Origin of the sequence: Streptomyces dysideae (assembly GCF_001514305.1) — a bacterium.
In the GTDB taxonomy this organism is placed as follows: Bacteria; Actinomycetota; Actinomycetes; order Streptomycetales; family Streptomycetaceae; genus Streptomyces; species Streptomyces dysideae.
In genome coordinates this window covers 361,276-418,541 of the sequence record NZ_KQ949078.1, presented here as the reverse complement: position 1 = coordinate 418,541, position 57,266 = coordinate 361,276, and the positions used below count along the sequence as shown (strand labels likewise).

The 57,266-nt window shown below is 70.8% G+C and carries 47 protein-coding genes and 4 pseudogenes (2 of these 51 only partly in view); 21 read left to right on the top strand and 30 right to left on the bottom strand.

The annotated features are described in order from the left end of the window. The 7 genes from AQJ91_RS10320 to AQJ91_RS10290 all read right to left on the bottom strand — a co-directional run. On the bottom strand, positions 1-564 hold the 5' portion of the coding sequence (locus AQJ91_RS10320; RefSeq protein WP_067018684.1) for a maleylpyruvate isomerase family mycothiol-dependent enzyme. It extends 144 nt beyond the left edge of the window; only the first 564 of its 708 coding nucleotides appear in the window; its start codon is at positions 562-564; its stop codon lies off the left edge, out of view. Continuing rightward, positions 561-2,513 carry a (2,3-dihydroxybenzoyl)adenylate synthase gene (locus AQJ91_RS55375; RefSeq protein ID WP_079084811.1) on the bottom strand — a complete coding sequence of 651 codons (1,953 nt, stop codon included), beginning with the start codon at positions 2,511-2,513 and terminating at the stop codon, positions 561-563. The genes AQJ91_RS10320 and AQJ91_RS55375 overlap by 4 nt, the downstream gene beginning before the upstream one ends. Then, the gene (locus tag AQJ91_RS10310) at positions 2,513-4,684 is read right to left on the bottom strand and encodes an acetate--CoA ligase family protein (RefSeq protein ID WP_067018682.1); all 2,172 of its coding nucleotides are present in this window, start codon (positions 4,682-4,684) and stop codon (positions 2,513-2,515) included. Before AQJ91_RS10310 ends, AQJ91_RS55375 begins: the two co-directional genes overlap by 1 nt. Beyond that, entirely contained in the window at positions 4,681-6,297 is a 1,617-nt protein-coding gene (locus AQJ91_RS10305) for an FAD-dependent monooxygenase (RefSeq protein ID WP_067018680.1), read from the bottom strand. The genes AQJ91_RS10310 and AQJ91_RS10305 overlap by 4 nt, the downstream gene beginning before the upstream one ends. Before the next feature lie 2 nt (positions 6,298-6,299). Next, complete coding sequence (locus AQJ91_RS10300; RefSeq protein ID WP_067018678.1) at positions 6,300-7,121, bottom strand: fumarylacetoacetate hydrolase family protein; 822 nt, start codon at positions 7,119-7,121, stop codon at positions 6,300-6,302. After that, positions 7,118-8,188, bottom strand: coding sequence for a cupin domain-containing protein (locus AQJ91_RS10295; protein WP_067018676.1), 1,071 nt, complete (start codon positions 8,186-8,188; stop codon positions 7,118-7,120). Before AQJ91_RS10295 ends, AQJ91_RS10300 begins: the two co-directional genes overlap by 4 nt. A gap of 135 nt (positions 8,189-8,323) precedes the next feature. Then, positions 8,324-9,130 (bottom strand): PaaX family transcriptional regulator, encoded by an 807-nt coding sequence (locus AQJ91_RS10290; RefSeq protein ID WP_067018673.1) that lies wholly within the window; start codon positions 9,128-9,130, stop codon positions 8,324-8,326. A gap of 147 nt (positions 9,131-9,277) precedes the next feature. On the opposite strand from AQJ91_RS10290, the gene AQJ91_RS10285 reads away from it, so the two are divergent. Continuing rightward, on the top strand, positions 9,278-10,003 hold the full coding sequence (locus tag AQJ91_RS10285) for an alpha/beta fold hydrolase (RefSeq protein ID WP_067018671.1): 726 nt from the start codon (positions 9,278-9,280) through the stop codon (positions 10,001-10,003). A gap of 137 nt (positions 10,004-10,140) precedes the next feature. On the opposite strand, the gene AQJ91_RS10280 is transcribed toward AQJ91_RS10285, so the two are convergent. The 5 genes from AQJ91_RS10280 to AQJ91_RS54370 form a co-directional block, all read right to left on the bottom strand. Further along, complete coding sequence (locus tag AQJ91_RS10280) at positions 10,141-11,391, bottom strand: MFS transporter (protein WP_199847888.1); 1,251 nt, start codon at positions 11,389-11,391, stop codon at positions 10,141-10,143. A gap of 395 nt (positions 11,392-11,786) precedes the next feature. Next, positions 11,787-12,383 carry a hypothetical protein gene (locus AQJ91_RS10275; protein WP_067018796.1) on the bottom strand — a complete coding sequence of 199 codons (597 nt, stop codon included), beginning with the start codon at positions 12,381-12,383 and terminating at the stop codon, positions 11,787-11,789. Positions 12,384-12,391: 8 nt separating this feature from the next. Continuing rightward, positions 12,392-12,754 carry a hypothetical protein gene (locus AQJ91_RS10270; RefSeq protein WP_067018669.1) on the bottom strand — a complete coding sequence of 121 codons (363 nt, stop codon included), beginning with the start codon at positions 12,752-12,754 and terminating at the stop codon, positions 12,392-12,394. A gap of 158 nt (positions 12,755-12,912) precedes the next feature. After that, complete coding sequence (locus tag AQJ91_RS53455; RefSeq protein ID WP_159054524.1) at positions 12,913-13,542, bottom strand: hypothetical protein; 630 nt, start codon at positions 13,540-13,542, stop codon at positions 12,913-12,915. Positions 13,543-14,064: 522 nt separating this feature from the next. Further along, positions 14,065-14,586 (bottom strand): fructosamine kinase family protein, encoded by a 522-nt coding sequence (locus AQJ91_RS54370; protein ID WP_067018665.1) that lies wholly within the window; start codon positions 14,584-14,586, stop codon positions 14,065-14,067. A gap of 111 nt (positions 14,587-14,697) precedes the next feature. Between AQJ91_RS54370 and AQJ91_RS10255 the strand changes: the two genes are divergently transcribed. Further along, positions 14,698-16,581, top strand: coding sequence for a PA domain-containing protein (locus tag AQJ91_RS10255; protein WP_199847887.1), 1,884 nt, complete (start codon positions 14,698-14,700; stop codon positions 16,579-16,581). Between the two features lie 103 nt (positions 16,582-16,684). On the opposite strand, the gene AQJ91_RS10250 is transcribed toward AQJ91_RS10255, so the two are convergent. From AQJ91_RS10250 to AQJ91_RS10240, 3 genes are all read right to left on the bottom strand, one after another. Next, positions 16,685-17,788, bottom strand: coding sequence for a CU044_5270 family protein (locus tag AQJ91_RS10250; RefSeq protein WP_067018661.1), 1,104 nt, complete (start codon positions 17,786-17,788; stop codon positions 16,685-16,687). Next, complete coding sequence (locus AQJ91_RS10245) at positions 17,785-18,408, bottom strand: RNA polymerase sigma factor (protein WP_067018659.1); 624 nt, start codon at positions 18,406-18,408, stop codon at positions 17,785-17,787. Before AQJ91_RS10245 ends, AQJ91_RS10250 begins: the two co-directional genes overlap by 4 nt. 103 nt (positions 18,409-18,511) lie before the next feature. Beyond that, the gene (locus AQJ91_RS10240) at positions 18,512-19,435 is read right to left on the bottom strand and encodes an alpha/beta fold hydrolase (protein ID WP_407696839.1); all 924 of its coding nucleotides are present in this window, start codon (positions 19,433-19,435) and stop codon (positions 18,512-18,514) included. 152 nt (positions 19,436-19,587) lie between these two features. On the opposite strand from AQJ91_RS10240, the gene AQJ91_RS10235 reads away from it, so the two are divergent. Then, entirely contained in the window at positions 19,588-20,208 is a 621-nt protein-coding gene (locus tag AQJ91_RS10235) for a TetR/AcrR family transcriptional regulator (RefSeq protein ID WP_067018655.1), read from the top strand. A gap of 51 nt (positions 20,209-20,259) precedes the next feature. Here AQJ91_RS10235 and AQJ91_RS10230 read toward each other — a convergent pair whose 3' ends face one another. Continuing rightward, a complete protein-coding gene (locus tag AQJ91_RS10230) occupies positions 20,260-21,048 on the bottom strand; it encodes an Fpg/Nei family DNA glycosylase (RefSeq protein WP_067018653.1) in 789 nt (262 codons plus the stop codon). 152 nt (positions 21,049-21,200) lie between these two features. On the opposite strand from AQJ91_RS10230, the gene AQJ91_RS10225 reads away from it, so the two are divergent. Then, the gene (locus AQJ91_RS10225) at positions 21,201-21,776 is read left to right on the top strand and encodes an AMIN-like domain-containing (lipo)protein (RefSeq protein ID WP_067018651.1); all 576 of its coding nucleotides are present in this window, start codon (positions 21,201-21,203) and stop codon (positions 21,774-21,776) included. 33 nt (positions 21,777-21,809) lie between these two features. Here AQJ91_RS10225 and AQJ91_RS10220 read toward each other — a convergent pair. Continuing rightward, positions 21,810-22,169: pseudogene (locus tag AQJ91_RS10220) on the bottom strand (LuxR C-terminal-related transcriptional regulator); the annotation flags it as partial. 1,032 nt (positions 22,170-23,201) lie between these two features. On the opposite strand from AQJ91_RS10220, the gene AQJ91_RS10215 reads away from it, so the two are divergent. From AQJ91_RS10215 to AQJ91_RS10195, 5 genes are read left to right on the top strand one after another with little or no spacing between them, the layout of a single operon-like run. Further along, on the top strand, positions 23,202-24,770 hold the full coding sequence (locus AQJ91_RS10215; RefSeq protein ID WP_159054523.1) for a sensor histidine kinase: 1,569 nt from the start codon (positions 23,202-23,204) through the stop codon (positions 24,768-24,770). A gap of 38 nt (positions 24,771-24,808) precedes the next feature. After that, the gene (locus AQJ91_RS10210) at positions 24,809-25,246 is read left to right on the top strand and encodes a roadblock/LC7 domain-containing protein (RefSeq protein WP_067018647.1); all 438 of its coding nucleotides are present in this window, start codon (positions 24,809-24,811) and stop codon (positions 25,244-25,246) included. 2 nt (positions 25,247-25,248) lie between these two features. After that, positions 25,249-25,626 (top strand): DUF742 domain-containing protein, encoded by a 378-nt coding sequence (locus tag AQJ91_RS10205; protein ID WP_067018645.1) that lies wholly within the window; start codon positions 25,249-25,251, stop codon positions 25,624-25,626. Beyond that, the gene (locus tag AQJ91_RS10200) at positions 25,604-26,194 is read left to right on the top strand and encodes a GTP-binding protein (RefSeq protein WP_067018643.1); all 591 of its coding nucleotides are present in this window, start codon (positions 25,604-25,606) and stop codon (positions 26,192-26,194) included. Before AQJ91_RS10205 ends, AQJ91_RS10200 begins: the two co-directional genes overlap by 23 nt. 44 nt (positions 26,195-26,238) lie before the next feature. Beyond that, complete coding sequence (locus AQJ91_RS10195; RefSeq protein WP_067018641.1) at positions 26,239-26,841, top strand: GAF domain-containing protein; 603 nt, start codon at positions 26,239-26,241, stop codon at positions 26,839-26,841. Positions 26,842-26,916: 75 nt separating this feature from the next. Here AQJ91_RS10195 and AQJ91_RS10190 read toward each other — a convergent pair whose 3' ends face one another. From AQJ91_RS10190 to AQJ91_RS10175, 4 genes are all read right to left on the bottom strand, one after another. Further along, positions 26,917-28,152, bottom strand: a complete 1,236-nt coding sequence (locus AQJ91_RS10190) for an acyl-CoA dehydrogenase family protein (protein WP_067018639.1) — start codon at positions 28,150-28,152, stop codon at positions 26,917-26,919. 579 nt (positions 28,153-28,731) lie between these two features. Continuing rightward, on the bottom strand, positions 28,732-29,673 hold the full coding sequence (locus tag AQJ91_RS10185; RefSeq protein ID WP_199847886.1) for an IS3 family transposase: 942 nt from the start codon (positions 29,671-29,673) through the stop codon (positions 28,732-28,734). A gap of 128 nt (positions 29,674-29,801) precedes the next feature. After that, complete coding sequence (gene ltrA / locus AQJ91_RS10180) at positions 29,802-31,229, bottom strand: group II intron reverse transcriptase/maturase (RefSeq protein ID WP_067018637.1); 1,428 nt, start codon at positions 31,227-31,229, stop codon at positions 29,802-29,804. A 582-nt stretch (positions 31,230-31,811) separates the two neighbouring features. Then, entirely contained in the window at positions 31,812-32,072 is a 261-nt protein-coding gene (locus AQJ91_RS10175) for a transposase (RefSeq protein WP_079084807.1), read from the bottom strand. A 35-nt stretch (positions 32,073-32,107) separates the two neighbouring features. On the opposite strand from AQJ91_RS10175, the pseudogene AQJ91_RS54365 reads away from it, so the two are divergent. The 3 genes and pseudogenes from AQJ91_RS54365 to AQJ91_RS55370 all read left to right on the top strand — a co-directional run. Continuing rightward, positions 32,108-32,523 (top strand): annotated as a pseudogene (locus AQJ91_RS54365) (hypothetical protein). Then, on the top strand, positions 32,520-32,771 hold the full coding sequence (locus AQJ91_RS54360; protein WP_067018635.1) for a DUF7848 domain-containing protein: 252 nt from the start codon (positions 32,520-32,522) through the stop codon (positions 32,769-32,771). Before AQJ91_RS54365 ends, AQJ91_RS54360 begins: the two are co-directional and overlap by 4 nt. A 10-nt stretch (positions 32,772-32,781) precedes the next feature. Next, positions 32,782-32,925, top strand: a pseudogene (locus AQJ91_RS55370) (GNAT family N-acetyltransferase); the annotation flags it as partial. A 56-nt stretch (positions 32,926-32,981) separates the two neighbouring features. Here AQJ91_RS55370 and AQJ91_RS10160 read toward each other — a convergent pair. Both AQJ91_RS10160 and AQJ91_RS55365 read right to left on the bottom strand, forming a co-directional pair. Next, the gene (locus AQJ91_RS10160) at positions 32,982-34,232 is read right to left on the bottom strand and encodes a lactonase family protein (protein ID WP_079084822.1); all 1,251 of its coding nucleotides are present in this window, start codon (positions 34,230-34,232) and stop codon (positions 32,982-32,984) included. Between the two features lie 252 nt (positions 34,233-34,484). Further along, positions 34,485-35,010: pseudogene (locus tag AQJ91_RS55365) on the bottom strand (tetratricopeptide repeat protein); the annotation flags it as partial. A 154-nt stretch (positions 35,011-35,164) separates the two neighbouring features. Between AQJ91_RS55365 and AQJ91_RS10150 the strand changes: the two are divergent. The 3 genes from AQJ91_RS10150 (at position 35,165) to AQJ91_RS10140 (ending at position 38,202) form a co-directional block, all read left to right on the top strand. After that, positions 35,165-35,461 carry a hypothetical protein gene (locus AQJ91_RS10150; protein WP_067018633.1) on the top strand — a complete coding sequence of 99 codons (297 nt, stop codon included), beginning with the start codon at positions 35,165-35,167 and terminating at the stop codon, positions 35,459-35,461. Between the two features lie 926 nt (positions 35,462-36,387). Continuing rightward, complete coding sequence (locus tag AQJ91_RS10145; RefSeq protein WP_007383480.1) at positions 36,388-36,591, top strand: cold-shock protein; 204 nt, start codon at positions 36,388-36,390, stop codon at positions 36,589-36,591. A 129-nt stretch (positions 36,592-36,720) separates the two neighbouring features. Beyond that, positions 36,721-38,202 (top strand): DEAD/DEAH box helicase, encoded by a 1,482-nt coding sequence (locus tag AQJ91_RS10140; RefSeq protein ID WP_067018631.1) that lies wholly within the window; start codon positions 36,721-36,723, stop codon positions 38,200-38,202. Positions 38,203-38,269: 67 nt separating this feature from the next. Here AQJ91_RS10140 and AQJ91_RS10135 read toward each other — a convergent pair whose 3' ends face one another. The 4 genes from AQJ91_RS10135 to AQJ91_RS10120 all read right to left on the bottom strand — a co-directional run bounded on the left by AQJ91_RS10135 (position 38,270) and on the right by AQJ91_RS10120 (position 45,394). Further along, positions 38,270-39,139: a geranyl diphosphate 2-C-methyltransferase gene (locus tag AQJ91_RS10135; RefSeq protein WP_067018629.1), complete on the bottom strand. Its 870-nt coding sequence runs from the start codon at positions 39,137-39,139 to the stop codon at positions 38,270-38,272. Between the two features lie 41 nt (positions 39,140-39,180). Further along, positions 39,181-40,695 (bottom strand): family 2 encapsulin nanocompartment cargo protein terpene cyclase, encoded by a 1,515-nt coding sequence (locus AQJ91_RS10130; protein ID WP_107122392.1) that lies wholly within the window; start codon positions 40,693-40,695, stop codon positions 39,181-39,183. A gap of 5 nt (positions 40,696-40,700) precedes the next feature. Beyond that, on the bottom strand, positions 40,701-42,131 hold the full coding sequence (locus tag AQJ91_RS10125) for a family 2B encapsulin nanocompartment shell protein (protein WP_067018626.1): 1,431 nt from the start codon (positions 42,129-42,131) through the stop codon (positions 40,701-40,703). A 242-nt stretch (positions 42,132-42,373) separates the two neighbouring features. Further along, positions 42,374-45,394 carry a glycine--tRNA ligase gene (locus tag AQJ91_RS10120; RefSeq protein ID WP_067018624.1) on the bottom strand — a complete coding sequence of 1,007 codons (3,021 nt, stop codon included), beginning with the start codon at positions 45,392-45,394 and terminating at the stop codon, positions 42,374-42,376. Positions 45,395-45,818: 424 nt separating this feature from the next. Here AQJ91_RS10120 and AQJ91_RS10115 point away from each other — a divergent pair, with 424 nt between their 5' ends. Further along, positions 45,819-46,115 (top strand): DUF3303 family protein, encoded by a 297-nt coding sequence (locus tag AQJ91_RS10115; protein ID WP_067018622.1) that lies wholly within the window; start codon positions 45,819-45,821, stop codon positions 46,113-46,115. A gap of 108 nt (positions 46,116-46,223) precedes the next feature. Continuing rightward, on the top strand, positions 46,224-47,594 hold the full coding sequence (locus tag AQJ91_RS10110; protein WP_067018620.1) for an alpha/beta hydrolase: 1,371 nt from the start codon (positions 46,224-46,226) through the stop codon (positions 47,592-47,594). Positions 47,595-47,648: 54 nt separating this feature from the next. Here AQJ91_RS10110 and AQJ91_RS10105 read toward each other — a convergent pair whose 3' ends face one another. Beyond that, complete coding sequence (locus AQJ91_RS10105) at positions 47,649-49,172, bottom strand: glycosyl hydrolase family 28 protein (RefSeq protein ID WP_067018618.1); 1,524 nt, start codon at positions 49,170-49,172, stop codon at positions 47,649-47,651. Between the two features lie 225 nt (positions 49,173-49,397). Between AQJ91_RS10105 and AQJ91_RS10100 the strand changes: the two genes are divergently transcribed. Further along, positions 49,398-51,374, top strand: a complete 1,977-nt coding sequence (locus AQJ91_RS10100) for a glycoside hydrolase family 97 protein (RefSeq protein WP_067018616.1) — start codon at positions 49,398-49,400, stop codon at positions 51,372-51,374. 22 nt (positions 51,375-51,396) lie between these two features. Here AQJ91_RS10100 and AQJ91_RS10095 read toward each other — a convergent pair whose 3' ends face one another. Next, positions 51,397-51,909, bottom strand: a complete 513-nt coding sequence (locus tag AQJ91_RS10095; RefSeq protein WP_067018614.1) for a hypothetical protein — start codon at positions 51,907-51,909, stop codon at positions 51,397-51,399. Between the two features lie 345 nt (positions 51,910-52,254). On the opposite strand from AQJ91_RS10095, the gene AQJ91_RS10090 reads away from it, so the two are divergent. The 3 genes from AQJ91_RS10090 (at position 52,255) to AQJ91_RS10080 (ending at position 56,560) form a co-directional block, all read left to right on the top strand. After that, positions 52,255-55,497, top strand: a complete 3,243-nt coding sequence (locus AQJ91_RS10090) for a S8 family serine peptidase (RefSeq protein ID WP_067018612.1) — start codon at positions 52,255-52,257, stop codon at positions 55,495-55,497. 146 nt (positions 55,498-55,643) lie between these two features. Next, positions 55,644-55,988 (top strand): hypothetical protein, encoded by a 345-nt coding sequence (locus tag AQJ91_RS10085; RefSeq protein WP_199847894.1) that lies wholly within the window; start codon positions 55,644-55,646, stop codon positions 55,986-55,988. 131 nt (positions 55,989-56,119) lie between these two features. Further along, entirely contained in the window at positions 56,120-56,560 is a 441-nt protein-coding gene (locus AQJ91_RS10080) for a DUF5994 family protein (RefSeq protein ID WP_067018608.1), read from the top strand. 169 nt (positions 56,561-56,729) lie between these two features. On the opposite strand, the gene AQJ91_RS10075 is transcribed toward AQJ91_RS10080, so the two are convergent. Beyond that, a protein-coding gene (locus AQJ91_RS10075; protein WP_067018606.1) for a multicopper oxidase family protein crosses the window boundary here: on the bottom strand, positions 56,730-57,266 show its final stretch. 999 nt of this gene lie beyond the right edge of the window; only the last 537 of its 1,536 coding nucleotides appear in the window; its start codon lies beyond the right edge, outside the window — the gene reads right to left on this strand; it ends in the stop codon at positions 56,730-56,732.

Below are 57,266 nucleotides of genomic sequence, written 5' to 3'. Positions count from 1 at the left end.
CGGGGTGAGGCGGACCGCCGGGCATGCGGGGCGGGTGGACAGGGTGGCGGTGACGTCGTCGAGGAGGGTGTCGATCAGGGGGGCGGGGAGGTCCGTGAAGGTCGTTCCCGATGCCAGGTCGACGGCGTGCAGCCACACCTCGCGTACCCGCATCCAGGGGATCTCGGCGGCGGGGATGGTGCGCCCCAGGGCGCTGGTGACCTCGGCCTGCCAGGTGGTGGGGTCGAGGGCCGCCAGGGCGTCCTGCAGTTCTGCGGCCGTGGACTTCAGCTGCCCTCGCAGTACGTCGGGCGGGAGAGCCGCCGAGGACTCGATCTCGGCGGCGCGTTGCTCACGGTTCGCGTACATCGGGGTGCGGACGCCGGTGCGTGCCCAGGTGGCCAGGCGGACGAGGGCCTCGGCATTGCGGGCCACGTGGCCGATGACGTGCGCTCTGGTCCAGCCGGGGAGGGCGCTGGGGGCGCGCAGGTCGTCGTCGGTGAGGCCGTCGGCCACGCCCGACAGCAGGGCCGTGCCCTCGCGCATCCACGGCAGGGTGACGGTGAGGTCGTGGCGACTTGTCATGGGGTGTTTCCCGTATTTCCTCGGCCCGTGGCGGTCAGGCGGGCCGCGATGTCCGCGCGCAGCGCCTTCTTGTCGATCTTTCCCACCTTGGTGGCGGCCAGCTCCTCGACGCACACGAGGTGTTCGGGCAGCTTGAAGCGGGCCACCCCGGCCTCCTCCATGGCGGCGCGGATCGCGTCCAGGGTGGGGGCGTCGTGCTCCGGCCTGGCGACGACGTAGAGGCAGACGCGCTCGCCCAGCGCCGGGTCGGGCATGGCCACGGCCGCCGCCTGGCTGACGTCGGTGAGCTCGTAGACGAGGTTCTCGACCTCCTCCGCGGAGACCTTCTCCCCGCCCCGGTTGATCATGTCCTTGTCCCGGCCCTCGACGACGAGGTTGCCCTCCGGCGTACGGCGGCAGATGTCGCCGCTGCGGTACCAGCCGTCCTCGGTGAACGCCCGCTTGTTGTGCTCGGCGGCGCGGTAGTAGCCGCGCGGGGTGTAGGGGCCGCGGGTGAGCAGGGAGCCGGGCTCGCCTTCAGGGACGTCCTGGTCGAGTTCGTCGACCAGCCGTACCTCGTCGTCCGGGCACATGGGGCGGCCCTGGGTGGTGCAGACGACGTCCTCGGGGTCGTCGAGGCGGGTGTAGTTGAGCAGGCCCTCGGCCATGCCGAACACCTGCTGGAGCGTCGTACCGAGTACAGGGCGCACCCGGCGGGCCAGTTCGTCGGCGAGCCGGGATCCGCCGACCTGCAGGACGCGCAGGCTGCTCGCCTGCTGCGCCCCGTGCTCCTCGGCGTGTTCCAGCCAGCGTCCGGCGACCGCGGGCACGACGGCGGTGTGGGTCACGCCTTCCGCCGCGATCGTGGCGAAGGCACGGGCCGGTTCGGGGCTCGGCAGCATCACCACCCGGCCGCCGGCCAGCAGGGTGCCCAGGATGCCCGGGCAGGCCAGCGGGAAGTTGTGCCCGGCGGGCAGGCTCACCAGGTAGACGGTGTCGGCGTCGACGCCGCTGACCTCGGCGGCGGCGCGGGCGTTGTAGGCGTAGTCGTCGTGGGTGCGGGCGATCAGCTTGGGCAGGCCGGTGGTGCCGCCGGACAGCAGGAACACCGCGACGTCGCGGCTGCCGGGGGCGGCGGTGTCCAGGGCCTGGGCCGGAAGTGGCGTCGTCCGCCCGGAGGGCGGGCCGGGCGGCGGCGATGGGGGTGCCCCCGCGCGAGCTCGGGTTCGAGCGTGGGCGAGCGTGCTCTCGGCGTGCCGGGCGGAAGGCATCGTCCGCCCGAAGGGCCTGGACGTACTTGGGCTTTCGCCCGGTGCGGCGAGTGGGGGCACCTCCCACGCCCTTGAGGCAGTGGGGGAGCGTGCCGGGCGTCGCCCGGCAGGCGCCACTTCCGACCCGGGCCCTGGGCGGGCCCGGTCGGCCGCCGGGTCCTCGCCGGGGGCGCACAGGGCGCGCAGGTCCACGCTGCCGGGGCCGATCTCGTCCCCGGCGACCAGGACGTGCCAGGGGCCCGGGATCTCCTTGCCGAGTTCGTGGGCGAGCGCCTGGTGGTCGAAGTCGCGCAGCCGGTCGGGTACGGCGATGGCGGTCGCCTCGGAGTGCGCGGCCAGGTAGGCCAGTTCATGACGGCGGTGCGCGGGCAGGGCCATCACCGGCACGATCCCGGCGCGCAGGCAGGCCCAGGTCAGGACGGTGAACTCCCAGCCGTTGGACAGCTGGACCACGATCCGGTCGCCGGGGGCGAGCCCGAGGTCGAGCAGCCGCAGCGCCAACGCGTCCGCGCGGCCGGCGAGTTGGGCGTAGGTCAGGCGGAGCTCGCCGTCGACGAGCGCGGTCGCGTCCGGCATGCGGTCGGCCGTCTCGCGCAGCAGATCGCCCAGCGGGCGGCCCGCCCAGTATCCGGCGGCCGTGTAGCGGTCGGCGTCGGCCTTCGGCCAGGGAACCGTTCCCTCGCTGATGGGTGCGGCCATCAGTCACCACCTTCTCTCGCAGCGGCTTCAGTGGTTTCGGCGGCATGCTCGGCATCCGCGGCTTCAGCGGCGATACAGACAGCATCCAGCGCGACGAGGCCCTGGGCGGTCAGCCGCAGCGGGTTGATTTCGATCTCGGCGAGTCCGGCGTGGGCGGCGAGCAGGTCGCCGAGGGCCGCCACCGTCTCGCCGAGCGCGGTGCGGTCCAGTACCGGCCCGCCGCGCCAGCCGTCGAGGAGGGCGTGTCCGGCCAGCTCGGCGGGCATGGCGGCGGCTTCCTCCGCACCGAGCGGGGCGAGCCGGATGCTCACGTCCGCCAGGGCTTCGGCGGTGGTGCCGCCGAGGCCTACCAGGACGACCGGGCCGAACACCGGGTCGCGGCGGGCGCCGACCACGAGGTCCACGCCGGCCGGGGCCATCGACTCGACCAGGAAGCGCTGACTGTGCGGCTGCCGTCGCGTGGGCGAGGCTCCCGCCGCCTCGATCGCGTCGAGGGCGGCGTCCAGCTCGTCCGGGGTGCGCACCCCGAGCCGGACGCCACCGATCTCGGTCTTGTGCAGCACGGCCGCGTCCAGCAGCTTCACCGCCACCGGGCCGGGCAGTTCGGCCAGCGCCCGGTGCGCCTCCGCGCGGTCGGCGCAGGCCCGGCGGGGCATGGTCGGCACGCCGAGCGCGCCGAGGAGCGTCTTGGCCCGGTCCTCGTCCCAGGGTCCGGGGCCGGGCTCCACGGCCACCCGAGGTGCGCCCGTCCCGGCCGTCGTACGGCGCCGGGCGCGGGCGTCGGCGAGCAGGGCACCGGTCATGGCGGCGAGCCCGTGCGGGTCGGCGGCCACCGGCACGCCCCGCTCCAGCAGGGCGCGGCGCACGCGCCGTACGTCCTCGCCCGCGCCACCGACGCCGAGCACCAACGGCACGCTTCCCCTGACCGTGTCGACGGCCTCGACCAGGTCGAAGGTGCCGGGCTCGTGCAGCGCGTACCCGGCGATCAGGTCCACGGCCTCATCGGCGGCCACCGCGTCCAGTACGGCGGCGAAGCCGGGGCCGGGGCGGCCGGTGTCGACCGGGTTGGCCTGGTACGTCAGCGGCGGCAGCACCTCGGCCAGCGCGCGCCGGGTGTCCGCGCCCAGCTCGGGTACGGCGGCGCGGCGCCCGCGCAGGTCGTCCAGGAGCAGCAGTCCCGGCCCGGCCTGCGCGGTCACCACGCCCACTCCCGCATCGGCGGCCGCGGGCAGTCGTACGAGGGACAGGGCGCCCACCGCGTCGACCAGTTCGCGTTCGTCGTCCACCAGGACGGCGCCCGCCTGGGCGAGGGCGGCGCGGGTGGTGCGCCAGGAGGTGGCGAGGGCGCCGGTGTGGGAGGCGGCGAAGGCGCCGACGTCGTGGCGGCCGACGACGAGCGCGACGACGGGGCGGGTGGCGGCGAGACGTGCGACGGCGTCGGTCAGGCGGCGGCCGTCGGCCACGGACTCGATGTGCAGGGCCACGGCGGTGGTGTGCGGATCGTCGGCCAGGTGATTCAGTACGTCGGCGGTCGTGACGTCCACGCTGTTGCCGAGCCCGACCGCGAGGCTCACGCCGTGCCCGGCCTCGCCGAGCAGGAACGCCAGGGCGTGGTTCACGCCCCCGCTGGCCGCCACCACGGCGATCCGGCCGGTCGGCACGTCGGCCGCTCCCGGCACGAAGCTCGCGGTGAGACCCCGGCCGGGCGCGAGGAACCCCGAGGTGTTCGGGCCGAGCAGCCGGATGCCGGTGCGCTCGGCGACGTCGGCCAGCTCCCGCTGGTACCGCTCGCCCTCCGGTCCGGCCTCGGCGAACCCGCCCCCGTAGACCACGGCGGCCCGCGCCCCGGCCTTGGCGGCCTCGGCGACGGCGTCCGCGCAGGCCCTGGCCGGGAGGCAGACGAGGGCGAGGTCGACGGGGCCGTGCTCGGCGGCCTCCTCGACCGACGCGTGGACACCGGAGGCCGGCTCCGGGTCGCGCGCGTTGACCGGCGCCACGTGGCCGGGGAACGCGGCGACCGAGCGGGCCAGTGCGGCGCCCAGTTTCGCCGGGTCGCGGGAGGCGCCGATGACGGCGATGCCGCGGGGGGCGAAGAGGGCGTCGAGTCCGTCGCTCGGGGCGTCGAAGGCGGTGGCCGTGGTGGGGGCCCCACCTGATGCCGTGTCCGTCATCGGGTCACCTCCCACGCCGCGACCGTCTCGGCGGCGGCACCGACCAGGTCGGTCCGCCCGGACAGCACGGCGGTGACCGCGCGGTCCCGGTCCAGCGTGTCGTCGACCAGCAGCGCGGGCAGTGCGTGGCGCAGCCGGGCCCGCTCGGTGAGCAGGGCGCGCGTGTACGTCGTACCTCCGTGTACGGCGACCAGCAGCGGACCGGCGTCGGCGAACTCGGCGAGCCGCGCGTACGCGGCGGGGAGACCGGACTCGTCGTCGGGGGCCGTGATCCGGGCACCCCAGGGCTCCGGGGTGTCCGGCGCGGACTCCCGCAGCGGCAGCGGTTCTCCGGTGCCGCCCACCGCGGTGGTGCCGTCGGGTCCGACCAGCATGACCCGGCCGGGCAGCCGCCCCGCGCCGAGGTCGAGCGGGGTGTCCAGGGGCTCGGCACCGTGGCGTGCCTGCCACTGGGCGTGACTGTCCCCGACGAAGTCCGGTGCCCGCCGTGCCAGCCGTCCGTCCGTGATGCTGCGGGACAGGAAGTGGTAGGCGAACTGCCACGGCTCGAAGGCGTCGTGGTACTCGCCGAAGTGCTCCCACCAGCCCAGGCTGGGCCGGGCCGCGTTCTGGATCGCCTCGACCGACGGCCGGGCGGCGGCCTCGTACGCGGCGAGGGCGGCCGGGAGGTCGTCGGCGTGCTTGGTGAGGGCGGCGGAGAGCGCGATCGCGTCCTCCATGGCCATCTTGGTGCCGGAGCCGACGGAGAAGTGCGCGGTGTGCGCGGCGTCGCCGAGCAGCACCACCGGGCGGGGCTCGGTGACGTACCAGTGGCGGGTGCGGCGGGTGCGGAAGTTGCCCCAGCGGGAGTTGTTGACCAGGAGCCGGTGTCCGTCGATCTGGTCGGCGAACAGCTTCTCCAGGTACGCCTTGGTCACCAGGTCGCTCGGGCCGGGGGGCCGGGTCACGTCGAAGGCGTCGAGACCGGCGGCGCGCCAGGTCGCCTCGTCCGTCTCGACGATGAACGTGCTCACGTCCGCGCTGATCGGGTAGCCGTGGACGGCGAAGACGCCGTGCGGTCCGCGTTCGTGGACGAAGGTGAGCCCGTCGAACAGGTAGTCCGTGCCGAACCAGACGAACTTCGCCGTCGCCGTCTCGACGGCCGGCTCCAGGCGCCGCGCCAGGGTGTCGCGGATCCGCGACGACGTGCCGTCGGCGGCGACCACGAGGTCGTAGCCGTCCAGGTCGGCCAGGTCGGCCAGGTGGTCCGTGTGCACCTCGGTCTCGAAGCGGAGGTCCGCGCCCAGGTCGCGGGCCCGTTCCTGGAGCAGCGCCAGCAGGGTGCGGCGGACGATCGCGGCCATGCCGTTGCCGCCGCAGCGGATCCGCTCCCCTTTGAGCCGTACCTCGATGTCGTCCCAGTGCCGGCCGTGTGTGTCCAGCGCCTCACGGAGCACGGGGTCGGCGTCGTGGATGCCGGCGAGCGTACGGTCGGAGAACACCACGCCGAAGCCGAACGCGTCGTCGGCCCGGTTGCGTTCGAAGACGGTCACCTCGACGGACGGGTCGGCCTGCCGGATCAGCGCGGCGAAGAACAGCCCTCCCGGGCCGCCGCCGACGACAGCGATACGCATGGTCAGCCCCTCACCAGGGTGTTGCGGCAGTCGCCGATGCCCTCGACGCGGGTCACCAGTTCGCTGCCCTCGGTCAGATAGCGCGGGGGCTTGCGGGCGTGGCCGACGCCGCCGGGGGTGCCGGTGGCGATCAGGTCGCCGGGCGCGAGGGTGACGATGGCCGAGATGTACGCGACCAGGGCCGCCGGGTCGAAGACCAGGTCGCCGGTGTCGGCCTTCTGCATCAGCTCGCCGTCGACCGTGCAGGTCAACTCCCGTGACAGCGGCCGCTCTTCCTCCGTGACCACCAGCCAGGGCCCCACCGGTGTACTGGCCTCGAAGGTCTTGCCCTGCAGCCACTGCGGCGAGCGGTACTGGAAGTCGCGTGCGGTGACGTCGTTGACGACGGTGTACCCGGCGATCGCGGCGCGGGCCTCGTCGGGCGTGGCGTGCCGGACCTCGGCGCCGATGTACACGCCGAGTTCGGCCTCCCAGTCCACCGCACCGGATCCGGCGGGCAGGACGACCGGGTCGTGGGCCCCGACCTGGGCGCGGCCGAACTTCGCGAACAGTGTGGGGTGTTCGGGCAGTTCGCGGCCCATCTCCAGGATGTGGTTCCGGTAGTTGAGCCCTACGCACACGATCTTCTCGGGGGACGGGACGGGCGGCGCGTAGTCCAGCCCGGCCAGGTCGTGGCGGGGTCCGTTCGCGGCGGCCGCCTCGGTCCGCCAGTCGGGGCGGCGCAGCAGCGCGCCCAGGTCGGGGTGGCCGAGTTCGACGGCGGCGTCCTCGTCCACGCGGACGGCGCGGGTGCCCTCGGGTGTACGGATGGTCGCGAGCCTCATGCGGACGGCTCCTCTCGGTGCGTGCGGGCGAGGCCGAGGGCCTCGTAGACGGGGTCGTCGGAGAAGCGGAAGGCGTCCAGGCCGCTGTCGGCGGTGGAGAGGGTCAGCGGGGCCCAGGAGGGGACGGCGAACAGGTCGCCCTTGGTGACGTCGTAGCGCTGGTCGCCGATCTCGACCGTGCCGGTGCCGTCGAAGACCTGCCAGACGGCGGAGCCGACCACACGGGTGGTCGCGGTGCGGGTCCCGGGGCGCAGCCGGTGCATCTCGGTGCGGATGGTGGACAGGGCGTCGCGCGCGGTGGCCGGGTCGGTGAACCGTACGACCGCGTGGCCGGGCTCGACCACGCCCGGGTAGCCCTCGTCCTCCAGCTCCAGCTGGGCGGTGAGCGCCGCGTCGGTGTGCTCCCAGCGGTACGCCATGAGCGGGGAGGACGGGGTGGCGGGGGCGCCGAGCGGGCGCAGGCCCGGGTGGCCCCACAGCCGCTCGTTGCGGGAGGCGGCGGGGGTGGCGCGGGTGGCCAGCCGGTCCGGGCCGAACTCGAAGAAACCGGCGTCGAGTTGGCGCACGAGCGGGATGTCCAGGCCGTCGATCCAGGCCATGGGCCGCTCGGTGGTGTTGTGGTGCTCGTGGAAGTGCATGCCGGGCGTGAGCAGCAGGTCGCCGCGGCGCATCGCCACCGGGTCGCCCTCCACGTTGGTCCACACGCCCTCGCCCTCCACCACGAAGCGGAACGCGGTCTGGGTGTGCCGGTGCGCGGGCGCCTCCTCGCCGGGGCCGAGGTACTGGATCGCGGCCCACAGAGTGGGGGTGGCGTACGCGGTGCCGGGCAGTCCCGGGTTGGCCAGCGCGATGGCGCGGCGCTCGCCGCCCCGGCCGACGGGGACGAGGTCGCCGCTGCGCTCGGCGAGCGGATGGAGCACCGACCAGCGCCACAGGGCGGGTACGGCGTCCGGTTGCGGCGCCTGCGTCATCAGGCCCTCGCGCTGGGTCCACAGCGGTGTCAGGTGCGCGGCCTCGAAGTCGGCGTAGAGCCTCTCCAGCGCGGCACGTTCGTCGGTGATCGTCACGGCGGACTCACTCCTTCGGGATTACCTGAGCCAAACGTACGACACTGACGTGACGGTCGTCTAGATTTTGAAACTCATCTTTTCGGCACTGCGCCGCCTGATCAGCTGCGCCGCCTGATCAGCTGCGCCACCCGGTCAGCCCCCGGCACCACCGATCACCTCGTCGACGTACCCCTCCGCCTCCGCCCGCAGCAGGCCATGGGCCTCGAGGAACACCTCGTGGGCGAGTCGGCCCACCCAGCCCTCGGGCAGCAGTTCGGGCGGCAGGTCGGGGTCCCTGAAGGGCAGCAGGCGGTAGTCGTGGATCAGGTGCATGCGCTCGACCAGCGCGTCCCGGCCGCGCAGCCGCCCCGCGCGGTAGCCGGCGAGACGGGGCCGGTAGCGGTCGATCAGCTCGGTGTACTCCTTGTTGAGGGTCGTCAGGTCCCAGGAGCGGGCCGCCATGCCCCGGTCGACCTCCGCCCCCTCGGAGCGGGCGTGCAGCGCGTCCATCCGCACCGAGGGCTGGTCGGCGAGGCTCTCCCTGACCTCGGCGATCCGGTCGTGCGGGCTGATCCACACGGACGCCGACAACAGGCCGAAGCCCAGCCAGGACAGCTTCTTGCGCAGTTGCTCGCGCAGTGCCCGGTCGGCCTCGGGCACCGAGTAGATGACCATGTGCCACTGCCCGTCCCACGGACCGGGCGCACGCCCGAAGATCCGCTCCCGGCCCTCGTCGAGCAGCCGCCAGGAGGCGTCGGTGAGGGCGTAGACGGTCTCCCTGCCCTCACGGCGGCTGTCCAGCCAGCCCTCCTTGCGCATCCGGGCGGCAACCACCCGCACCGTACTCTCGGGGATGTCGAAGCAGTCCATCAGCGCGACCAGACCGCGCAGCCGGACGTCGCCGCCCCGGTAGCGCAGATAGTCACCGAACAGGTCGAAGACCAGTGACCGCGGTTTCACAAGCACCTCCTGGACCCCTGCCGGGCCCCACCTCGATATGTGTCAACCACTTGACGATCGTCTCACAGGCGACCGATATTTCACTCATACGACGGCCGTCCCCGTGACGGCACCCTTCGCGTCGCACCCAGCGTCAAAGGAGACGCCATGGCACAGACCTTCGTCCTCATCTCCGGCGCCTGTCACAGCGGCTGGACCTGGCGCCTGGTGGCCGAGCGGCTGCGCGCCGCCGGTCACCGCGTCCTGGCCCCGGACCTGCCCGGCCTCGCCGACGGAGACGACCCGCAGAAGTACGGCCTGGCGGATGTCGGCGACTTCGTGGTCGACCTCGTCGAGCGGCACGACCTGCGGGACGTCACGCTGGTCGGGCACAGCTGGGGCGGCTACCCGCTCACCGCGGCGGCACCGCGGCTGGCACCACGCCTGCGCAGGCTGATCTACTGGAGCGCGTTCGTCCCGGCGGAGGGACGGTCCCTGATGGACGAGGTCCCGCCGCACTACGCGGAGATGTTCCGGCAGCTCGCCGCCGCGTCCGGGAACGACAGCATCGTCTTCCCCTACGAGGTGTTCACGGGGGCCTTCATGCAGGACGGCGACGAGAGCGCCCAGCGCCTGGTCCACGGCCTGCTGGTGCCGCAGCCCCTGCGCTACTTCACCGAGACCGTCACCCCCGTCGACCCGGCCGCGCTCGGCGTCCCCGCCTCCTACGTGGTCGGCACCGAGGACCTGGCCCTGCCGCCGGGCGAGTACGGCTGGACCCCCCGCTTCCCGCAGCGCCTCGGCCCCGACACCCCGGTCATCGAGTACACCGGCAGCCACGAGGCCCAGTTCACCCGCCCCGACGACCTGACGGCCGCGCTGCTCAAGGCGTGAACCCTGCCCAAACCCTGCCCAAACCCTGCCGAAAGGCGAACCGCCCCGGCTGCGTCCGACGCAGCCGGGGCGGTCTGTGTGTTCACCGGCCGTCTGTTCACCGGCTCGGTGGGTGGGGGCGGCGTGCCCTCGGCCGCTCAGACTCGTACGGCCACCGCGGCCGGCGCGGGAGCAGCGGCACGGGTGCCCTTCGGGAGCAGGAACACCACGAGCGCCCCGGCCGCCGCCGGTATGGCGAAGGCGTAGAAGTTCCACTCCACGGCCAGGTCGGACGCGAGCAGAATGCCGCCGAAGGTCGGACCGACCACCGCGCCGAGCCGCCCGATGCCCAGCGTCCAGCCCAGCGCGGTCGCGCGGACCTCGGGCGGGAAGTGCATGGCGACGTACGCGTTGACCATGATCTGGGTGCCGATGGTGCCGAACCCGGCGACCGCCACCAGCGCGTACATCACCGGCGCCGCCATGGGCGAGCTCAGCAGGTAGATGGAGACGGCGGCGGACACGAACGTGACGACGGTGACCGGCTTCATGCCCAGCCTGTCGCCGATCGGCGCCACCAGGACGGAACCGACGGCCGCGCCCGCGTTCATCGTCACCAGGAACAGCAGCGAACTGGACAGCGGATATCCCGCCGACTTCATGATCTGCGGCAGCCAGGTGTTGAGCCCGTACACGAGCAACAGCCCGAAGAAGCTGGTGACCGCGAACAGCACGGCGGGCACGAGGTGGCGCCTGGTGAACAGGGCCGCGACAGCGCTCTTCCCCGCCGGCCCCGCCGATCCCTCCGGCCTCTCCGGCACCCGTGCGCCCACCTGGGCGGCCACCCGCGCGGCTTCCTCCGTACGGCCCTTGGCGACGAGGTAGCTCACGGACTCCGGCAGGAATCGCCAGAGCAGGGGGACGACGGTCACGAGCGGCAGCGCGCCGAGCCAGAACATGATCCGGAAGCCGAACGCAGGGACCAGCGCCAGGGCCAGTACGGCGGACAGGATCCCGCCCACCGAATAGCCGGAGAACATCAGAGCGTTGTTGAGGCTCCGCCGGTGCGCGGCCGAGTACTCGGCGGTCAGGGCGATCGCGGTGGGCATCACGCCACCGAGGCCGAGCCCGCCGAGCAGGCGGAACAGGCCGAAGATCTCGGCGCTCGGCGCCATCGCGCAGGCCGCCATGGTCAGCGAGAACCAGCTCACGCTGACCAGCAGCACCTTCCGCCTGCCGACCAGGTCGGTCACCGCGCCCGCGACCAGCGCGCCGACCAGCATCCCGACGAGGGCGTAGCTGCCGATCAGCCCGGCCTCGGTCGGCGTCAGGCCCCAGGGCTCGTAACGCAGCAGGGTCGGCACCACGGCCCCGTAGACGATGAGGTCGTAACCGTCGAACAAGATCACCGCGAAACACAGTCCCAGGACCGTGAGTTCGCTGCGGCTTCTGGAACTTCTGGCACTTCCGGAACGGACGTCTGCTGGCTTCATCGCCATCACCACCCTGTGCGGTTTCTCTGGGGTACGCCACCGGCGCTCGGGCAGTATGTGTCAAATGAAAGACGGACGTCAATAATCTGTAACGCCTGAATGAGTGCCACATGCCTACACCCCAGGTAAACAGCATCTTCGTGTGACACATGAACGCCGTCCGCGCTACAAGTGCCTGGCACGTGCAGCGCCGGGGGTGCTCCAGCAAGCGGCGGCCCGGAGGTCTGGTCGCTCGTGGCCGACCGGGGGTGACGCGCACCAGGTGCCCTGGGCGCTCACCTCTTGGTGACGAGTCCGGTCCTTCTCTTTCGTCAGGTGGCAAGTGCGAGTACGGCGGTCACGTAACCGCAGAGCCCGAGCACCGTGGCCAGCCAGACAACGACGGTGTGGACGGCGAGCCGGCCAGGGGCGGAGACCATGCCGAGATGAGCCAGCGCCGCGCTGCTCGCCCGTGGCCGGGGGCCGTGCCTGGGCAGGCGTTCGAGGGCTCGGCGCAGCGCCCTGTGGGAGGCCGGAGTGGTGAGGCCGAGAGACATGCCGTAGGCGTCGCGCACCAGCAGGACGCGTTCCGAGACACCGCCGGTGGAGAAGTGGGTCAGCAGCCGCACCCGCTCGATCCGGGACAGATCCACGGTGCGCTCACCGGTCAGCGTCCGCGCGGTCATACGGTTTCCGGAGCGGCGCTGGGGCGGCAGCTCCGTGTTCAGTTCCGTGACCAGCAGGAGTCCGGCCGGTCCGGCGGTCAGCGCCAACACGATCGCCACCCCGGCGGGAAACAGGCCGACAGCCGCCGCGGCGAGCGCGACGTAGGGCGACGCGACGAGCGCTCCGGCGAAGGCGGTCCAACGGCGTGCCCGTCGCCGGGCCGCCGCGGGAGACCTGAACTGGTGCGCGTACTTCGCTCTCACCCGGCTCTTCAGCACCGTGACGCCTCGCCTTCCGGAGGTGGGGAGCCGAATGGCCGGGGCTGGGTCCGTCGGCCGAACCAGTCGGTCAGGGCCGCGCCGCCCTGCAGTCCCAGGCTCAGGAACACCAGCTGAGGCCCGGTCGCGAAGAGCAGGAGGTCGGCTGCCTCGCTGGGCATGCCCGCCAGTTCGGCCACCGCCCGCACCAGGCCGCCCACGTACAGCACGAGCACGGCGACCCCCTGCACTCGGATCCGCGCCGGGGACCACTGCCTGCGGGCCCTCTTCGGTGCCCAGCCACGGAGCATGGCGATGCCGAGAGGCAGCAGTACCGCTGTGAACAGGCCGATCCAGCACCACAGGAAAACTGCCACGTCCCGCTCCCTTTCCGCGCTTCCCCGGCGCGAAGTCTGCCCCCGCGCACGGTCCGCCGTCACTGCCGGAATCCGGAAGTCTCCGCGCGGCCGGACTGCACAGGTACCGCAGCCCGCCACCGGGCCCGGCGTGACGGGCCCCGTTTTCGCGAGCTCGGCTACCCGACTGAGCAGTTCCCCCAGGCCGCGGCCAGGGTCTCGGGAATCTGCGGGACATCGCCGCAGCCATGCGGCCCACGGGGGGAGCCGTCACTGGCGAGGTAGCTCCAGCTGCCTGCGGACGTGCTCCGGAAGTACTTGGTGGCGCTGCCCTCGTCCTGCATGCCCACGAGTTGCTCGTGCGTGGCACCGGGGGTCGACTCGAAACGGGTGGCCGCGTAGCGGACGCCGCCGCACTGGCCGTAGAAGAACTGCCGCGGCACCGGCTGGATGTGGGCGAAGCGGGGGAAGCTGCGCTGGTATGCCGCCGTCACCGCGGCCTTCACCGCGTTGGTGGCGGTCAGGTTGTGGCAGCTGGAGGGGTCTGCGGAGGTGGGGTTTCCGACGCGAGTGGGGGGTGTCGTGGCCCCGGTCGGGGCGGCAGGGATGCGCGGCGGCGTGGGTGTGGGCGTGGGCGTGGTGTCGGCAGGGACGGGCGGAGGAGGGTCTGCCGGCGCAGAGGCAGTCACGGAAGGCGACGAGGAGGGGGCGCCCGAGCCGGCGTGCGAACCTGCCGGATCCTCGCACCCTGTCAGCACCACGATCCCCACCACCATCGCCATCACCGACACACCTCTGAGATCAAGCATGGCGAGTCCTCTTCCCGTCTGCTGAAGCCTCTGTCACGACCTGCGGCAGAGAGCGCGACCGCCGGCATCCGGCCGCCGCCCCGTTCCTGGACACACGGGGCAGCTCCGGGGTTGCAGGAGGGAGGGGCATACGACGGTCTCGATTCCGCATACGCGCACCGGTCGACCGACCGTGGAGCAGGCCCGTTCAGATCACGCGGAACAGGTCGGCGGCGGCGTCGAACTCCTCCTCCAGCAGCGTCACCACCGGCGTCCGCACCACGCGCCCTGTGCGCACATCGTCAACTCTCTGCCGGTGAGGCCGTGTTGGGCGCGAGATGCCCTTCCCTCTCCCCGAAGGTACGACGAAGTGACGTACAGGGTTCCGCGGGCGCGGGGGCGGCGGCACGTGCCCCCGACCGGCCCCGGTCGAAGGGCCGCACGGCCCTTCTGGGCCCAGCGGCGCCATGGTGTCCTGAAGGGGACGGGGAGGGCCCGTACAGAGAGACGCGGAGGAGCAGCCGGGAGCTGCGCACCGCGTAATCAGGATCCGCGAGAAGCGGGTGGGCCCTCCCCGTCGACGGTCTGGTTCCGGGGCAGGAAAAGGTACGGGACGACGTCCCGGACCGTGCGGCAGGGGCATGCGGTCCCGCCAGCCGTCGGACAGGGGGAGATCTCCTCGTATGCGCGGAAGAAGCGGTCCGGCAAGGGGGCGCAGCAGTACGTCATGCTGAAGTCGGACTCGGCCCACGTCCAGCCCACCGCCGGGTCGATGAACACGGGTTCGCCGGCCGGGTCCGCGACGACGCTGCCGCACCAGAGGTCGCCGTGGTCGAGCACGCTCGGGGCCGCCGGTACGAGCTGCGGAAGGCGCTCGCAGATCCGCTCCAGGCCTGCCAGGTCGGCCGGTTCGAGGGCGCTGCAGACCATGGGCTCGCGGAGGCAGCGGCGGATCCCGCGCTCGGCGAAGATCTCGTGTCCGTCGGCGCTGGGGCCGTTCTCCTGGGGAAGCAGGCCCAGCCGTCCGTCGGCGCCCCAGCCGAAGCAGCCGGTGAATACGATCACGTTAACGCGGCTCCGCAACCCTTTCCACACAGGCGGGACACAGAGTACGTTCCCCTCGCTGCCCCCCGCGCCCTCTTCACTCTCAGACCAAGGAGAGCCATGGGAAGAGCCATGGGCAGAGCGAGAACCCGCGTACGCGCCGCGAGTTGTCTCGCCGCGGTGGGCCTCGTCGCCGGTACCTTCGCCGGTGTCGCCCACGCACATGACGGTGTCTCCGCCGACGACGGCGGTATCGACAACGCCAAGGCCACACACGATCACCACAGCCACCAGCACGGTGGTGACGAGGGCCATCTCCCCGCCGGAAGCGAGAACGTCCGCCTCGTCAGCAAGCTCGGCCTGAAGAACGTCGAGCCCGAGAAGATCGCCGACGTCGGCGTGTTCAAGGGGTACGCCTACCTCGCCGCCTGGGGCGGCGCGACCTGCAAGTACAACGGCGTGCACGTCGTCGACATCCGCAAGCCGGCCGCGCCCAAGGAGGTCGCCTTCATCCAGGCGAAGGAGGGCAGCGCACCGGGCGAGGGCATCCAGACCCTGCACATCGACACCCCGTACTTCGACGGGGACGTGCTCGTCAGCAACAACGAGAAGTGCAAGGAGCCCGCCGGCTTCGGCGGCATGAACCTCTACGACGTCAGCGACCCGGCCCACCCGACCCCGTTGGCGGAGGGCGTCGGCGACTTCACGGTCGCAGGTCAGGGCAAGAAGGACGCCAACGAGATCCACAGCGTCTACGCCTGGGACGCGGGCGACAAGGCGTACGCGGTCATCGTCGACAACGACGAGGGCCCGGACGTCGACATCGTCGACATCACCAACCCGAAGAAGGCGAAGGTCATCGCGGAGTACGACCTCGACGAGGCGTTCCCGCAGATCGTCCAGGACGCGCCGGCCAACCTCAGTGAGATCTTCCTGCACGACATGGTCGTCAAGGAGATCGGCGGCCGGCAGATCATGCTCGCCTCCTACTGGGACGGCGGCTACGTCACCCTCGACGTGACCGACCCGAGGAAGGCCACCTACCTCGGCGACACCGACTTCGCCGCACTCGACCCCGAGGCGCTGGAGAGCGGATTCGAGGTCGCGCCCGAAGGCAACGCCCACCAGGCCGAGTTCACCCTCGACAACCAGTACGTCGTCGGCGCCGACGAGGACTTCGGTCCGTACGCGCTGACCGCCCGCAACCTCACCGACGACACGGAGCTCACGGCGAGTCAGGGCAGCAACACCACGCGCCTGGAGGAGGGGCAGACCATCACGGGCGATTCCGTCTTCGTGGGCCAGGCCTGCATCGGCGACCCGGCGGTCCCCGCCGGTGACCCGAACGCCGTGGACATCGCCGTCGTCGAGCGTGGCGTGTGCACCTTCACCGAGAAGGTCACGAACGTCATCGCCGCGGGCGGCTACGACGCCGTACTCGTCTTCAACCGCACCGGCACGGACGCCTGCGACCAGACGCTCGGCATGAGCGTCGAGGGCGACATCCCGACCTTCGGCGTCGCACCGCGCGGCCAGGGCTTCGCCCTCTTCGGCCAGCCCTACGACGACGCGGCCTGCGTCGCCGGGACCGGCCCGGCACAGCTCCCTGTCGCGCTCGGCACCAAGGGCGACCGGCTGACCTTCTCGTCGTACTTCGACGGCTGGGGCTACGCGCACCTCTACCGCAACGAGAGCGGCAAGCTCACCGAGCTGGACACCTACGCCGTTCCCGAGGCGCACGACCCGGCCCTCGCGTCGGGCTCCGGCGACCTCTCCATCCACGAGGTGGCCGTCTCCGAGAAGCGGGCCGACCTGCTCTACTTCTCGTACTACGCGGCCGGACTGCGCGTCGCGAAGATCGTCGACAACGAGATCGTCGAGGTGGGCCACTACATCGACGAGAGCGGCAACAACTTCTGGGGCGCCCAGGTCTTCGAGTCCGGCGGCAAGGAGTACGTCGCCGCCTCCGACCGTGACCACGGGCTCTACATCTTCGAGTACACCGGAGGCCAGTGAGCGCGTCGTGCTGCGTATGGCATGGCAGTGACAATTGAGGAGCGGAATATCACTCCCGTCACAGGGGCCCGCACCGACAGCACACGGTGCGGGCCCCTGCCCGTCAACCGGCCTGTGACGGGGTCTGCTTGATGCCGTCGACGATGGCGCGGGTCATGATGGCAGAGGTGTACGTGACCGTGCCGGGCTTGATCAGGGCGTCCACTCCGCTGTTCTTGTTCACCTGGACCGAGCGTTCGCCCAGGAAGACATGGGTCTTCCTGTCGAAGATCCACTCCTCGCGCTGACCGCTGGTCTCGTCCAGCCGGGCCACCGCCACGCCGCGCCGGCCCACCGCGTCCACCGCGTCGTCGACCACGACGACACCCGGGATCTTCGCGGCGGCCTTGAACAGGGCCGAGTACAGCTCGGCCGGGGGGTAGCTCTCGCCGAGCAGGTCGCCGATGGTGGTGAACGCCTGCTGGTCGGGGGAGTTGCCGGCCCCCTTGGTCTCCTTGTAGATCTTGGCCAGGAGGGCGTCGGGGTCGGTGGTCAGCTTGGCCAGGTAGGCGTACGACGGAGCGTTCAGGTATGCCTCGGGCGTGTTGCCCTGCTCGTCGGGGAGGCTCAGGGTCTCGCCCTCGCTGCTGTCGTTGACCGCGGCGTCGATCAGCCAGCCCTTGGTGCCGTCCGGCGACTCCCACACCTGGCGGCGGTGCAGTGCGTGGCTGGCCAGGGTGCTCTTGTCGTCGACCGTCTTGATGAAGGTGTCGGCCGACCTGGACTCGATGTAGATGTACTGGCCGGGCTTGACGGCCGGATGGTCCGACTCGGCGGCGGCCAGCGCGATCCGGTCGAGCAGCTGCGGTACGCCCTTGGTGGTCGCGACGCCGACGGTGGTGGTCAGGGCCGGTCCGGTGGCGACGCCGCCGTCGCCGTTGCCGCCGCCGGACGTGACCACCCCGGCGACGACCACCCCGGCGAGGGCGGCGGCCAGCGCGGGCAGGGTGATCGCGGGGCGCGGCAGCCGGAGGCGCCGGACGGCCTTTGCCGGTACCGCCGGTCGCTCCTGTGCCTGCTGTGCCTGCTGTGCCTCGTGAATCTGGGCCATCATGCGCTCCTTGTGGAACTGGTGACGGCCCGGCGGCAGGTCGCGCGTCGTCCGGTCGAAGAGCTGTGCGCCTTCTTCCCACTCGGCAGCGTTCTGCCGGGACGTGTCCGCGTTCATCGGTTTCCTTCCTGTGCGGGCCGGATCGCGTGTGCGTGATCGCCTCTTGTCTGTCGGCCGGGGCGGGCGACTTCCCGTTTCCCGAGACTTTCTTCGACCCCGGAAACCTTGCGGAGCTTCTTGCGGGCGCGGGAGAGCCGGGACGCGACCGTGCCGACCGGAATGCCGAGCGCCTCCGCCGCGGCCTCGTAGTCCAGGCCCTCCCCCAGGCAGAGCGCGATGACCTCGCGTTCCGGTCGGCGCAGCGCCGCGAGCGCGGTGAGTGCCGTGGCGAGGCGCTGTCGGTCGTCGAGCCGGTCGGCCACCGCGTCGGCATGGTCGGGCACCGACAGTTCGGCCGCCGCGGCCGCCTCCGCCGCCGCCCGGTACCGCCGGTTGCTCCGGAACTGGTTGCGCGCCGTGTTGGTGGCGATGCCCAGCAGCCACGGCCGCAGGGAACCGCCCTCCGGATCGACCTTGTCGCGCAGCCGCCAGGCCTCCATGAAGGTCGCGGCCATCACGTCCTCGGCCGTCGACCAGTCGGCGGCCAGCCGGAAGGCATGGTTGTAGACCGCGCGCGCGTATGTGTCGTACAGCTCGGCGAACGCGCTCGAGTCCCCGGCCCGTATCCGGGTACGCATATGAGTGCTCACCTCAATGAGCTGTCCGGCACTCCACACCGACTTCCCGTGACCTGCGCCACACGCATGCCGGCGGCGCTACCGGCGCCGACAGAGTTGACGGTCACGGTCGCCCGCGGTCGACGGCGGCCATGAAGGTCAGCATCCGTCGGTTGGTCTCCTCCGCGTGGTCGATCTGCGGTCCGTGGCCCGTGCCGGAGATGATCTCGGCCCGGGCGCCGCGGACCAGGCGCGGCACACGTTCCGCCTGTCGCTGCGGGCGCACGAGGAGGCTTCGCTTGCCGAGCACCAGATAGAGGGGGGTTTGGACGGTGGAGAGTTCCGCCTCGGTCAGGGGGAGCGGGGCCGGGCGGCGTATGCGGTAGGCGCGGACGGCCGTTCTGATCATGGTGCGCAGTTCCGGCACGACGAGCACCGGCTGTTCCAGCCAGGCCGCCAGTCGTGGACGGAGGGGCTTGGGGGCGAAGGTCGCGAACAGGCCGGCGAAGATCCAGACGAAGAAGCGGAGCCCCACCCTCTCCAGGCCGCCGGGGTCGAGCAGCGTGACGGAGGCGAGGCGGCCCGGGCCGCGGTGCGCCTGGTTCAGGGCGAGCCAGCCGCCGTAGGAGGTACCGACGAGGTGTACGCGGTCGAGGCCGAGGCCGGCGAGTGTCTCGTCCAGCCACTGTGCGGCGCGCTCCGGTGGGTGGATCGGTTCGCGCTGCACACTGCGGCCGGGATCGCCCGGGGTGTCGATCGCGTAGACCGGGCGGTCGGCGCTGAGGGCGGGGGTGTTCGGGTACCACATGGCGGAGCAGGAGCCCGCCCCATGCACCAGGACGACAGGGGTGCGGGATCGGGCGGCCTCGTCCACGGGGCCGTAGCGGTAGACGTGCGTGGTGCCGAACGACGTCTCCACGTCCTGTTCCGCGAGCGCCGGCGCTCCCAGCGCGTACACCGCGTCGCAGGCCGCGAAGTAGCGGTCGCGCCAGGCATCGCTCACATAACGGCCGACATCGGCTCGGGCACGGACAGCGGTCTCGGACACGGCCACCTCCGGAGGCTCGGTTTCGTGATACGAACGTACCATTGATTTGGTACGGCTGTATCATCAAAGTCATCCGATGATGCGGCCTGCCCCTGGGGCGTACCAGCCGTACCAGCCATGCCAGCGGAAACTCGACGAGCGGAGAACCGGCGATGCCCAAGCGCGTGGACCACGCAGAGCGGCGCAGCCAGATCGCCGAGGCGCTCGTCCGGGTCGCCGGGCGGCGTGGGCTGCATGCCGTGGGGATGCGGGATGTGGCGGCGGAGGCGGGCGTGTCCCTGCGGTTGGTGCAGTACTACTTCGAGACCAAGGAGAAGCTGCTGCTCTTCGGCCTCGAGCACCTGGCGGAGAGGTTCGGGGAACGGGCCACTTCCCGGGTGCGGGCCGCCGGGGACAGCCCCGGTCCGCGCGCGATGGTCGAGGCGCTGCTGATGGCGGCGCTGCCGACCGACGAGGAGAGCCGCACCTTCCACTTCGTCTACACCTCGTACGCCGTGCTGGCCGTGACCGACCAGGCACTCGCCGCCCAGCCCTTCATCAAGAACCCCGACGCCGCCGAGGACGCCGTGACCGAACTCCTCCGGCAGGCGCGGGAGGCGGATCTGCTGCGGCCCGGCGTGGACCCGCGACTGGAGGCCGCCGGCCTGCTCGCCCTCTCCGCCGGGCTCGGCACCGGCATCCTCGTCGGCCAGCGCGGCCCGGAGTCCGCCGCCGCGGTCCTGGGCCACCACCTCGACCGGATCTTCCACACCCCTGGGCAGGGGCGAGAGTGAGGGTGAGGATCGCGCCGGTGTAGCAGCCGGCGGCGGCCGACAGCGGTGCGGTCAGGCCCCGTCGGGCTGGCACCGTGGGCACCACACCGTGCCGCGGCCGGCCATACGGGACCGGCGCAGGGAGGTGCCGCAGCGCGGACAGGCCGGGTCGGGGTCGTCGCGGTGGCCGGTGAGCCAGGAGTCGCGCGGCGGGACGCAGCCCGCGGTGACCGCGGAGCGCAGGGTGCGACGCATCTGGGTGTACAGGCGACGGCGGTCGGACTCGGTGAGATCGCTCGCCCGGTTGGCGGGACGCAGCCGGGCGCGCCACAGGATCTCGTCGGCCAGCAGGTTGCCGAGCCCGGCCAGGACGGACTGGTCGGTGAGGACCGTCTTCACGCTGCCCCGGCGGGCCGCGAGCGCGGACTCGAACTCCGCACGGTCCACCGCCATCGCGTCGGGCCCCTGGCCGTCCAGCAGCCGCGCGACCTCCAACTCCTCCTCGGCCAGCCAGAGGCCCTGGAGCTTGCGCTGGTCGCGGTAGCGGAGCTGACGGTCACGGGCCACGGTGAACAGGACGCGGTCGTGGGCCTCTACCGCGTCGTCGGGACGGGCGCACACCAGTTGCCCGGTCATGCCGAAGTGCAGAACGAGGGTGGGACCGCCGGTACGGGCCAGCAGCCACTTCCCGTGGCGCTCCGGCTCGGTGAAACGCCGGCCTTCCAGCGCTTCGCGCAGCCGCCGGGCGCTCACCCCGTGCAGGACGCCCGCGTCGCGCACCTCGACGCGCTGGACGACCCTCCCCTTCACGCAGGACTCGAGCACCTTCCGGAACCCCTCGACGTCCGGCAGCTCAGGCATGGGGCACGTCCTCTCTCACGTCTCTCACGTCTCACGTCTCACGTCTCACGTCTCACGACTTACGTCTTCCGTTCGTCCCGCCAGCGTGCAACCTTTCCTCATACCCGGTCGTCTTATTCAAATATCGGCCTTACACGACCAAGGGGGACAACATGCGACGAATAGGAGCGGCAGTGGCGGCACTCGCCCTCGCGGGTACCGCGCTGGGGGCGAGTGCGAGCACCGTGGGCGCCGCCCCGGCGGCCGCCACACGCGCCACCGTCTGCCCGACGGGCTGGGGCAGCGGCGTCAAGGGCGGTGTGACCGCCGGGGGCGTGCCGCTGGCGGACATCAGGACCGGCCGGCACGACTGCTTCGACCGCATGGTGTTCGACGTCCCCGGCGGGGGTGCCGTCGGCTACTACGTCAGCTACGTCGACCGGCTCCACCAGGCCGGCTCCGGCAACTACATCCCGGTCGGCGGCGGTGCCGTACTCGAAGTCCGGGTCGCCGCGCCGAGTTACGACCCGGAGAGCGGCGCACAGGTGTACCCGGGGCGGGTGGCCCGTCCCCTGCCCGGTGTGGACATCAGCGGATACCGCACCTTCCGGGACACCCGGTTCGCCGGCAGTTTCGAGGGCGAGACGCAGATCGGTCTCGGGGTCCGTGCCCGGCTGCCGTTCCGGGTGCTCCAGCTGTCCGACCGCCTGGTGGTCGACGTGGCCCACAGCTGGACGAGCAGCCGCTGATCCGCTCTGCGGAGCTTCGGGGCGCCGGGACTGTCAGAGGTGGGTGCCGGGTGGGTTCGGGCGGGCGAGGCCGAGGTCGTACGCAGGGATCGTCCTCTGGACGCTGTCGCGCAGCCCGAGTTTGCGCAGCAGTGCGTTCGCGTGGGATTTCACGGTGCCTACGGTGATGCCGAGTTGCTCGCCGGTCTCCGCGTTGGTGAGGCCGGACGCGACCAGGGTGAGGACGTTTCGTTGGCCGCCGGTCAGGCTGTCCGGCTCGGGGGAGCTCCCGGCCGGGATCGCGGTGCCCGGCCGGGACGCGTAGTGGCCGATGAGGCGACGGGTCACGGACGGGGCGAGCACGCTCTCGCCGGCGGCCACCACCCGGATGCCGTGCAGCAGTTCGGAGGCGTGCGAGCCGCTGCCCGCGCCGGCGGCCGGAGCGGTGCCGGACACCGGTACGTATGTGCCCCGCGCGGAGGCGATTCGGAGGCGTGCGAGCCGCTGCCCGCGCCGGCGGCCGGAGCGGTGCCGGACACCGGTACGTATGTGCCCCGCGCGGAGGCGAAGGGCACCGCCTGCGACGCGCTCGCCACCACCCGCGTCCCGGCGGAGGGACGCGACGGGACGGTACGTATGACCATCGCCAACGGCGGGGTCGTCGGACGCTGTACCCTGCGCGCGGCCGGAGAGGCCGAGGAAGACCCGGGGTCGGCGGCTCGTCGAACTCACCAGCCGGCGTGGGGACTGGGGCACGAACGTGGGCGAGTTGGGCTCGGGACCCGATTCGCTGGCGATGGGCGGCGGTGTCTGGAAACCTGCACTGACCGAGGACCGGTCATGGGCCGTCGCCCCGGTGCGAGGGCGAGAACACCGGCTTCGCCGCGCACTGGAGCTACGACCACCGGGCCCGGGAGGAGGGCGAGGATGCGCCCGGGCCTCCGACGGCGACCGAGCGGGAGGAGCAGCGTGTGCTGCTGCGTGAGTACGTGGCCGCGTTCGCGAAGGACCAGGTCAGGCGCGGGAACTGCACGGGATTGCGGCCGCCGGAGAGCCCGTGAGGGGGTGGCGTCGGGGGGCGGTTTCTTGGTGATGCTCTACACCAAGAGCGCCGAAAAATCGTTTCGGCGTGCCGGGGATCCATCCAGCGATCCTGCGATTACGCCAGATTGAGGAGGGTGGCGTAGGCTGACTGCCCTATTAACTGTCTGATTCCATGCCGGAGTTGACGGTTGGTCCGCGCTGCGCGCCGTGCGTCCCAGCTCCTTGATCGAGAGGACTCCGATGCCCGAAACCCCCTCCTATGCAGTGCGTTCGGAGCCTGGTCGGGTGGCCGAGACGGTCTCGGCACGTAACAGACACGCCAGACCCCCCGCTCAGGACGGGCCGTCATATTCAGCCATTCGTTCCCATGTGGTTCGCCTGGCCGTTCTTCCGGCCGGCCTCATGGGGCTCCTCGGCATCGCTCTGGTCCTCTTCGTCCTGCGCACTCAGGAGGGCACGGCCGACGCGACCACCTGGGCCGTACTCACCGGCGGCGCCGTCCTCGGCTTCGCCGTGCTGACCGGTGCCGTGCTCTTCGGCCGGGCCGAGGACCGGGACGTGTCCCGGCAGTACGCGTCGCTGCGGCGCACCGTCGCCGCGGGCCAGGCCGATCTGCAGGACGCGCTGCGCCGGCTGGAGCAGGGCGAGCCGGTGGAGCAGGTTCCGTTCACCCACGGTCCGCCCCCGGCGGACACCCCCGGCCGTCTCGCGTACGAGATGAGCGTCGGCATCTGGCAGGCGCGGAACGTCGTGGCCGAGGCGGCACAGCTCTCCCGGGCCGTCGCACCGGACAGCGAGGAGAAGGTCGAGGTCTTCGTCAACCTCGCCCGGCGCCTGCAGTCGCTCGTGCACCGCGCGATCAACATGCTCGACCAGCTCGAGAACGAGGTCGAGGACCCGGAGCTGCTCAAGGGCCTCTTCCACGTCGACCACCTGGCCACCCGCATCCGCCGCCACGCGGAGAACGTCGCCGTGCTCGGCGGCTCGGTGTCCCGCCGGCAGTGGACCCGCCCGGTGACCCTGACCGAGGTGCTGCGGTCCTCGATCGCCGAGGTCGAGCACTACTCGAGGGTCAAGCTGGTGCCGCCGATCGAGGGGACGCTGCGCGGCCACGCCGTCGCCGACGTCATCCACCTGCTCGCCGAGCTGGTCGAGAACGCCACGATGTTCTCCGAGCCTCACACCCAGGTGCTGCTGCGCGCCCAGCACGTGACCGCCGGGCTGGCCGTCGAGGTGGAGGACCGCGGTCTCGGCATGTCGCCGCAGGAGCAGGCGCGGACCAACGCGCTGCTCGCCGAGCCGGACCACATCGACCTCAGCAAGCTGCTCGCCGACGGCCGTATCGGCCTGTACGTGGTGTCCGCGCTGGCCCGCCGGCACGGCATCGCGGTCCGGCTGCAGAGCAACATCTACGGCGGTGTCCAGGCCGTCCTGGTCATCCCGCGCGGCCTGATGGGCGACGAGCACGCCGACGCCCCCGCCCAGGCGGCCGCCGAGATGTCCCCGCCGCCCCAGGCGCCCCCGGTCCAGGCCCTCCCGCAGTACCAGGCCGTACAGGCGGCCCCCGCCCACCACCCCGTGGCCCCGTCGTCGGCGCCGTCGCCGACGCTGCGGCAGCCGCTGCCGCCGGCCCGGTCCGCCGCCGCGGCCGCGTCGATGCCGATGCCCGCGCCGCAGCAGCGGACCCGGGAGGCGGCGCCGTACGACCAGCGGACCCGGGAGGCCGCGCCCCCGGCACCGTACGACCACCGGCCCACGCCCGGCAGGGCCGCCGGGGACGAGCGGCCACTGCTGCCACAGCGCCGCGCGCAGGAGAACCTGGTGCCCGAGCTCCGGAACGGACCCGTCCCCCGCCGGGGCGATGAGCAAGAGGTGGAGCATGATCCGGGACTGATGGCCAGCTTCCGGCGCGGAGTCAGCCTCGCCGACAACGAAGAACCCGACGTGCCCCCCACCGACAGCCCTCGCTGACCCGCGGGCTCCGTACTTGTAGCAAGGAGATAGACGCCATCGTGAGCGACATGCATGCTGGCCAGCCGAAGAATCTGGACTGGCTCCTGGCCGGACTCGTCCAGCGGGTCCCGTACACCCGCAGCGCCCTGCTGCTGTCTTCCGACGGACTGGCGAAGGCCTTCGACGGCCTCGAGACCTCGACCGAGGCGGAACACCTGGCCGCCCTGGCCTCCGGTCTGCACTCGCTCGCCCGCAGCGCGGGCGTGCAGTTCGCCCAGGGGGCCGACGTGCGGCAGGTGGTGGTGGAGCTGGACACCGCCCTGCTGTTCGTGTGCGCGGCGGGCTCCGGCGCCTGTCTGGCCGTGCTGGCCGACCGGGAGGCCGACGCGGCCGTCCTCGGCTACGAGATGGCGATGCTGGTCAAGAGCGTCCGGCCGTACCTGGCCACGCCGATCCGGCAGCAGGCCGGGGCGTCGATGGATCCGGGGCGCTGAGGATGGCGCACTCGGAGGGCGGGGCGTGGCTCGACGACGAGGCCGGGCGCTTAGTCCGGCCGTACACCGTCAGTAACGGCCGCACCCAACCCTCGGCGCACTTCGACCTGCTCACCCTCGTGATGGCCACCGGCGTCCGGCCGCAGACCTACCTCGGCCCCGACTACGACCAGGTGCTCGCCCTGTGCGACGCGCCCGTCTCGGTGGCCGAGGTGGCCGCTCATCTGCGGCTGCCGGCCGTCATCACCAAAGTTCTGCTGTCCGACCTCGTGACGCACCAGGCACTCGCCCTGCGCTCGCCACGCCCCGTCGAGGCGGCCTCCCCGACCGACCGAAACCTCCTGGAGGCGGTGCTGCATGGTCTTCGCAAGCGGCTCTGACCCCTTCCCCACCGCCCTGAAGATCCTCATCGCCGGGGGCTTCGGGGTCGGCAAGACCACATTCGTCGGAGCCGTCAGCGAGATCGAGCCGCTGAGCACCGAGGAACTGCTGACCCAGGTCAGCGCCCGCACCGACAGCCTGGTGGGCATCGAGGACAAGTCGACCACCACCGTGGCGATGGACTTCGGCCGGATGACCCTGGACGACAACCATGTCCTCTACCTGTTCGGTACGCCCGGGCAGGAGCGGTTCTGGTTCATGTGGGACGAACTGTCCAACGGGGCACTGGGCGCCGTGGTCCTCGCGGACACCCGAAGACTGGACCACTGCTTCGCCGCCGTCGACTTCTTCGAGCGGCGCGGCATCGGCTTCATCGTGGCCGTCAACGAGTTCGACGGCGCCTACCACTACGAGGCCGACGAGGTGCGCGCCGCTCTCGACCTCAAGCCCGACGTACCCGTCGTGATGTGTGACGCGCGGCAGTGCAACTCCGGAACCCGCGTCCTGATCGCACTCCTCCAGCACCTGCTCGCCTCGACTCCCGGCGCAACCGCCCGCGGAGCCTGACCCGTTGCGCCGGGCCACTCCCGGCGCGACCGAATGGAGCCTGCATGTCAGCCCCGGTTCCCTACACCCAGTCCTCCCAGCCCCCGTACGACCCGACCGGCCATCTGCTGCTGACCCCCGAGGACCGGGACGCGCCGGCCCGGATCGCCCGGCTGCGTGAACTCGGTATCGGGGACGCCCCCATCCCCGAGTTCGACGAGTTCGCGCGCAATCTGGCGCATGTCACCGGCGCGCCGTTCTCGATGGTCAACTTCATCGACGAGAACCGTCAGTACTTCGCCGGTCTCTACGCCGCCGGCCGGCCGGGGGTGCAGCTGGAGCCGGCGCAGCAGAACCAGGTGGGCCGGACGATGACGCGTGATCAGGGCTACTGCCCGCATGTCGTCGTGCGCAAGAAGGCGCTGGTGCTCGAGGACGTCTGCGACTATCCGCGGTTCGCCGGGAACCCCGTCGTCGACGAGATCGGCATCCGCTCGTACATGGGCGCGCCGCTGATCGACTGGAAGACGGGCATGGCCCTGGGCACGATCTGCGTCGTGGACACGGACACCCACCCGTGGGGCCGGGACGGCCTGGCGACCATCAAGACGCTGGCGCAGCAACTGGTCGAGCGGATCCACGACATGGAGGACCGGGGCGGGATCTGACACCCGCAGGAGAATCGGTGATCGATGGGGGAGCCGCGGGCACGACGCTGTGTCCGTGGCTCCCGGTGGTTCAGTTCAGCCCGCGGACCCGGCCGGCTCCAACTGTTCCTCCCGGCGCTGGGGTTCCACGGTCCGTACGAGGGTGGACAGCCGCTCGGACCACTGGCCCTTGGAGTTGCCGAGCGCGATCTCGCCCAGGCGCAGCAGCTGGACGTCGGAGGTGCCGGCGGGTGCGTAGATGTGATGGGCGTCGCGCAGATAGCGCTCGACCGGGCGGTCGGTGAACAGGCCGCTGGCGGCGTGCAGTTCCATGGCGTCGCGGGCCGAGTCGACGGCGGACTCGTGGTTGAGGAACTTGGCGTTCATCAGTTCCGCGTCGCACGGCAGCCCCTGGTCGAGCAGGTGTACGGCGTGATAGGCGGCCAACCGGGCCGTCATCAGCCGTGACTTGATCCTGCCCAGCTTGAGCTTGACGCTGTTGAGCGCGCCCAGCGGCGCACCGTACCGCTCGCGCTCGATGCACAGGGCGGTCGTCTCCTCGAAGACGGCCTGGTGGATACCGAGTGAGACGGCCGTCAGGTTGGGCCTGCCGTACAGGATGCTCGACGAGTAGGCGACGGCCAGGCCCTGGCCCTCCGCGCCGAGCAGGTTCGCCGCCGGTACCCGGCAGTTGTCGAAGATCAGCTTGCCGAAGCTGAAGCCGTGCAGACCCATGGCGGGCTGGTGCTCGCCGAGTGAGAAGCCGGGGCGGTCGGCCTCGACGAGGAAGGCCGACAGTCCCTTGGATCCCTCGCCGGTCCGCACGACCACGCCGTGCAGGTCGCCGACGTGGCTGTTGCCGACGTAGACCTTGTGGCCGTTGAGGATGTAGTCGTCGCCGTCGCGGACGGCGGTGGTGCTCATGCCCAGGACATGGCCGCCCGACTCCAGTTCGGTGACCGCGATCGTCGGCAGGCAGTCGCCCGCGGCGATGCGCGGCAGCCAGGTGCTCTTCTGGAGCGCGCTGCCGAAGTGAATGATCTTGGCGACGCCGAGCTGGGAGGCCTGCACCATGGCTCCCATGGCGCCGCTGACGCGGGCCAGTTCCTCGATGATGATGGTTTTGGCCAGATGTCCGGCGCCCAGTCCGCCGTACTCCTTGCCGATGGTCACGCCGATCCAGCCCTGCCGGGCGATGAGCCCGGACAGTTCGTGCGCAACGGACCGTGAGGTCTCCATCTCGGCTATCCGGGGGCGTACCTCCCGTTCGGCGAACTCACGCACGCGGCCCCGCAGGTCCTCGTGCCACCCACTGGTGAAATAGCGTTCCACAACCCCTCCTGCACCGCTGCCTCCGATCCGTCCGGAAACGGAGGTCGTTCGTCGGGCAGTGGTCCTTGCCCCAGGCTGACCGCCCACAAGAGTGTCTACTTATCGATCCATCTCAGCCAAGATCACCTTCCGATGTTGACCGAAATACGGCATCTTGCACTCCGCTTCAAGCGTGCGATATGGAGCGGAAGTCGCCCTCGACCGGTCACACTACGGAGAGAAACCGCTCAAGCCTGAACATGGTTCAACCCATACGGACATTGGCCTGCACATCAGGCAATTGCCCGCCGGGCAGGCCACGGCACCCCTCGACAATCAGTCACATTGTGTCTGGCCGATACAAGAACCAGCACCAGCACCCCGGTGACGCGCCACCGTCGCAGACCAGCCACGGCGGTTGGCGAACAAAGCAGCCGCATCAACAACAATTGCAACATCGTGCACTTGCGTCACTCTGGTGAGCCGGTCGGGGGCCGGACTCAGCCGACCGCCCGGGACCTGTCGACGCCGTACGTCTCCGCGTACGCCTACGCCGACAACGTGCCCAGTGTCAATCCCCTGGTTGCGTAGAGACGTTGGTTATGCGGTCCGGCCTTCCTGATCGGTCCGCGCTCGCGTTTCCTGGATGATCCGTTCGAACTCGACGGGTGGTTTCCCGCCGGCCGCGCTGTGACGGCGTTTCGTGTTGTAGAAGTCCGCGATCCATGTGGCGGTCTTCAGCCTCGCCTCGGCGCGGGTGGCGAAGGTGCGCCGGTGGATGTACTCGACCTTGAAGACCGAGTGGAACGACTCCGCGGCGGCATTGTCCAGCGCGGACCCGACGCGCCCCATCGACTGAACCACGCCCCAGCGGCCGCACAGCTGCTGGAACGCCTCAGAGGTGTATTCGCTGCCGCGGTCCGTGTGGAAGATGACGCCGTCGACCTGGCCGCCTCTCGTCGCAATCGCCATCTGCAGGGCGGCGCTGACCAGCGCGGCGTCGTGCCGCGCGCCCATCGCGTAGCCCAGGGCCCGGCGGGAGAACGCGTCGTGGACGGATGCGAGGTAGAGCTTGCCCTCGCCGGTGTCGATCTCCGTCATGTCGCCCCACCACAAGACGTTGGGCGCGATGGCGTCGAACTTGCGTCGCACCAGGTCAGGAGCAGTCTTCCGCTTGCCGGGACGGGTCAGTGAACGGCGTCGACGCGGAGGCTTGCGGCCCTGCAGCCCGAGTTCGGCCATGATCTCGGCGACGGTGTTCTGCGACACCTGCCAGCCCTCCTCCCACAAATCCAGCGTGATCCTCGGCGAGCCGTACGTCCGGCCCGAGCGGTCGAAGAAGCAGCGGATCCTCTCGGCCAGCTCTGCGCGTCTGACCTCGCGTTTCGTCGGCTCGGACGGTCTGCGGCGCCACTTGTAGAACCACGCCTCCGACACGCCGAGTGCCCGGCAGGAGGTGCGGTACGGAATGCTGTGCCCGGTCTTCTGGTCGCTGATCACCCCGACGAGCACCGCCGGGTCCGCCACAGCTACTTCACCCACAAGAGTAGGGTCGGCCCGAGGCGCGGTGCTGGCCTTGCGACCAGCCCGTTTCCCCGGGCCGCCCTCCGCACCCGCCGTGCCCGTTCCCGAGCAACGGGCGCTCCACAAGCCCCGGTTGGGCGGCTTCTTCAGCCGGTGCTGGGCCACGGAGAGGGGATCTTCATCCCTCGGTAGAGGTAGCGGATGGTCTTCACCCTCGCGGGGTCGAACAGCCGCACCTCGTCCGTGACGGGCCACCAGCGGCCACCGCAGTAGCGGCGGCGCAGGTCCTTCCAGGTGCTCCGGCGGAACTTCCTTCGCAGCCACTTGATGACCCGCTGCCAGACGAAATGGCGCAGGTATCGGAAGGTGGCATGCGAGACGCCGAAACGGAAGTAGGCGGTCCAGCCCCGCAGCACCCGGTTGAGGCGGTGCAGCAGGACTTCCAGCGGCAGATTGGTGTCCTGTCGGCACACGTTGCGCACCTTGTCCTTGACCGACGCGAGCGCCTTCTTGGACGGATAGGTGTAGACATAGCGCCGATTGGTGCCCTTCTTCCGGTGGCGCTGGAGACGCCAGCCGAGGAAGTCCAGGCCCTCCTCGATGTGCGTGATCTTCGTCTTCTCCGGTGACAGGCGCAGGCCCATCGGGGAGAGCACCTCGGCCACCCAGTCCCGGATGCGACTCGCATCCTCGCGGGTCCCGGCGACGAGCACGAGAAAATCGTCCGCGTACCGGCAGATCCGGTAGTTGGGCTTGCCCGTTGCCCGCCGGTGGGCCCTGCGACTGCGGGTGGCTCCTGGTCCTCCCGCTCCCGCCGCGATCGCCTCGTCCAGTACGGACAGAGCGATGTTGGAGATCACGGGTGACAAGATCCCGCCTTGCGGTGCACCGGTCCTCGATTCCTTCAGCTCGGAGTCCTCGGTGAGGATCCCGGCCTTGAGGAACGCCTTCACCAAGTCCATGACGCGTTTGTCTCCGACCCGGGCCCGCATCCGTTGGAGAACGGGAGCATGCCCGATGTTGTCGAAGCACGCCTCGATGTCGCCCTCAACCACCCACTCATAGGAGCGGGAGGCCAGATGGTGACTCTCGGCGATCGCGTCATGGGCCCGGCGCTTGGGGCGGAACCCGTAGGAACACGGGAGGAAGTCCGCCTCGAAGATCGGCTCCAGGATCAGCTTCAAGGACGCCTGGACCACCCGGTCGCGGATCGTGTTGATCCCCAGGTAGCGGACCTTGACGCCCGCCTTGGGGATCCCACGCTGCCGCACCGGCAAGGGCCGGAAGGTGCGGGCCTTCAACTCGGCCCGCAACTCCGCAAGGAAGCCCTCCAGTCCGCGCACGTCCTCGATGTAGTGGGCGGTCACGCCGTCCACTCCGGCCGTGCGCGCACCCTTGTTGCTCCGCACCCGCATCCACCCTGCAAGCAGGAAGGCCAGGTCGCAGACCAGATTGTGCAGGTCATCAAACCGGCGGAGAGGATCCTCCGCCGCCCAGCGGTGCAGCTTGGCCTGGATCTTCAGTACCCGGCGTTCGGCCACATACGCGACCTCCTCCAGCTCGTCGGTATTCACCAACGACCTCCTGGCATTCCAGCTTCCGCACTGCCGACTTGCTGGACCCCTTCGCCATGTACGCGCTTTTCGCGCGCTCGGACTACTACGGGTCCTCCGCCCCACCACGAGACCGCCAGCCGGCGACGGGCCTGCCCCCGCTCCCGGCCTGGAAGGCCGGTGCGGGGGCGGTCTCGGATGGTTCCCACGTTCCCTGTGTGCCGATCGGCCAGGATGGGTGCCCTGCTTTGCCCCGGCAGCCTCGCCGTGCCTACGCCGCAGTCCTTCGGCACGGCCACCGGACCCGAAGACTTCTCGGATTCCGGAGTCGGCGGCCCGCATGTAGGGCAGCCGCGTACTGCATCCCGGCCCAGATCCACCAGGTTGGAGCCGGTACAACGCTTACGGAGCTTTAACCGCAGGTTCCTCACGTACACCTTCTGGCCTCGCTTGCCGGACCCGCACCGTCTGGCAGTACCGGCGCGTCCCGTCGTTGTCGGGGCTGCTTCCCGCCCTCCCCGGCGTCCCCCGGGTCAGACTGCCCCCAGCTTCTACCGAACCGCTGCGACGGCCCGGCGGAGGTGGTCTTGCACCACCACTCGGTCACACAGAACTTCGTGGCGCACCCATGCAGCGTTTGAGCACATCACGCTCCATGGCCAGCTCCTTGTTGTCCTTCTTCAGCTGCGCGTTCTCCCGCCGCAGCCGCGCGAGCTCCTCGCTCTCACCCGTCGCCGTGGCCCCGCCGGCCCTGCGGGCCCGCGACACCCAGCTCGCCAGCGTGGTCTCGTTGATCCCGAGATCCTGTGCCACCTGCGCGATCGGCTTGCCGGTCTCGGCGACGATCCGCACAGCCCCCCTCACGAAACTCCGCGTCGAACTTCCGCCTCTTGCCCGCCATGACCCTCAACTTCCCCTGCAGTCAGGGTCTCTACGCTACGAGGGGAAGGTCATTGGTCTACGACCCCGCAACGGACAAGGTCGGCGAGTACCAGGCGGCAGCCGGACCGTACGCCATGCTCCGCCCCGTCGGCGGCGGTCGCGATTGGCAGGCCGACCCGGCGCGGATCCGCCCGGCCACCGTGGCGGAACGGCTGAGCGCCGGAGTCAAGGCGGCCAATGACCGCGCCGGGCGGTCGCTGTGAGCGTGCCGTCCTTCGACGTGAGCCGTCCGCCCGTGCCCGTCCCCGGCTGCACGACGTGCGCGGCACTCGCCGGTCAACGCGAGGCCGCGCGTGCTCGGTTCGACCGCAGCGAGGAAACCGATGCCAACGTGCTGATGCGTCAGCACCAGCGGCGGGAGCACCGCGGATGAGCCGGCGGTTGTTCCGGTACGTACCGTTCACCATCGTGCAGGACGCGACGGCAGAGCCGGAGTACGAGGCGCGCTGTGTCTCAGGGGACGAATCCGAGTGCGGCGCCGAATCCGGTGTACGGCACGACCCGGCAGCGGTCGAGGAGTGGCAGCGCAAGCACACTCAGGAGACCCGACACACGTGCTACCGACGGGATTTCGCGGACTACGCGGTCATGGAACCCCCGGACGGCCTGGGCGTGCGATAGGTTGCCCGCCATGACCGGACTCGGACCGGTCGCCTGGCCACCTGCCCCGACAAGGACCGACCGGCTCGTGCTCCGCGAGTCCGAGGCCCGGGACCGTGCGGCGTTCATCGAGCTGTTCGCCTCGCCAGAGGTGGGCACCTACATCGGTGGCCCAGCGTCCACCGTGCCGGCCGGGACGGCTCTCGCCGCAGTGCACAGTGCTGATGCTCGTCAGACCGCAGCGATGCCCTCCATCCCGGACTCCTCGAAGACGGGCAGGTCCTCGGCCGTCGTGACCTTGGTGAGGGCGCCGTCGGCCTCGACGCGGAAGCCGTCGACGGTGCCGGAGACGGCGTTCTGGACGTAGACGAACTTCTCGTCCTCGGTCACCGCGAGGTCGATGACGCCCTGCGAGTTGGCGGAGGGCGGGGTGGCGATGCCCACCTCGTTGGTGAGGGCGAGCTTGCCGTGCTTGTCCATGCGGTAGCCGGTGACGGTGGAGTTGCCGGTGTTGCCGCCGTAGAAGAAGTCGCCCGCGCGCACCAGCCAGCACAGGACCTCCTGACCGCTGGCCAGGGGCTGCTGAAGGACCTTCAGCTTGCCGTCGCGCTTCACCTGGTACGTGGTGACCGTGGACTTCTCGGCTTCGGCGACCAGCATCCGCTTGCCCGTCCCGTCGAAGCTGATCGCGAACGGAACGCCGCCCGCCGACTCGTTGACGACGGGCTCGGCGACGGCCGGCAGACCGTTGCGCTTCATCGGGAAGACCTCGACGGTGTTGTTGCCCTTGGTGGTGACGACCAGGTTGCGTCCGTCCGGGGTGAACTCGACCTCGCCCGGCGAGGTGTCGAAGCGCGGTATGTCCTCGTTGTCGAGCCCCAGGGAACGGTGGGACCCACGCAACGGCTTCAGCCCCTTGCTGGTGATCTTGAACCCCTGGACGCTGCCCGCGCCGCCCGCGTTCATGACGTACGCGACCCTGCCGTGCACGGCGATGCCGGCCGGGAACTCCCCACCGGAGTCCACGACCTTCCGATCCTTCAGCTCCTGCCCCTCGACGCGGAACGAGGTCACCGTCCCGCTACCGGCGTTGACCGCCAGCAGCATCCCCGAGCCGTCGTCGTAGACGAGGGAGTCCTGGGAGGCGAGCGAGTCGGTGGGCGCGTCGACCTGGTCACCGCCCTCGCCGCCGGTGGCGTAGGTGCCGCTGGGACTGAGCTTGCCGTCGTCGCCCCGCGCGAACACATGGATGGTGTTGCCGTCCAGCTCGTTGCCCTGCACGAAGACGGCGTGATCGGCGCCGGCGGGACTCTCGGCGTACTGCCCGGCCGAGGCCACGGTCACGGCCACGGTGACCGCGGCGGCGGAGGCGAGGGCCCCGCCGCCGATGACGATACGCCGGGTCCTGGACTTCGCGCGGTGCCCTGCACGCGGGTCGGCGGGCTGGCTCGTACGGCGGTGACCACGGTGGCTGCTGTGCATGATGTTCACGTCCCGTTCCTCGGTGGCTGTGCGGTGCCGTCCACGGCTGCGGACGGCACCAGAGTGGCCAGAGGGGAGGGTGTTCCGACGCGGAACGGGGGGCGCGTCAGACTCTCGTAAGAGAGTCCGCGCGTGGCGAGCCGGGTTCCCCTCATTCGCAGGGCGCGCGAGACCGAGCAACTCTCCGGGGGTACGCGATGCGTCGGCGATCCGCGCGACCTTCTCGAAGGTCGTCCCGCTGCCGAAGCCGCGTCAACTCACCAACGGAAACGGCGCGATGGCGCGTGCCCGGTCGAACAGGTCGTGGGCGGCCGTGTTCTTCAGGTGCGGTCGCAGGAGGCCGAACATGGCCTTCACGCGGTCGTCGGCGCGGCCGGACTGGACCTTGGGGTAGTCGTCGAGGGCCTGGTGCCAGGTGGCGCATGCTGCTTCGAGGTGGCCGAGTTCCAGTTGGCGTTCGGCCAGCAGGCCGCGTCGGTGGACCCGTGTGCGCTGGTAGGAGCTGGGGCGGAGCCGGTCGCCTGTTGCATGGCTTCGACGGCTCCGGCCTTGTCGCCCAGTTCATAGCGGACCTGGCTGACGTGGTAGTTGAGTGACGAGGGATCGTACGAGCCAAATGCCTTGCCGCGTGACCCGGCGCGGTCCATGGCGGCTTCGGCCTCCCGGATGTATTGCAGCGCCCCTGTACGGCGTCGGCGAGTTCCGCTGCCTTTGCCCCGTGGTGCAGGTCGACCGCCTGGACGCTCATCCCCCGCAGAGTGGTGCAGTACGTCAGGTGGCTTCGGCCTGTTGGTGGGCGGAACCCTTGGCGCGGATCAGCGCGAGCGTAGACGCGCCCTGGTGGATCAATGCGGGTTCCGGGACACCGCGATCCCCGCCATGCAGTACCCGCCATGCAGTACCCGCCGTTCGTACCAGGAGGAGTACGGGCGTTGGGAAAGCCGCACGATCCGACCGGAGCCTTCTACCAAGAGGCATTCGACGTGGTGCGCGAGCAAGCCGCGGCACGGCGGTGCGAGGTCATGTTCACCGGCAGCGGCGGAGACGAGATCAACGCACGCCACTCCAGGACCGAGGCAGAACTGCCGACACCTGAACCGGTCCCATGGCTCGGCAGAAGGGCCGTGCGGGCACTCGCAGAGGTGAACGACAATCTGGCGCCCATCCCGGTGCTGCCCGTGCCGACTCTGATGGCGTTCGGGCTGCACAATCCGGGTCTTCGTAGTTAAGCGGTGCGCGAGAAGCGCTGGCGCGGAGCGGTGACTCGCGAGGATGTGACACCCGGCGCTGAAGTGTCACATCCTCGCTGGCGAAGGCCACAGAGGCAGGCACCGGCAAAGAGCCGCACCGCCTAACTTCGAAGACCCCACAATCCGGATTCCTCCGGGCCGGTATCTGGCCGGTGAGCCCGCTCGCACACCCGCGCATCATGCGGTACATGGAGCAACTTCCGCGCGAACTCAAGCGCGGTAAAGCCCTGTTCCGTGAGCGCATCAGAGGTGCGGGGCTCCCCGCCTGGGTGGCCGCGCCACGCGAGCCGGAGAACTTCCTGGGCGTCCTGGAATCGGGACTGCGTTCCTACGGACTGCCCATCCTGGAGGACATGCTGAGGGAGTCGGTGCTGGTCGATCTCGGCTACGTTGACCACACGGCGCTGCCCAAGCGCGACGAGCCGCCGACAACGCACCGGCAGTCTCCGACCTGCTCTGCGACGTACTCGCGCTGGAGACCGGCCTGCGGAGCCTCATGTCACGCAAAACGGATCCTGCTAGGTCGTTCTCGCGACCTGAAGCCCTGTGCCAGAACCATGCCAGATCGTGCGGGGAACACCGGGGAGCCAATCGACCGCCCACCAGGCACCGACACTGCTCCGCCGCAGGTCAACCCCGGAGCAAGCCGCAGATGCCCAGAGCATGCAAGGCCCGCCGGGCACTCGGGCACGAGGGCCGCCTCGGAGACGTGACGCAGCACATAGGGACCTTGGCCCTCGACCTGTGCTAACGTTGCGAAAGTTGCAGTCTTGGTTACCAGAGGCTTTTGAGTGCTCTTTCGACCTTCCGTCGACGAGCACTCTTTTTATTTCCGGGAAACCTTTGTTGCGACGCCGGGTCTGCAAGGTGCGGACTCCGGGCATTGCCCTCAAGGGAGATTCAATATGGCATCTGGCACCGTGAAGTGGTTCAACGCGGAAAAGGGCTTCGGCTTCATCGAGCAGGACGGTGGCGGCGCGGACGTATTCGCCCACTACTCGAACATCGCCACCTCCGGCTTCCGCGAGCTTCAGGAGGGCCAGAAGGTGACCTTCGACGTCACGCAGGGCCAGAAGGGCCCGCAGGCCGAGAACATCGTTCCCGCCTGACGCTGACGCGTACCACGTGGCCGGGGCCCGCACTCTTGGGGTGCGGGTCCCGGCTCATCGCATTTTCACTGCGTAGCGGACCGCTGGGAGGGCTTCCTCGACATCGTGCCGCCCCGAGGAAGGTTCCCCTTGAACCGCACAGCTCGCACGAACAACGGCTCCTCCCGCTCCCGTACGGACAGAGGCGCGGCCGGCTCCGCCCGGAGCAACCGCGGCGCCCGTTCGGCCAACACCGGACGGAACGGCCGTAGCGGCCGGCCCGCCCCGGTCGGCGGGGAGTTCGCACTCCCGGTCACCATCACTCCGGCCCTGCCGCCGGTCGAGTCGTTCGCCGAACTCGACATGCCCAAGCAGTTGCTGGCCGCCCTCGAGTCCGAGGGCGTGACCGCCCCGTTCCCGATCCAGGCCGCGACGCTTCCCAACTCGCTGGCCGGCCGGGACGTCCTGGGCCGCGGGCGCACCGGGTCGGGCAAGACCCTCGCCTTCGGCCTCGCCCTGCTGGCCCGTACGGAGGGACAGCGGGCCGAGCCCCGGCATCCGCTGGCGCTCGTCCTCGTCCCCACCCGGGAGCTGGCCCAGCAGGTCACCGACGCCCTCACCCCGTACGCCCGCGGGCTGCGGCTGCGGCTCGCCACGGTGGTCGGCGGTCTGTCGATCGGCCGGCAGGCGAGCGCGCTGCGCGCCGGCGCCGAGGTCGTCGTCGCGACGCCCGGCCGGCTCAAGGACCTCATAGACCGCGACGACTGCCGCCTGGACCGCGTCGCCATCACGGTGCTGGACGAGGCCGACCAGATGGCCGACATGGGCTTCATGCCGCAGGTGACGGCCCTGCTCGACCAGGTGCGGCCGGAGGGGCAGCGGATGCTGTTCTCGGCCACCCTGGACCGCAATGTGGACCGTCTGGTACGCCGCTATCTGCACGACCCCGTGGTGCACTCGGTCGATCCGTCCGCGGGCGCGGTCACCACGATGGAGCACCATGTGCTGCACGTGGACGACGCCGACAAGCACAACACCACGACGGAGATCGCCGCCCGCGAGGGCCGCGTGATCATGTTCCTGGACACCAAGCACGCGGCGGACCGGCTGGCCAAGAAGCTGCTGGCGGTCGGTGTGCGGGCCGCGGCCCTGCACGGCGGCAAGTCCCAGTCGCAGCGCACCCGCACGCTGGCCCAGTTCAAGGAGGGCCGTGTCACGGCGCTGATCGCCACCAACGTCGCGGCCCGCGGTATCCACGTCGATGACCTCGACCTCGTCGTCAACGTCGATCCGCCCGGCGACCACAAGGACTATCTGCACCGTGGCGGCCGTACCGCCCGGGCCGGCGAGTCCGGCACCGTCGTCACGCTGGTTCTGCCCCACCAGCGCCGTGACATGGACCGCCTGATGTCCGACGCCGGTATCACCCCGCGGACCGCCCGGGTCCGCTCCGGCGAGGCCGAGCTGACCCGTATTACCGGTGCGCAGGCGCCGTCGGGCGTGCCCGTGGTACTGACCCCGCCGCCCGCCGAGAAGCGTCCCGAGCGCTCGGGTTCCTCCGCGCGTGGCCGGCGCAGCCGGCCGGGCCAGGCCGCCCGCCGCCGCACCTCCACCAAGGGGCAGGGCCGCTGACACCGGCGCTCGATCGTGTTTGACGGCCCGGGCCCCTCGATGGGGTCCGGGCCGGAGTGTTGGTAGGTCAGATGCGGTCGGCCGCGATCAGGAGGTAGTGGAAGCTGCCCTCCTTGTAGGCGGTGAGGAAGGGGTCCTCGATGCCGGTCGCCACGGACGACTTCGCGCGCAGCTCCCAGTACGGGATCGTGTCCGGCGTCAGGTCGACGACCTCCATGGGGACGAGGTCGTTGGCGGCGAGGGCCTTGAAGTACTCACTGCGGGGATGGATGTTGCAGGTGTAGTGCTCGTCGATCCGGCTGACGGCCTTGGAGCGCAGGCCGGTGACGTCGTTGGAGCACCCGGTGATGCACACATAGCGGCCGCCGTATTCCAGCAGGCGGGAGAACTCGGCGAAGAGATCGAAGAGATCGACGTACATCGTCGTCTCGTTGGTCCAGATCGCGCGGCGCGAGCCGGTCTCCAGGCGGGTGTCGAGCATGTTGCGGAAGTGGAAGCGGACCTTGTCCGCCACGCCCCGCTGACCGGCCTGGTCGTTGGCGAAGGCGACCTGCTGCTCGGAGATGCTGACGCCGTCCACATGGCAGCCGAAGCGGGCGTTCGCCATGAAGCTGGTGCCGCCGCGGCCGGAGCCGGCGTCCAGGAGGCGGGCGGTGGGGGCGATGTCGCCGAGGTGGTCGAGGAGTACCTCGGCCTGGGCGGTCTCCAGGCGGTGCATCTCCTCGATGATGCGCTGGTCGCGGGTGGCGGCCGGGCCTTTCAGGACGGCGGGGTCGTAGTCGCCGATGCCGTAGTGGTGGTGGTAGAGGCCGTCGACCTCGCCGAGGCGGATGTTGACCGGGTCCTTCTCGGCGTTCCAGTAGGCGGCCACGGACTTCTGGTACTCGGTGCGCAGCACCTTGTCCACGGCGTACGTTTCCATGTCGGTGGCGGACATGCTGGGGGAATCTCCTTGCGGTGGGGGGAAGTGGGGGGAGTTCAGGCGGCGTCGCCGTGGTAGCGGGCGCTGCCCGCGTGCCATGCGCGGCTGCCGCCCAGCCAGGCCCAGGTGCCGGCCAGGAACCGGCGCAGCTCGGGAGAGCCGGTCGCGGACAGGACGGCGGCCTCGGCCTCGAAGGTGTGCATGAGTTCGTTGTGGATCTCGACCGTGCGGTCGACGGCCTCCTCCGGTGAGCAGCCGTCCTCGGCGGCGATCAGCCGGGGCAGGCTGAAGTCCGTCGGGCTCTCCTTGCCCATGGAGTACAGGTCGTTGACGATCACGCTCGCCGAACCGGCCATGGTGAACGCGCGCCGTACCCGCGGATCGGCGAACTCGCCCTGCGGCAGCTCGTATCCGGCGACCGCGTCGACGAGCACCATGCACGGCACGAAGCTGTTCTCGTGCCGGTGCATCAGGAACTCCCAGACGGGCGGCGTCTGCCCGGTGTTCTGCCAGACGCCTTCCTGGTTGTACGCGACGAACATGATCCCCAGCTCGTGGCGGAGCCGGCGCACCTGGGTGGTGGTGGCGTACCGGGCGAGGTTGTCGAGCCCGGAGCGCAGCGCCCGCATCACCGGGTCGGCCTGGACCACCTCCTCCAGCTGCGGCGCGTACGCCGGCGGAAGGTGGGCCTGGTCGATCACCGAGTGGGCGATCGCGAGGCGCTGCCCGAGGAGTTCGGGGCGGGCCTCCTCCACCTCACCGTCCATGTAGTGGTCGTCGACGGACCACTCCGACAGCGCGCACTTGGCCGCCGCGAGCAGCCGGTCGGGGTCGTCCGACTCGGGGTGGGCGAGCATGATGAGCCGCCCGAAGCCGGCCTTGCGGACCTTGTCGAGCTGACCGGGATAGATCCCGACCTCCTCGGCCCACTCGACCAGCCGCTCGTTGACGGTCTCGCCGAGCGCGGGATCGTCGCGTACGGCGGGCGGACAGTGCAGCCTGCGCACCGGGTCGGTGGGGGCGGGGTCCGACGACGCCGGTTCCGGGCGGGGCGCCGACGTGCCGAGGCCGAGGGGGTCGGACTCCCGTACGGCGTCGGGCGCGATGGGCAGCAGGGAGCGCCGGGCAATCCGCGCCGCCGACGTGCCGAGGCCGGTGGGGCCGGTGGGCAGCACGGGGGCCGACGGCCGTACCGGAGCCGACAGCCGTACGCGAGCGGGCGGCCGTATGGCGTCGGGCGCCGCGGTCGGGAGAGGGCGCCGGGGCAGCCCCGCCGCCGACGTGCCGAGGCCGGTGGGGGCCGTGGGCAGCGGCGGCCCCGGGCGAACGGCCTCGCGCGCCGAGCCGGCAGCCGGTCCCGACGGCCGTACGGGAGTCGGTGGCCGCACGAGAGCGGATGCGGCCGACGTGCCCAGCCCCGTGGGACCCGACGGCAGCCGCGGCCCTCGCGACGCCTTCGCGGCGACCGGCAGCCGCGCCGGTGCCGACGCCCCCGCCGACAGCAGGGCCCGTACCAGGCCCGCCATGTCGTGGTCCGCCGCGGGCGCGACGGCCCGGGAGATCAACGACACGCCCGTCAGCTCCCGTTCATGCGGGTCACCTGGACGTTCTCCAGGACGCCGAGCGCGTCCGGCACCAGTACCGCCGCCGAGTAGTAGGTGCTGACCAGGTACGAGATGATCGCCTGCTCGCTGATGCCCATGAACCGCACGTTCAGGCCGGGCTCGATCTCGTCCGGGATGCCCGTCTGGTGCAGCCCGATCACGCCCTGGTCGTCCTCGCCGGTGCGCATCGCGATGATCGACGACGTGCCCTGCCTGCTGACCGGGATCTTGCCGCACGGCAGCAGCGGCACGCCGCGCCACGCGGGCAGGTGGTGGCCGTTCAGCTCGATGCCGCCGAAGTAGATGCCCCGCTTGTTGCACTCCCGGCCGAACGCCGCGATCGCCTTGGGATGCGCGAACATACAGCGCGTCCCGCGCCGCATGGACAACAGCTCGTCCAGGTCGTCCGGGCTGGGCGGGCCGGAGAACGTGGAGATCCGCTGGTCGTAGTCGGCGTTGTGCAGCATGCCGAAGTCCGTGTTGTTGACCAGCTCGTACTCCTGGCGTTCCCGCAACGCCTCGATGGTCAGGCGGAGTTGCTGCTGCGTCTGGTTCATCGGCTCGTTGTAGAGATCGGCGACCCGGCTGTGCACCCGCAGCACGGTCTGGGCCACGCTCAACTCGTACTCCCGCGGGGAGAGTTCGTAGTCGGCGAAGGTCTGCGGCAGCGTCTCCTCGCCGATGTGCCCGGCGCTCATCGCGATCTCGGCCTCGCCGGACCTGTTGAGCTTCCGGTGCCCGTTGGAGCTGATCATCTGCACATGCTCGCGCAGCCCCTCATGCCGGTCGGCGACCGCCTTGTACGCCGTCAGCGGCAGCGCGAGGACCGTGGTCGCGACCGCCGCGCGTGCCGTGAACTCCCACTTCCTGCCGGACGGCCCGGCCAGCACCTGCCCGCCGAAGGCGTCCCCGTCCGCCAGCAGGCCGAGGACCACCTCGTCGCCGTAGGGCCCCTCGCCGACCTTCTCCACCTTGCCGTGCGCGACCAGGTAGACGTGGTCCGCCTTGCGGCCCTCCTGCACGATGATCTGGCCCGGCTCGTACTCCTTCTGCACGAACTTCTCCGCCAGCGCGCCGAGCGCGCCGTCGTCCGTGAAGCCGCGCAGCGGCGGCAGTTCACCCAGCTCCGCGGGCACGACCTGGACCTTCGCGCCGGTCTTCACGAAGGACACCCGGCCGTCGCCCAGGGTGTACGCCAGGCGGCGGTTGACCCGGTAGGTCGCGCCCGGCACGTTCACCCACGGCAGCATCCGGGACAGCCAGCGGGAGCTGATCCCCTGCATCTGGGGTTCGGACTTGGTGGTCGTGGCCAGGTTGCGCGCTGCTGCGGTGCTGAGGCTCTGCTGCTCCTGCTGCGCCGCCTCGGCGGCTGACGCCGACGTTGTCGCGGTGTCGAGCGACATCGCATACCTCTCTCTGTGGCTCTAGGAGTAATGGACGCGACGACACAAGTCGTCGTCACGCTCCGCATACAACTAGCAGCCCCATGTCACCTTGCGTAAGCGAACGAGAGAGCGCACGAAGGACAGCAGCCCACCCGAGCGCCCCCTTCACGCCCCCACCCCGACAGAACGGGCTGGCCACAGCCCCTACCCGTCAGGGCCACGGTGACGGCAGCTCGTCAACCTGGCTCACGCCGGGACGACTACAGGGCGCTCCAGTCCAGCGTCGTGCGCGCCAGTCGGGCCACGTCCGTCAGCAGGGCCAGCCGGGCCGCGCGGATCGCGGGGTCGGGGTCCATGACGAGGACCTCGTCGAAGAAGGCGTCGATCGCCGCGACCAGCGGAGCGGAGACCTCGATCAGGGCGGCGAGGTCGTCCTCGCGGCCCCGCAGGGCATCGCGGACGGCCTCCGCGCTCTCGGCGAGACGCAGTTCGGCGGGTGCGCTGAGCAGGTTCCGGTCCACCGGGTCGGTGGCGGCCGCATCGGCGGTGTTCTCCTGGGCGTCTCCGGGCAGGATGCGCACCACCCGCTGGAGCGCGGCGGTGAGCGCGCCGAACTCCTCGGTGCCGACGTGGCGTTCCAGCGTGGCCAGGGTGCGGTCGCCTTGGGCGGGGCGGTCGGCCCACACCCGGACGGCCTGCACCAGACGGTGCTCGTGTCCGGCGTCGGTGAGCTGCTGCTCGTAGCGGCGGGCGATCAGCTCGGCGGCCTCCTCGAGGCGCCCGGCGGGTACCTCGACGCCCTGGGCGGCGTAGCGTGCGGCCGCCGCGTTCAGCCCGTCGCCCACCCGGACGCCGGCCGCCGCGGGCACCCTCCGCAGGACGTTGAGGAGACCGATGGCGGCCCTGCGTACCCCGAACGGATCGGAGCTTCCGGTCGGCGCGGCGCCGATCACGAACATGCCCGTCACCAGGTCGAACCGGTCGGCGAGCGACAGCACGGCGCCCGCGTCACCGGTCGGCAGGGCACCGCCCGCGGAACGCGGCAGTTCCATCTCGGCCAGGGCCAGCGCGACCTCGTCGGGCTCGCCGGCGCGGCGGGCGTACTCCTCGGCCATCACCCCGGCCAGGCCGGAGAACTCGACCACCATCTGCGACGCCAGGTCGAACTTCGCCAGCTCACCGGCGCGCCGCACCGTGGCCAGGGCACCCTCCGCGAGGCCGGCGCGGGCAGCCAGGTCGAGGGCGAGGGCGGCGATGCGGTCGGCGCGGTCGGCGACCGTGCCGAGCCGGTCCTCGAAGGTCAGCTGGTCCAGACGGCGGCGGAACTCCTCGGGGGCCACCTTCAGATCGGCCCGCCAGAAGAACGCGGCGTCCTCGTAACGGGCCCGCAGGACCCCCTCGTTGCCCGCCCGCACCACGTCGTCGTCGCAGGCGCCGTTGGCGAACGTGACGAAGTGCGGCATCAGACGGTCGCCGTCCAGCACCGGCAGATAGCGCTGGTGCTTGCGCATCACCGTGGTCAGGACGCTCGCGGGCAGTTCCAGGTAACGCTCGTCGAAGGAGCCCCGGACGGGGTGCGGGAACTCCACGATGTCGGTGATCTCGTCGATCAGCCCGGCCTGGCCGGCCACGTCGATACGCCCGCCCACCTCGGCCGCCAGCTCCTGGCCGCCACGCACCACCGCGGCGCGCCGGTCCGCCCGGTCCAGCATGATGCCGTACATCCGCAGGAAGTGGGCGTAGCCCTCGGCGGCCGTCACCCGGACCTCCGGGTCGGGGGCGGTGCGGTGCACCCGCGTGGTGTCGCCCGCGACGAGTGCGGAGACGGTCACGGGCAGCGGGCTGCGGCCGAGCAGGGCGAGCAGCCAGCGGACGGGACGGGAGAACGACAGATTCGGGTCGTTCCACCGCATGTTGCGGGTGGAACGCAGCCCGGACACGACCTCGGTCAGCACGCCACTGAGCACCTCGACGGCCGTGCGGCCCGGTTCGTCACGGGTGACCGCGACGTACTCGACACCGCCGACGGCCACGGTCTTCAGGGCCGACGGGTCGACGCCCTGGCTGCGGGCGAAGCCCAGCAGGGCGGGGGTGGGGGCGCCGTCCTTGTAGGCGGCGGCGACCTTGGGACCGCGCACGGTCTTCTCCGTGTCCGGCTCGCGCGGCTGCACGGCCTCCACCGTGACCACGACACGGCGCGGCGTGGCCAGCACGGTGATCGCGCCGTGCCGCAGCCGGGTGGCGGCCAGCTTGGCCGTGATCACCTCGCGCACCGCGTCCGTGGTGGCGGGCACGTCGGCGTACGGGAGTTCCTCCAGGCCGATCTCGAACAGCAGCGTCTCGGGGCCGGGCACCGAGGGCAGCGCGGCCCGCACCGCCGGGGCCGGGGCGGCCGTCACGCCGAGCGGGTGGCCGAGCGCGGTGCGGCGCCGCGCCCACAGCTTGGCCGACTCGTGCGTCAGGCCGCGCATCAGGGAGAACGCCTTGGCGCGCTCGGTGGTACTGATCGCTCCGCGCGCGTCCAGCACGTTGAAGGTGTGGCTGCACTTCAGGACGTACGTGTACGCCGGTACCGGCAGCTCCAGGTCCAGCATCCGGCGCGCCTCGGCCGCGTAGGCCTCGAAGAGCCGGTGGTTGGTGTCCACGTCGGCGTCGTCGAGGTAGTAGCGGCTCATCTCGTACTCGTTCTGGCCGAACACCTCGCCGTAGGTGATGCCCGGCGCGTAGACGATGTCCTTGAAGTGGGACACGCCCTGGAGGTTCATGAGGATGCGCTCGAGGCCGTACGTGATCTCCACCGACACGGGAGACAGGGAGACGCCGCCGACCTGCTGGAAGTAGGTGAACTGGGTGATCTCCATGCCGTCCAGCCAGACCTCCCAGCCCAGCCCCCAGGCACCGAGCGCCGGGGAGGCCCAGTTGTCCTCCACGAACCGCACGTCATGCGCGCGCAGATCGACGCCGAGCGCCTGCAGGCTGCCCAGGTACAGCTCCTGCGGGTTGCCCGGGTCGGGCTTGAGGATCACCTGGAACTGGGTGTGGGTCTGCAGCCGGTTCGGGTTCTCGCCGTACCGCGAGTCGTCGGGCCGCACGCTCGGCTCCACGTAGGCGACGCTCCAGGGCTCCGGACCGATCACCCGCAACGCCGTGGCCGGGTTGGCCGTACCCGCCCCCACCTCGGTGTTCAACGGCTGCGTGATCATGCATCCGTTGTCGCTCCAGTAGTTCTGCAGGGTGAGGATGGCGTCCTGCATGGTCAGCGCCGTGTGGCCGTTGTTCATGGTGATCGAGTCGCCTGTTTCCCGTGTCGGTCCGGCAGGGTGGTGTGGTCTGCGGGGGGTGGCAATGATGACACAGCCCAACTGACGTTGACCTGCCGTTTCTTGGCCGGGGTACGGCAGACGACGGCCCGGCGGCCGCAGCGGATTGCCCGTCAGTTCGTGAAGGAGGTCGCGCCGGGTCCGGGGGCCTGGGCCCAGCTGCCGGACCGGCTCCGCGAGACCTGCGTGGACCGCGTGACCGGCTTCCTCGAAGAGCACCGTCGGCCTGCCTGGTGCTGTGACCGGGTTGCACCGACTTCCACACCGCCCGCGCGGTTACCTGCCGGCCCCATACGGCTCGCTCTGGATGCGAAGGCCCGGGATCCCGACGACTATCGGCAGGTGGGCACAGGTGTGCCGACACGCCAACGAGCGGTGGAAGACCATGAGGGTGTTGCTGACCGTCGAGATGGACACCGAGAAGGCGAACCAGGCGATCACGGGCCACACGTTGCCCCAGACCATGAAGTCGGTGCTGGACCGGGTCAAGCCGGAGGCTGCGTACTTCGGGGCGCAGGACGGGATGCGTACCGGGTACATCGTCTTCGACCTGAAGGAGCCGTCCGACATCCCCTCCATCGCCGAACCGTTCTTCCAGGAGCTCGGCGCCAAGGTGGCCTTCATGCCAGTGATGAACTTCGACGATGTCCAGGCCGGTCTGCAGAAGTACGGATCGAACTGATCGCACTCACGGATCACCACGCGGCAACCCCCGTGACAGGCCCGCGTGAGGGGTGGAGGAAGCTGGGCGGTGTTCCAGTTACTTCAACTCTCAAGGAGGCGTCCGGATATGACGGGCCATCTGCCGCGCAGGACGTTACTGGGTGGACTGGCCGGCGGTCTCGCGTCGGCCACCGGAGCGGGGGCCGGATCGGCGTGGGCGTCGGGACGGGGGCCCGGTGGTCGCGCGGCGGCTGCGGAGCCGTATGTTCCGACAGCCGTGGGCAAGGGCGGCGGGCCGGCCGGGTCGGACCGGGTGCATGTGCTCAAGGTCGGGCCGGCGTCGGCGCACACCGTCCTGGTCCTGGTGCCGGGGATGTTCGGCGCCGCCAATGACTTCCGGCTGCTCGCCGGGGACCTGGTGCGGGCGGTGCCCGGCGTCCAGGTGTGGGCGCTCGACCGGCGCGAGGAGAATCTCGCCGACCGCACCGGGTTCGCCACCCCCGACCCGGCCGCCTACTACCTGGACGGCCACTACCGCTCGCAGGACCCGGCCGCCTCCGGATACGCCGCCGGCTGGGGTCTGCGGCTCACCCTGGAGGATCTCCGTACGGTCGTGCTGACCGCCGGCGCCGGTGGCCGGCGGCGCGTGGTGCTGGGCGGTCACTCCTGGGGCGCGACGACCGCGATGGCGTACGCCGCCTGGGACTTCGACGGCCACCCCGGATACCGGGACCTCGCGGGCCTGGCCCTGATCGACGGCGGTGTGCTGGGCGCGTTCGAGGGCACGGGCGCGCCGGTCCAGGACTCGCCGGAGGAGGTACGGGAGCGGCTCGCGGCCATCGAGGGCGGTGCCGTCTTCGACATGACCCTCAGCGGGGTCGGGCTGGGAAGCCGCGCGGAGAGTACGCAGATCTGGTACCAGCTCGCCGGCTGGTACGCGCACCGCGCCCCCGAGGGCCGGTCCGTCCTCCAGCCCCGGCTGCCCGACGCGCTGCGGACGCCGTATCCGATCACCAACGCCGCGCTGCTGGGCACGCTCGTGGACGCCGGCTTCGGCTGGCCGAACGACATCTCCGTGCACTCGGGACGCCTCGCCGACAGCGGTGACGTACGCGGCTGGATCGACGACGGCAGCACGCCGATCTCCCGTGTCGCGGCGGCCTACGCGGGCCCGACGCCGGCGGTCTGGGAGTGGTACTGGCCGGCCCGGCTGTCCGTGGACCTGGACGTCACCGACGCCTACGCCGACACGGACCTCGCCCGTTCCCTCGGTCTGCGCCTGCGGCACGGCGCGCGGATCGACGTACCGCTCTACGCCTTCCAGACGAGCTACTCCCACGGCACGGTCGTCACCGGCGCCCGGAACGCCGTGGCCGGCTCGCGCATCCCGTACGCCGCGTACGAGACCGACGAGGGCATGAACCACCTCGACCCGCTGTTCGCGGCGACCGCGCACAACACGGCGACCCGCACACTCGCCGCGTTCCTCGCGAAGTGAGCGGCGGCCGGCCCTGGCGCCCCTCGATCGGGCGCCGGGGCCGGCCGTCTGCGGTTACAGGGCCGCGGCCTCCGCGGTGGTGAGGAAGCGGAGGTTCTTCACGTTCTCGTTGACGAACATGGGCACGCCGTCCGAGGCCAGGTACCACCTCGGCTTGCCCGTGCTGTCGGCGATCACGCGGCCGTTGACGCGGAGGTTCTCGAAGGTGACGTCCGTGACGCCGTGGTCCGCGTCGACACCGGCGATGATCGAGAGGTCGGCGTTCTTGCCGTTGTAGCTGAGGTCCTTGATGTAGACGTTCTCGATGCCGCGGCCGGCCGAGGTGTTCCACTTCGGGTTGAAGGTGGTCCGCATGTGGATGAGCTGGCCCCAGCGGAAGTCCTCCACCCGGATGTTGTCGAACTTCACGTCCCGGACCAGGTTGCTGTCGCCGACCATGAAGGCGATGGCGCCCTGGTAGAGCACCTGCGGCTCACGGTGGTCGAGGATGTCGATGTTCTCGAAGTTCAGGTTCTCCAGCATCTCGGGTGTCTCGGTGTTGCCGTGCACGCCGATGTTGATCGGGTGGGCGACATCGGCCCACAGGGAACAGTTCTTGACGGTGATGTTGCGGGTGTCGCCGTAGAAGTCCCAGCGGTGGGTGTAGAGGGCGATGGCGTCGTCCGACGTGCGCAGGAAGCAGCCGTCGACCGTGATGTTCTCGGAGCAGTAGAGCTGGATGCCGTCGCCCCAGCCCTGGTGGCTGAAGGCGCGCAGGTTCTTGATGGTGATGTTCTTCGACTCGGCGACCCGGATGTTCTCGTAGCGGGGGTTGAGGATCGTGACGCCGTCGATCGTGATGTTCTCGCACTTGCGGATCAGCATCGCGCCCCACTTGGAGTTGTAGAGCACGCCACGGCCGATGATCCGGGAGTTCTCCACCCCCTGGATGTCCACAAAGGCGGTGACGACCGCACCCGGAGCCAGGTAGACGGTGGTGTTGCTGGGCACCTTCAGCTCCCCGTTGGCGGGGGTGTGGTAGCCGGGCCCGAAGTACATGACGTTCTTGTCGCCCTCGGCCGGCGGGTTCTCCTCGAGGGGGTTCGCGAACAGGTGCAGACAGTCGAAGATCTTGTCGTCGACCTGGACGACGACGTTGCGGGGCCGGTCGAGCGTGAAGCGCGCGGTGCTGCCGAGCACCTCGGGGGTGATGCCGTACGAGTCCGGGCGGATGCGGAACTTCTCCGCGCTGCCCGGGTTGTAGGTCACCTCGACCTCGACGGTGCCGGAGAAGTCGAAGGCGGCCCAGGAGGAGTTCTGGGCCCGGTTGCTGCCGCTGGTGGCGTCGATCAGGGCCAGTTTGGCCAGGTAGACGTCCACTCTCTGCCAACTGCCGCCGACCGGGCGGACCTTGACGGTGAAGTTGTTGTTGACCGGCACCTGCGGGAGCGTCGGGTAGGTGACAACGATGTCGCCACTGCTCTCGTCCGCCGTGGCGGCAGCGGCCGGTGAAGCGCTCGCGACAGCGCCGGCCAGTCCGGCGGCGGCGAGGGCGCCGGCGGCCTGGAGGGTGGTTCGCCGGGACAGTGACGGGTTCATGGTGGCTCCTTGCGGGAGGGAGACGGGGCGGGTGAGCGGCTGGGGGGAGGGGGCCGATCCTGCGTCCGTTCGGAAACCGATGTCAAGAGATCGACCGGTTTTCGAAACTTCGAGAGCTCTTGACCGGCCTCTCACCGGGGCGTACAACTTTCCCTCAGACGGAAACCGTTTACCGAAACAGTGACAGTGACAGCGACTGACGGCTACTGCGGGCCGGGGAGCGCGATGAGAACCTCAGAGGACCGGGAAGAGCCGCCGCTGTCCCGCCGGGTCGTGCTCAGGAACGCCGCCGTCACCGCCGGTACGGCCGCGATGGGCCTCGGCGCCACACGCCCGGCCTTCGCGGTGGACGACCCGGTCGGTACGACGACCGCCAGTTCTCCCGCCACCGCGACCGCACGCATGGGCGGCACGGCCATCACGATGTCGGTGGTGGACGGAGCGCTCCGCTGGTCCGCGACGCGCAACGGCAGGACGGTGATCGACACCTCGGCCCTGGGCCTCCGGCTGGGCGACGGGACCACTCTCGGCGACGACGTGACGGTCCTCCGGCACCAGCACTGGACCGCCCGCACCACCTGGGCCCCGGTCCACGGCCGCAACGCGACCATCACCGACCACTACCAGGAGCAGCGCTGGAAGCTCCAGGACACCGCCTCGGGCATCCGCTTCGGCGTCGAGATCCGCGCCTACAGGACGGGCGTGGCTCTCCGCTACGTCCTGGGCACGGAGATCGAGGGGGACACCGTCACCGTCTCCGACGAGCTGACGACGTTCGTCTTCCCGGACGGCACCACCGTCTACAGCGCCCGTGACGAGGACGCCTACCTCCCGGTCGCCCCCGACGCGATCCCGGTCACGGGAACGCCGAACACGGACCGGGGCCCGCTGACCGACCTGCCGCTGACCGCCGCTCTCGCCAACGGGTTCCTCGCCTGCGTCTGCGAGTCCGCGCGGCTCGACTTCCCGCGCATGATGCTCGGTTCGGTCGCCGGCGAGCCCAACACCCTCTCGGCCTTCCTGATGGAGCACACCGCCCGCGGCTCCGGAACGGTCGAGACGACGGCCACGGTCACCACACCGTTCGCGACACCGTGGCGCACGGTGGTGATCGGGGCCACGCACGCCGAGCTGGTCGACAACGCCGAACTCGTGCTCAACCTGGCCCCGCCGAACGCCCTGACCGACATCTCGTGGATCAGACCGGGCAAGGTCTTCCGCTGCGAGCTCTCCACCGCCGCGGGCCTCGCGGGCGTCGACTTCGCCATGGCGCGCGGGATCGAGTACATCGAGTACGACGCCGGCTGGTACGGCCCCGAGTTCACCACCGTCGACGCGACGGCCCCGATCGCCGCCATCGACCTGCTGTCCGTCATCTCGTACGCGACGAGCAAGGGCGTCGGCGTCTTCCTCTACGTGAACCGGCTCGCCCTGACCGACGCGGAGGCGCTGTTCGGCCTCTACAGGAGCTGGGGCGTCACGGGCATCAAGCTGGGCTTCATCAACGAGGGCACCCAGTCGATGACGAACCAGATCACCGACTGGGCGCGGACGGCCGCCCGGTACGAGCTGCTGATCGACATGCACGACGACGTCCGGCCGTTCGGCTACGAGCGCACCTACCCGAACTACATCAGTCTGGAGGGCGTCCGGGGCAACGAGCAGTTCCCGACCGCCACCCACAATGTGACGCTGCCCTTCGCCCGCAACATCGGCGGCCCCATCGACTACACCATCTGCTACGGCCAGTCACGCAACAAGACGACCAACGCCCACCAGATGGCGATGGCCGCCGTGTACTACCAGCCCCTCAACTTCCTCTTCTGGTACGACCGACCGTCCAAGTACGCCAACCCGGCGAACTGGCCCGGCCTGCCCTGGTTCAACTCCGTGCCCACGACCTGGGACGAGAGCCGGACGCTGGCCGGGTCGATCGGCGAGTACGTGGCGGTCGCCCGCCGCAACGGCGCCACCTGGTACCTCGGGGCGATGACGAACGAGGAGGCCCGGACGCTGTCGGTCCCGCTGTCGTTCCTCGGCAGCGGGACCTACACGGCGACGGTCTACGCCGACGGGACACCGGGCAGCAGCCCGTTCCGTACCCCGGTCGTGGTCAGCACCCGGACGGTCACCTCGGAGACCACGCTGGACATGGCCATGGCCGGTGCGGGCGGCCAGGCGGTCATCCTGAGTCCGGGCTGACGCCTGGCACGCCCGGCACGGGTCAGCCGTAGAGGGCCACCCTCGGGTGCACCGTGCCCTCGGCCTGCGGGTTGGTGACGGTGATCCGGTACACCTCGGTGAGGGTGGCGCCCGCGGGCAGCGTGCGCTGGGCGGTCACCAGGTCGGTGAACAGGGTGCCGGTCTGGGTCCCGACCTCCACGGCCTTCCAGCAGCCGGTCGCGGTGCGGCGCTCGACCTTGACGTCCGACGGCTTCAGGAAGGGCCCCACGAGCGGGGACTCGACCAGGAGCTGCGGGGCGACGGTCTGGTCGGCCGCCGTCTCGTTGCGGTAGGTGACCGTGACCTCGTGCCGCTCGCTGTCGGCAGCGAGGGGGCTGGTGGGCAGGTCCACGAAGTCGGTGGGTATGGCGGGCTCCTGCTCCTCGAGCACCGTGGACGACGCTGCGGGGGCCTGGTGCGTGGCCGCCATGGCGGGGCCCGCCGAGGCCAGGCCGGCGACTGCCACGAAGAGGGCCAGGGAAGCGATTCTCAGACGACTGTTCTGCATCGACACGTGCGCAGATCCTTCAAGTTCGCGTGGGGGAACCGGCCTGCCCATCAGTGGCCGCCGGCCAGTGAACATCGCAAGATTACCCAGCCGACCGTAGACGGCGACCGGCGCCCGGCGTATCGGCCGTTCGGCCGATACGCCGACTCATCAACGGGACGGGGGCATTCACGGATGACAGCCCGTCGAACTCCGTGGAAGGGCTGTGAAGTTGTTGTACTTTCAGGGATCTTGCTCTTCTCACGGTGATCTCCCAGGGGACACGATGGGCGGCAGTCTCGGGGGACCGACCACTCCAGCGACCGTCATGCGCACGCGTCTCATACGGCGTGCGCGGGGGAAGGCACCCACTTGTCCCAGCACCACCCCGGCCGGCGCCAACGCGTCGGCCGCAGAACGGTTTCCCTCCTGGCCCCGGCTCTCGTCGGCGGCCTCATCCTCACCTCCGGCCCGCCCGCTATGGCAGCGCCCGCCGGGCCGACGCAGAACTCACCGGCCGACGGCAACCGGCAGACGTACACGGGCGGCACGTACTTCGTCCAGCTCGCCGACAAGCCCGTCGCCACGTACTCCAAGACCGCGCCCGAGCCCGGCGAGCGGCTCAACCCGCGGTCGCGGGCCGTACGCGACTATCTCGACCACCTGAAGCAGCAGCGCGACAAGGTTCTGGACGCGGTCGAGGGCGTCGCGCCGCTGTACAGCTACCAGTACGTACTGAACGGATTCGCCGCCGAGTTGACGGCAGGCGAGGCCAACAAGCTCGCCCGCACGCCCGGCGTCGTCTCGCTGGTCCGCAACAAGATGCGCCAGGTGACGGCCACCGCCGACACCGACACGGCGGCCGCCGCCGGCCCGCGGACGGCGGCGACCGAGGCCACGGCCGGATCCCTTCCCGTGCCCGACACCGCCAAGTTCCTCGGTCTCAAGGACCGCGACGGCCTGTACTCCAAGTTCCCCGGCGGGGAGAAGCGCGCCGGCGAGGGCCTGATCGTCGGTGTCCTCGACACCGGCATCGACACCAACAACCCTTCCCTGCAGGCGCTTTCCTCGACGCCCGACGCGGACGTCATCGCCAAGAAGTGGAAGGGCAGCTGTGACGTCGGGCAGGACATCGAGCACCGGGTCACCTGCAACAACAAGGTGATCGGCGCCCAGTGGTTCCGCAAGGGCATAGCCGAGCCCGGTCCCACCGACTGGGCGTCCCCGATGGACGCCGAGGCCCACGGCACGCACACCGCGACCACCGCGGCCGGCAACATCGACGTGCCCGCCACCGTGCCGGACAGCGGGATATCCGGACGGATATCGGGGATCGCCCCGGCCTCCCGGATCGCGGCCTACAAGGTCTGCTGGAGCCCCGGCTGCGCGACGGTGGACCTCGTCGCCGGCATCGACAGGGCCGTGGCCGACGGGGTCGACGTCATCAACTACTCCCTCGGCGGGCCCGCCCAGAGCACCACCGAGCCCGAAGACGTGGCCATGTTCAACGCCGCCAAGGCCGGTGTGTTCGTCTCCGCCTCGTCGGGCAACGCCGGGCCGAACACCGCGAGCAACACCATTCCGTGGGTGACCACCGTCGCCGCCTCCACCCATGACGTCGGCTACCGCACGACCGTCACCCTCGGCAACGGCAAGGCGTACACCGGCGTCGGCATCAGCGCCTCCGCGGTGCCGTCCGCACCGCTGATCGACGGCGCCAAGGCCGCCAAGAGCGGCGTGGACGCCACCAAGGCCGCGCAGTGCCAGGCCGACGCGCTCGACCCGGACAAGGTCAAGGGCGCCATCGTAGTCTGCGCCCGCGGTGTCAACGCCCGGATCGACAAGAGCGCCCAGGTCAAGGCGGCCGGCGGTGTCGGCATGGTGCTCTACAACGTGAGCAGCGCCGACGAGGAGGTCGCCGACGCCCACACCATCCCGAGCACCCACCTCGACCAGGCCTCCGGCGAGGCCGTCAAGGCGTACGCCGACCGCACCGGCGCCACGGCCGAACTGGGCGCCGCCCAAGGCGTCAAGCAGGCGGGCTCCATGATCGCCGGCTTCTCCTCCGGCGGCCCGGACCCGCTCAGCGGCGGCGACCTGCTCAAGCCCGACATCACGGCCCCCGGCGTGGACGTCGTCGCCGGTACGACGCCCGGCGGTGAGGGCGGAGCGTTCAAGGGCGACCAGGGCATCATGTCCGGCACCTCCATGTCCGCCCCGCACGTGGCCGGCCTGGCGTTGCTGATCAAGGGGCTGCACCCCGACTGGTCGCCGATGGAGGTCAAGTCGGCGCTGATGACGACCGCGACCACCAAGGACAGCGCGGGCGACGCGATCCGGCGTTCCGGGTCCGACAGCCCGGCCACGCCGCTCGACTACGGCGCCGGGCACGTGGTCCCGAACTCCGCCGACGACCCGGGCCTGGTCTACAACTCGACGTCCGCAGACTGGACGTCGTACTCCTGCGCCCTCGACGACCACCTGGCGAACGCGGACGGCTCCGACGCCTGCGCCACCGCCCCGAAGACCGACCCGAGCGACCTCAACTACCCGACGATCTCGGTCGGCGACCTCGCCGGGAAGCAGACCGTCACCCGCACCGTCACCAACGTCGGCGACAAGACGGGCGTCTACACCGCCAAGCTGCAGACCCCGGCCGGATACAAGGCCGTGGTCACGCCGAGGACGCTGACCGTCGCGCCCGGCGAGTCGGCCACCTACAAGGTCTCCTTCACCCGCACCTCCGCCGCCTTCGGCGAGTGGTCCTACGGCTCGGTCCTGCTGAGCGACCAGGACGGGCACCGGGTCCGCAGCGCCGTCGCCCTGCGCGCCACGCCGATCATCACGGCGGCCGACGCCACCGGCAAGGACGCCACCGGCTCCGTCACCCTGCACCCGCGGACCGGCTACGACGGCAAGCTCACCACCGCCGTGAACGGCCTGTACACGGGCACCACGAAGACCGGCACGCTCACGGGCACCAACCGCGCCTTCGACCCGTCGGCGTCACCGCTGCCGGCCGCCACGGTCAAGACGGAGATCACCGTCCCCGAGGGCACCACGTTCGCCCGCGTCGGGATCCGGTCCGCCGACCATCTGGCGGGCAGCGACCTGGACCTGTGGGTCCTCGACAAGGACGGCAACCAGGTCTCCGAGCTGCCCGGCGACGGCAGCGACGAGCACGTCGACCTCGAGCCGGGCACCTACGAGGTGTACGTCAACCAGTTCGCCCTGCCGTCCGGCGCCACCAGCCAGCCCTACACGCTCCACACCTGGCTGATCGGCCCCGGCTCCAAGCCGGACCACGCGGCCACCGCCACCCCGGCCGAACAGCGGGCCACCCTGGGCGGCACTCCCAAGGTCACCGTCTCCTGGCAGAACCTCCCGACCGGCCACACCTACCTGGGCCTCGTCGGATACGGCAACGGAACCGACACCTTCGGCAGCACCGCCCTGACCGTCACTCCCTGGCCCTGCGCAAGACGAGCGAGCCGCCACCGGACGTGTCCGGTGGCGGCTCGCCGGCTTTCCGGGGTTGGCCGCATCCCCGGACCACGGACCCGATCCATGCGTGCCGGACGCGGAGCGAACGCGGGCAACCAGAACGCCCCGTGATCCAAACCATCTCGCCGGACAAGTGGCCATGACGTACCGTCAGATCGTTGACAGAGACCTTCGCCGGACGTTGACTGGCAGCACGGCTCAGGGTCACGCCGCTCCAGCTACACCCGGCACGACGCACAGGAAAGCGGCACCCGATGATGTACGACCAGACACGCGCCCAGCAGCCCGCGGACCAGCCCCGGGGCCGCACCGAACGCCGCACCGCCGGGCCGGAGCCACTGCTCGCGCCGGACGCCCGGGACCAGGTCGTCGCCCGTCTCCGGCACGCCCTCAACACCTTCGCCGACACCCCGCGCCAGGCACTGGAAGAGGCCGAGGCCGCCTTCGACGACGCCACCGCCCAGCTCACGGAGGCCCTCGCGGAACAGCGACGCGCCCTGCGGGCCGGTTGGGAGGACCAGGAGCCCGACGCGGAGTCCACCGAACTCCGGCTCGCGCTGCGCCAGTACCGCGAGCTCACCCAGCGCCTACTCCGTCTGTAGGGAGCAGCGTGCCGGAGTAGTGTGAGGGTCACCGAGGGTATTTCGCACTCCGGCTGCCACGCCGGGTCGTTCTCGGTGAGCGACGAACCCCGGGCCGGCCGCACAGGCCGTTCCGGAGACGGGCCCTCATCATGCCGACGACCTCGCACCCCTTCCCTCCGCACCATGAGCCCGTCGCAGCCCCGCCCGCGCGCCTCACCCTGAGGGCCGACGGCACGTCCGGCGCGCTCCCGGCCGGCGCCTGGTGGCCCCGCTCCCGGGACCTGCCGGCCGAACTGCCCGCGCTGACCGAGGCGCTGACCCCGCTGTGGGGCCGTGTCACCCGGATCGCCGTCAACCCCAGGTACTGGCCGGTCCTCCCGCGCAAGATTCCCGCGGGCGGCCACACCATCAAGATCGGCTGGTTCACCCCGGACATCGCACCGCACACCCTGCTGCTCTTCTCCGGCACCACCCGCTGGACCCTGCTGATCGTCCCGCCCGAGACCGACGCGGCATCGGCGGCCCGCCTGATGACGACGACCGTGGCCACCCCGGCCCCGACCGGGCAGCCGCTCAGGCCGGCCGCCTGAGCATCCCCCCGTTCCGTCCGTCTGCGTTCAGCCTGCCTCCACCAGCCCCGTCGCCCGGCCCTCGTCGAGGAGCAGCGCCAGGAGTGGGCGGCCGCACCGCTCTCGTCGGGGGCACGACGCGGTAGATCGGGGCCCGGTCATACCGCTGTACCGCAGCGGTGGTGCGCCCTCAGTGACGGTGTTCCGCCGACGGCGTGCCCGTCCCGGCCGCCGGGCTGCCCGCCCGCTGCCCCTTCTCCACCACCACGAACTGGCCCATCATTCCCTGGTCCTCGTGGTAGAGCAGATGGCAGTGGTACATGTACGGCGTGTCCGGGTCGGCGGGCCCGTCGAAGCGCATCGCGAGCTTCATCGTCGTACCGTTCGGCAGGAACACCGTGTCCTTCGGGCCGCGCAGCTCGGGCGGCGGGGTGTGTCCGTTCACCTCGAGCACCCGGAACTGCACATCGTGCACATGGAAGTTGTGCGGCATACCGTTGTTGTTGCGCACCGTCCAGGTCTCCGTGGTGCCCCGCGTCACCGTCTCGTCCACCCGGTCCATGGCCATCTTGCGCCCGTTGATCCCGGACCGCTTCAGGTCGAAGTGGCGGGCGCGGACCGCGTTCTCGCCGTCCGGTATCTCCAACTCGCGCAGCTTGCTGGGAAGTTCGGATGAGGGGCGCAGCCGATCGGCGGCCCGCAGCTCCAGGACGTCGAAGGAGTCGTC

Bases quoted from the DNA above. Each gene is read 5' to 3' on its own strand.
- AQJ91_RS55375 (WP_079084811.1), bottom strand. From the start codon at position 2,513: ATGGCCGCACCCATCAGCGAGGGAACGGTTCCCTGGCCGAAGGCCGAC.
- AQJ91_RS10310 (WP_067018682.1), bottom strand. From the start codon at position 4,684: ATGACGGACACGGCATCAGGTGGGGCCCCCACCACGGCCACCGCCTTC.
- AQJ91_RS10305 (WP_067018680.1), bottom strand. From the start codon at position 6,297: ATGCGTATCGCTGTCGTCGGCGGCGGCCCGGGAGGGCTGTTCTTCGCC.
- AQJ91_RS10300 (WP_067018678.1), bottom strand. From the start codon at position 7,121: ATGAGGCTCGCGACCATCCGTACACCCGAGGGCACCCGCGCCGTCCGC.
- AQJ91_RS10285 (WP_067018671.1), top strand. From the start codon at position 9,278: ATGGCACAGACCTTCGTCCTCATCTCCGGCGCCTGTCACAGCGGCTGG.
- AQJ91_RS53455 (WP_159054524.1), bottom strand. From the start codon at position 13,542: ATGCTTGATCTCAGAGGTGTGTCGGTGATGGCGATGGTGGTGGGGATC.
- AQJ91_RS10255 (WP_199847887.1), top strand. From the start codon at position 14,698: ATGGGCAGAGCGAGAACCCGCGTACGCGCCGCGAGTTGTCTCGCCGCG.
- AQJ91_RS10250 (WP_067018661.1), bottom strand. From the start codon at position 17,788: ATGAACGCGGACACGTCCCGGCAGAACGCTGCCGAGTGGGAAGAAGGC.
- AQJ91_RS10245 (WP_067018659.1), bottom strand. From the start codon at position 18,408: ATGCGTACCCGGATACGGGCCGGGGACTCGAGCGCGTTCGCCGAGCTG.
- AQJ91_RS10235 (WP_067018655.1), top strand. From the start codon at position 19,588: ATGCCCAAGCGCGTGGACCACGCAGAGCGGCGCAGCCAGATCGCCGAG.
- AQJ91_RS10230 (WP_067018653.1), bottom strand. From the start codon at position 21,048: ATGCCTGAGCTGCCGGACGTCGAGGGGTTCCGGAAGGTGCTCGAGTCC.
- AQJ91_RS10225 (WP_067018651.1), top strand. From the start codon at position 21,201: ATGCGACGAATAGGAGCGGCAGTGGCGGCACTCGCCCTCGCGGGTACC.
- AQJ91_RS10215 (WP_159054523.1), top strand. From the start codon at position 23,202: ATGGGGCTCCTCGGCATCGCTCTGGTCCTCTTCGTCCTGCGCACTCAG.
- AQJ91_RS10205 (WP_067018645.1), top strand. From the start codon at position 25,249: ATGGCGCACTCGGAGGGCGGGGCGTGGCTCGACGACGAGGCCGGGCGC.
- AQJ91_RS10200 (WP_067018643.1), top strand. From the start codon at position 25,604: ATGGTCTTCGCAAGCGGCTCTGACCCCTTCCCCACCGCCCTGAAGATC.
- AQJ91_RS10195 (WP_067018641.1), top strand. From the start codon at position 26,239: ATGTCAGCCCCGGTTCCCTACACCCAGTCCTCCCAGCCCCCGTACGAC.
- AQJ91_RS54360 (WP_067018635.1), top strand. From the start codon at position 32,520: ATGAGCCGGCGGTTGTTCCGGTACGTACCGTTCACCATCGTGCAGGAC.
- AQJ91_RS10160 (WP_079084822.1), bottom strand. From the start codon at position 34,232: ATGCACAGCAGCCACCGTGGTCACCGCCGTACGAGCCAGCCCGCCGAC.
- AQJ91_RS10145 (WP_007383480.1), top strand. From the start codon at position 36,388: ATGGCATCTGGCACCGTGAAGTGGTTCAACGCGGAAAAGGGCTTCGGC.
- AQJ91_RS10135 (WP_067018629.1), bottom strand. From the start codon at position 39,139: ATGTCCGCCACCGACATGGAAACGTACGCCGTGGACAAGGTGCTGCGC.
- AQJ91_RS10125 (WP_067018626.1), bottom strand. From the start codon at position 42,131: ATGTCGCTCGACACCGCGACAACGTCGGCGTCAGCCGCCGAGGCGGCG.
- AQJ91_RS10120 (WP_067018624.1), bottom strand. From the start codon at position 45,394: ATGAACAACGGCCACACGGCGCTGACCATGCAGGACGCCATCCTCACC.
- AQJ91_RS10115 (WP_067018622.1), top strand. From the start codon at position 45,819: ATGAGGGTGTTGCTGACCGTCGAGATGGACACCGAGAAGGCGAACCAG.
- AQJ91_RS10110 (WP_067018620.1), top strand. From the start codon at position 46,224: ATGACGGGCCATCTGCCGCGCAGGACGTTACTGGGTGGACTGGCCGGC.
- AQJ91_RS10105 (WP_067018618.1), bottom strand. From the start codon at position 49,172: ATGAACCCGTCACTGTCCCGGCGAACCACCCTCCAGGCCGCCGGCGCC.
- AQJ91_RS10100 (WP_067018616.1), top strand. From the start codon at position 49,398: ATGAGAACCTCAGAGGACCGGGAAGAGCCGCCGCTGTCCCGCCGGGTC.
- AQJ91_RS10085 (WP_199847894.1), top strand. From the start codon at position 55,644: ATGTACGACCAGACACGCGCCCAGCAGCCCGCGGACCAGCCCCGGGGC.
- AQJ91_RS10080 (WP_067018608.1), top strand. From the start codon at position 56,120: ATGCCGACGACCTCGCACCCCTTCCCTCCGCACCATGAGCCCGTCGCA.